The sequence below is a fragment of the Phocaeicola sp. GP0067 genome, from assembly GCF_031119655.1.
GTDB classification, from domain to species: Bacteria; Bacteroidota; Bacteroidia; order Bacteroidales; family Bacteroidaceae; genus Phocaeicola; species Phocaeicola vulgatus.
The window spans coordinates 57,672-112,576 of record NZ_JAVHZY010000014.1 but is presented as its reverse complement, the minus strand read 5'-3'; the positions used below and the strand labels follow the sequence as shown (position 1 = coordinate 112,576).

General features: G+C 39.4%; 40 protein-coding genes (1 of these 40 only partly in view). 17 read left to right on the top strand and 23 right to left on the bottom strand.

All coding sequences use genetic code 11. The features are described from left to right. Window positions 1-595: 595 nt before the first annotated feature. The 4 genes from RE317_RS12485 to RE317_RS12470 all read right to left on the bottom strand — a co-directional run bounded on the left by RE317_RS12485 (window position 596) and on the right by RE317_RS12470 (window position 6,596). Window positions 596-1,786, bottom strand: coding sequence for an OmpA family protein (locus RE317_RS12485; protein WP_008668029.1), 1,191 nt, complete (start codon window positions 1,784-1,786; stop codon window positions 596-598). Window positions 1,787-1,790: 4 nt separating this feature from the next. After that, a complete protein-coding gene (locus RE317_RS12480; RefSeq protein WP_008668030.1) occupies window positions 1,791-4,589 on the bottom strand; it encodes a hypothetical protein in 2,799 nt (932 codons plus the stop codon). Between the two features lie 520 nt (window positions 4,590-5,109). Further along, window positions 5,110-6,018, bottom strand: a complete 909-nt coding sequence (locus tag RE317_RS12475) for an AraC family transcriptional regulator (RefSeq protein ID WP_005848809.1) — start codon at window positions 6,016-6,018, stop codon at window positions 5,110-5,112. A gap of 344 nt (window positions 6,019-6,362) precedes the next feature. Then, a complete protein-coding gene (locus tag RE317_RS12470) occupies window positions 6,363-6,596 on the bottom strand; it encodes a hypothetical protein (protein ID WP_016270013.1) in 234 nt (77 codons plus the stop codon). 233 nt (window positions 6,597-6,829) lie between these two features. On the opposite strand from RE317_RS12470, the gene RE317_RS12465 reads away from it, so the two are divergent. Genes RE317_RS12465 through RE317_RS12435 form a run of 7 tightly spaced genes read left to right on the top strand, consistent with a single transcriptional unit; the run spans window position 6,830 to window position 16,294 of the window. Then, entirely contained in the window at window positions 6,830-7,297 is a 468-nt protein-coding gene (locus tag RE317_RS12465) for a calycin-like domain-containing protein (RefSeq protein ID WP_005839054.1), read from the top strand. Between the two features lies 1 nt (window position 7,298). Then, window positions 7,299-7,961 (top strand): HmuY family protein, encoded by a 663-nt coding sequence (locus RE317_RS12460; RefSeq protein ID WP_008781846.1) that lies wholly within the window; start codon window positions 7,299-7,301, stop codon window positions 7,959-7,961. 13 nt (window positions 7,962-7,974) lie between these two features. Continuing rightward, window positions 7,975-10,131 carry a TonB-dependent receptor gene (locus RE317_RS12455; RefSeq protein WP_005848805.1) on the top strand — a complete coding sequence of 719 codons (2,157 nt, stop codon included), beginning with the start codon at window positions 7,975-7,977 and terminating at the stop codon, window positions 10,129-10,131. A 46-nt stretch (window positions 10,132-10,177) separates the two neighbouring features. After that, window positions 10,178-14,653, top strand: coding sequence for a cobaltochelatase subunit CobN (locus tag RE317_RS12450; protein WP_117873475.1), 4,476 nt, complete (start codon window positions 10,178-10,180; stop codon window positions 14,651-14,653). Window positions 14,654-14,659: 6 nt separating this feature from the next. Then, a complete protein-coding gene (locus RE317_RS12445; protein WP_008668035.1) occupies window positions 14,660-15,349 on the top strand; it encodes a hypothetical protein in 690 nt (229 codons plus the stop codon). Between the two features lie 14 nt (window positions 15,350-15,363). After that, window positions 15,364-15,963, top strand: coding sequence for a MotA/TolQ/ExbB proton channel family protein (locus RE317_RS12440; RefSeq protein WP_008668036.1), 600 nt, complete (start codon window positions 15,364-15,366; stop codon window positions 15,961-15,963). A gap of 1 nt (window position 15,964) precedes the next feature. Beyond that, window positions 15,965-16,294 (top strand): DUF2149 domain-containing protein, encoded by a 330-nt coding sequence (locus RE317_RS12435; protein WP_005839066.1) that lies wholly within the window; start codon window positions 15,965-15,967, stop codon window positions 16,292-16,294. A gap of 313 nt (window positions 16,295-16,607) precedes the next feature. Here the strand turns inward: RE317_RS12435 and RE317_RS12430 are convergent, their stop codons facing one another. Next, window positions 16,608-18,356 (bottom strand): DUF4091 domain-containing protein, encoded by a 1,749-nt coding sequence (locus RE317_RS12430; RefSeq protein ID WP_008668039.1) that lies wholly within the window; start codon window positions 18,354-18,356, stop codon window positions 16,608-16,610. Between the two features lie 133 nt (window positions 18,357-18,489). On the opposite strand from RE317_RS12430, the gene RE317_RS12425 reads away from it, so the two are divergent. Further along, window positions 18,490-19,485 carry a TlpA disulfide reductase family protein gene (locus tag RE317_RS12425; protein ID WP_005839070.1) on the top strand — a complete coding sequence of 332 codons (996 nt, stop codon included), beginning with the start codon at window positions 18,490-18,492 and terminating at the stop codon, window positions 19,483-19,485. A gap of 99 nt (window positions 19,486-19,584) precedes the next feature. On the opposite strand, the gene RE317_RS12420 is transcribed toward RE317_RS12425, so the two are convergent. The 6 genes from RE317_RS12420 to RE317_RS12395 all read right to left on the bottom strand — a co-directional run bounded on the left by RE317_RS12420 (window position 19,585) and on the right by RE317_RS12395 (window position 29,300). Continuing rightward, on the bottom strand, window positions 19,585-20,145 hold the full coding sequence (locus tag RE317_RS12420; RefSeq protein WP_005839072.1) for a DUF6705 family protein: 561 nt from the start codon (window positions 20,143-20,145) through the stop codon (window positions 19,585-19,587). Window positions 20,146-20,156: 11 nt separating this feature from the next. After that, window positions 20,157-21,647, bottom strand: a complete 1,491-nt coding sequence (locus tag RE317_RS12415) for a hypothetical protein (RefSeq protein ID WP_117873477.1) — start codon at window positions 21,645-21,647, stop codon at window positions 20,157-20,159. A 109-nt stretch (window positions 21,648-21,756) separates the two neighbouring features. Then, window positions 21,757-22,938 carry a dicarboxylate/amino acid:cation symporter gene (locus tag RE317_RS12410; protein WP_008668046.1) on the bottom strand — a complete coding sequence of 394 codons (1,182 nt, stop codon included), beginning with the start codon at window positions 22,936-22,938 and terminating at the stop codon, window positions 21,757-21,759. Between the two features lie 235 nt (window positions 22,939-23,173). Then, the gene (locus RE317_RS12405; protein WP_008668048.1) at window positions 23,174-24,787 is read right to left on the bottom strand and encodes a SusD/RagB family nutrient-binding outer membrane lipoprotein; all 1,614 of its coding nucleotides are present in this window, start codon (window positions 24,785-24,787) and stop codon (window positions 23,174-23,176) included. A gap of 18 nt (window positions 24,788-24,805) precedes the next feature. Beyond that, window positions 24,806-28,222 (bottom strand): TonB-dependent receptor, encoded by a 3,417-nt coding sequence (locus tag RE317_RS12400; RefSeq protein WP_008668050.1) that lies wholly within the window; start codon window positions 28,220-28,222, stop codon window positions 24,806-24,808. A 151-nt stretch (window positions 28,223-28,373) separates the two neighbouring features. After that, a complete protein-coding gene (locus RE317_RS12395; protein WP_005848793.1) occupies window positions 28,374-29,300 on the bottom strand; it encodes a FecR family protein in 927 nt (308 codons plus the stop codon). A 223-nt stretch (window positions 29,301-29,523) separates the two neighbouring features. Between RE317_RS12395 and RE317_RS12390 the strand changes: the two genes are divergently transcribed. Continuing rightward, entirely contained in the window at window positions 29,524-30,777 is a 1,254-nt protein-coding gene (locus RE317_RS12390) for a phosphoglycerate kinase (protein WP_005848791.1), read from the top strand. Window positions 30,778-30,851: 74 nt separating this feature from the next. Here RE317_RS12390 and RE317_RS12385 read toward each other — a convergent pair whose 3' ends face one another. From RE317_RS12385 to RE317_RS12375, 3 genes are all read right to left on the bottom strand, one after another. Next, a complete protein-coding gene (locus tag RE317_RS12385) occupies window positions 30,852-32,066 on the bottom strand; it encodes a hypothetical protein (RefSeq protein ID WP_008668052.1) in 1,215 nt (404 codons plus the stop codon). 134 nt (window positions 32,067-32,200) lie between these two features. Continuing rightward, window positions 32,201-33,028 (bottom strand): carboxymuconolactone decarboxylase family protein, encoded by an 828-nt coding sequence (locus tag RE317_RS12380; RefSeq protein WP_008668054.1) that lies wholly within the window; start codon window positions 33,026-33,028, stop codon window positions 32,201-32,203. A gap of 233 nt (window positions 33,029-33,261) precedes the next feature. Beyond that, window positions 33,262-35,685 (bottom strand): beta-N-acetylhexosaminidase, encoded by a 2,424-nt coding sequence (locus RE317_RS12375; RefSeq protein WP_008668055.1) that lies wholly within the window; start codon window positions 35,683-35,685, stop codon window positions 33,262-33,264. Between the two features lie 200 nt (window positions 35,686-35,885). Between RE317_RS12375 and RE317_RS12370 the strand changes: the two genes are divergently transcribed. Both RE317_RS12370 and RE317_RS12365 read left to right on the top strand, forming a co-directional pair. Further along, window positions 35,886-36,977, top strand: a complete 1,092-nt coding sequence (locus RE317_RS12370; RefSeq protein ID WP_008668057.1) for an acyltransferase family protein — start codon at window positions 35,886-35,888, stop codon at window positions 36,975-36,977. A gap of 24 nt (window positions 36,978-37,001) precedes the next feature. Next, window positions 37,002-37,562, top strand: a complete 561-nt coding sequence (locus tag RE317_RS12365) for an RNA polymerase sigma-70 factor (protein WP_005839094.1) — start codon at window positions 37,002-37,004, stop codon at window positions 37,560-37,562. Between the two features lie 58 nt (window positions 37,563-37,620). Here the strand turns inward: RE317_RS12365 and RE317_RS12360 are convergent, their stop codons facing one another. Beyond that, window positions 37,621-38,976, bottom strand: coding sequence for an OmpP1/FadL family transporter (locus RE317_RS12360; protein WP_008668058.1), 1,356 nt, complete (start codon window positions 38,974-38,976; stop codon window positions 37,621-37,623). 340 nt (window positions 38,977-39,316) lie between these two features. Here RE317_RS12360 and RE317_RS12355 point away from each other — a divergent pair, with 340 nt between their 5' ends. From RE317_RS12355 to folD, 3 genes are all read left to right on the top strand, one after another. Then, a complete protein-coding gene (locus RE317_RS12355; RefSeq protein ID WP_008668059.1) occupies window positions 39,317-40,639 on the top strand; it encodes an MATE family efflux transporter in 1,323 nt (440 codons plus the stop codon). A 98-nt stretch (window positions 40,640-40,737) separates the two neighbouring features. After that, on the top strand, window positions 40,738-42,060 hold the full coding sequence (gene ffh / locus RE317_RS12350; protein WP_005839100.1) for a signal recognition particle protein: 1,323 nt from the start codon (window positions 40,738-40,740) through the stop codon (window positions 42,058-42,060). A 113-nt stretch (window positions 42,061-42,173) separates the two neighbouring features. Beyond that, window positions 42,174-43,055, top strand: coding sequence for a bifunctional methylenetetrahydrofolate dehydrogenase/methenyltetrahydrofolate cyclohydrolase FolD (gene folD / locus RE317_RS12345; protein ID WP_005848775.1), 882 nt, complete (start codon window positions 42,174-42,176; stop codon window positions 43,053-43,055). A gap of 223 nt (window positions 43,056-43,278) precedes the next feature. Here the strand turns inward: folD and RE317_RS12340 are convergent, their stop codons facing one another. Beyond that, window positions 43,279-44,493, bottom strand: coding sequence for an IS256 family transposase (locus RE317_RS12340; protein WP_008668060.1), 1,215 nt, complete (start codon window positions 44,491-44,493; stop codon window positions 43,279-43,281). A 325-nt stretch (window positions 44,494-44,818) separates the two neighbouring features. Then, entirely contained in the window at window positions 44,819-45,427 is a 609-nt protein-coding gene (locus RE317_RS12335) for a master DNA invertase Mpi family serine-type recombinase (RefSeq protein ID WP_005652924.1), read from the bottom strand. Window positions 45,428-48,022: 2,595 nt separating this feature from the next. Between RE317_RS12335 and RE317_RS12330 the strand changes: the two genes are divergently transcribed. From RE317_RS12330 to RE317_RS12320, 3 genes are read left to right on the top strand one after another with little or no spacing between them, the layout of a single operon-like run. Then, a complete protein-coding gene (locus RE317_RS12330; protein ID WP_008668061.1) occupies window positions 48,023-48,322 on the top strand; it encodes a helix-turn-helix domain-containing protein in 300 nt (99 codons plus the stop codon). Window positions 48,323-48,379: 57 nt separating this feature from the next. Continuing rightward, window positions 48,380-48,703 (top strand): hypothetical protein, encoded by a 324-nt coding sequence (locus tag RE317_RS12325; RefSeq protein ID WP_032939368.1) that lies wholly within the window; start codon window positions 48,380-48,382, stop codon window positions 48,701-48,703. Window positions 48,704-48,754: 51 nt separating this feature from the next. Next, complete coding sequence (locus RE317_RS12320) at window positions 48,755-49,645, top strand: MarR family winged helix-turn-helix transcriptional regulator (RefSeq protein WP_008668063.1); 891 nt, start codon at window positions 48,755-48,757, stop codon at window positions 49,643-49,645. Between the two features lie 284 nt (window positions 49,646-49,929). Here RE317_RS12320 and RE317_RS12315 read toward each other — a convergent pair whose 3' ends face one another. The 6 genes in view from RE317_RS12315 to RE317_RS12290 are tightly spaced (at most 6 nt apart) and all read right to left on the bottom strand, a layout consistent with a single transcriptional unit that may run on beyond the window. Next, entirely contained in the window at window positions 49,930-50,226 is a 297-nt protein-coding gene (locus RE317_RS12315; protein WP_008668065.1) for a DUF6804 family protein, read from the bottom strand. A 6-nt stretch (window positions 50,227-50,232) separates the two neighbouring features. Beyond that, a complete protein-coding gene (locus RE317_RS12310; RefSeq protein ID WP_008668067.1) occupies window positions 50,233-50,994 on the bottom strand; it encodes a S1C family serine protease in 762 nt (253 codons plus the stop codon). 1 nt (window position 50,995) lies between these two features. After that, a complete protein-coding gene (locus RE317_RS12305) occupies window positions 50,996-51,643 on the bottom strand; it encodes a hypothetical protein (protein WP_008668069.1) in 648 nt (215 codons plus the stop codon). Between the two features lie 5 nt (window positions 51,644-51,648). After that, window positions 51,649-53,289 (bottom strand): hypothetical protein, encoded by a 1,641-nt coding sequence (locus tag RE317_RS12300; protein ID WP_008668071.1) that lies wholly within the window; start codon window positions 53,287-53,289, stop codon window positions 51,649-51,651. Between the two features lie 3 nt (window positions 53,290-53,292). After that, window positions 53,293-54,111 (bottom strand): hypothetical protein, encoded by an 819-nt coding sequence (locus RE317_RS12295; RefSeq protein ID WP_008668073.1) that lies wholly within the window; start codon window positions 54,109-54,111, stop codon window positions 53,293-53,295. A 3-nt stretch (window positions 54,112-54,114) separates the two neighbouring features. After that, a protein-coding gene (locus tag RE317_RS12290) for a hypothetical protein (protein ID WP_008668075.1) crosses the window boundary here: on the bottom strand, window positions 54,115-54,905 show its 3' portion. The gene runs 73 nt beyond the window's last position; the window shows 791 of its 864 coding nt (coding positions 74-864); its start codon lies off the right edge, out of view — the gene reads right to left on this strand; the stop codon is at window positions 54,115-54,117.

The window sequence follows — 54,905 nt, the reverse complement described above, 5'->3', positions numbered from 1 at the left end:
TAACTCCATAAGCTATGAATTTGGAAACAAAGATAACAATTTATAAATTTACCCCTCAGCTTTTTACATTGACCCAAAGCATTCTTTCGGTGTACTATTCGGTGTACCTAGTCTTATGCTTACATATGTGATATCCTCATGCTCTCAAAAAAGATCAAGAACTTTTCAAAAAAGACGACGACGTTTTTAAAAAAGAACAGGAACTTTTTTAAAAACGTCGTCGTCTTTTTTATTGTTACCAATGCATCGTAAACCGTCGTTCTGTGGAGGTACAGACCTTTCATGCGTACTTTTTGCGGGGAAAAAGCCTAAAACACCCTACTTTATATCAAGTCGAAACGATCTATAAGAAAATGGTATGTGGCTGAAAACAAGTAATTTATGTGGAAATATACTTCAAAACATTGTGAGAGTATGAGAGCATGAATGAGAGCAATTTTTTTTATCTTTACTACATAAACCGTTAATAATAAACCTGTTATATATGCAGTGAGGGCATGAGGGTATACATGGCTCGAACTTTTCTTTGGAATATGCAAAACGGCTATATTCCACGATATAGGAATATATGCCGTTTTGATAGAGGGGAAATTTTTTATGGTATATAATTCCAATAATCCATATTTGTAATGATTTGAACTATAATTTTACGATCTCCTTCTCGTATTTCGTTGGGAGCATTCTGAGATGCATACGATATTTTTGCGCCCACTCCTTTTGCTTTTAACATTTTATTGGGAACTCCTTTCTTTATAAGTGCATTGACTACAGCGTCTGCACGTTTTTGGGATAGATCCATATTGTATTGTGATGATCCTTTTGCATCAGTACATCCTGTGATGAGATATTTTTTGCTTGTGTCTGTCAGCATAATTTGAGCTATTTCATCAATGATAGTAGCTGCTTTAGGAGTTATTTCTGTTTTATCAAACTCAAAATAGATATTGTTGAATAAATCACATAAAACATTGGGCTGGCTTGGAGTTTCTACAATTTGTTTCATGATTATAGGTTTTTCTATAACTTTTTCTATGATTTTTTCCACATATTGAATTTCCGGTTTGACTTTTAGGGATTTACCACCAATGCGCCACATCAATCGAATGCTTCCTTGCCATGAATTGGCTATATGTTTGTATGGCATGATGAGGTAGTCTCCTTGGAGTCCTATGCCAATGTTGTCATTAAGCCACGTATTCACGCCTATTCCCAATGAAATAGGGATAAGATTTTGTTTATCTTTCCCTTCTTTAGTATAATCATTTGACAGATTCCATTCCATCTCCTCACTGTTGAATTCTTCCATCCCCTTATAGTTGATCTTAAAATTCTTGTACATATAGTTGGCTCCCATCCGTAGGAAAGGATCAATATAATTTGAATGGAGATATTCACCTAGACGCCACTGTAAACCGATTCCTGCCATACCTAGCCATCTTGATTCTTTACCGTTACGGACAGGATCGGAACTGTAGTCTAATGTTCCTTGTAAATCTAGATAAAAATGAGAGTTAAGTTCACGAGCAAAATATAGATTTCCTCCAAAAATAAAATCTTTTTTATTAGTACCTACAGTGTAACCGCCTTTATTATTAGTATGGAAATTAATGACATTAAAACGTGTCATTTGAAGTCCGGTTGCGCCTATACCTATTTCCCATGCTTTTTTATTATTATCGGCTGCTCCATTCTTTGCATTTTGTTGTGCATTTATAGGTAAACCGAAACATAATACTGAGGTAAAGCATAGTATGAGATGGATTTTATGTATATATATTTTCTTCATATTTTTATTCTTCATAGATAACTTGTACTTCGGGCAACTCATAAGAGCTGCTATAGTTTTCAATAATAAATGTTTTTTCATCCTTTCCTTTTCGGAGATAACCTTGATAATATCTATAGAAATATGAACTGTTGCCACTGTCAATGTATATGGATGAATTTAAAAATGGTGCGAATACTTTGAACGTTGGAACTTCTGCAGAAGATCTGTTATTAGAACTTGATGCTTCTTGTGAGCCAGCTGTTGAGGTATATCTGAATGTGATATATGCCATTTTAAGTTTGCTGGCTTCTTCTTCAGTATACGCTATCGGTTCTACATAGTCCATTCCATTTTCTTTAACGACACGTGTGGTCGATGATTTGTAAATTCTTGTAAAGTCTATTTTTGAAAAATCCAATTCACCTTCAGCAGATGAGAAACTGGGTGCTTCTCCATTGGATATTATTTTTAATTTTAATGTTTTTAGCGTAGGTCCCATTTGATAAGGAGCTAATAAACAAACACCATTCCATTGGAAAGTTTCTCCATAATAAGGTTCTCTAGCTTTTACAGTGTAATAAACGTCACTTCCATCCCAATATTCAGATTGATTGTTTTTGAATTTTCCGGGATTTTCTTGAATGAACCGATAGGTATAAATATAGTAATAATATCCTCCATTATTTGAACTAGAGCCTTGGCTTGAATATAGTTTTTTATCTGACAAAATACTGTTGGGATTATTTTTGTCAGAGACTCTATATGCGTCTAAATTCCTTGAACCACTATTAGGTAAATAAGAAGGGATATTTTGCCATTGGTCTTCCGGATTAACTTTTCGTTGTATATAGAAATATAGATACTGATAATCGTATAATGAATTTGAATTATCGCGGAGGATCATTCTCATGCGTACTCTATTAGGAACATATGTGTTTTTAGCGGATTCTTGCGGCAACTTTCCGGCTAGGGTTACTTCTTTTACCGTTCCCCAGCGTAAGTTTATGTCTTGTATTTCGGGTAAATCTTCTTTAGGTACAATAAACTCTCCGTTTTCATTGGTAATGTAAGTTTTTTCCGCATTGATACCCGGCATGCCTTTTACTTGAGCTTTTGGTGCGATTTGTCCAGTTTCATCATATACTTTATAGAGTACACCTCCATCAGTTGTGCGTACATATTCACCATATTCTGATTGAGAATATTGTGCAATAACATTAGGTATACCCTTAATGATGGTAACTTCTGTTCCCGGTTTTCCTGGTTCTCCGGGTTTGCCGTCTTTGCCATCTTCTCCGTCTTTGCCATCTTTCCCGTGTAGATAGTCATAAAAATCCTTTAACGTATTTTTTTCACAGTCCCATACTCCACCATTTTTGTGGTCAATAAGTGCATCTGTTGTACCGCAAAATTTAGCTAAGTCATTTTTCCACAGTTCATGTGCTGATAAACCATTGCTTCCGTTTATTCCGTCTTTACCAGCTAAATAATTGAAAAAATCATATTCTGAAACTTTGTCAGAAGGCCATTTTTGTCCTGGATTTTTAGGATCATTCATATTGCCTGTTCCTACAGTTTCTTTCCATAGTTCATAAGCGGATTTTCCATTGTTACCATTTGTTCCACTGAGGTAAGTGTAAAAATCTGCCATTGTAATTTTATCTTTGGACCATGCTGAATTATTTTTGTCTTTGATTTTATCATTTTTGACGTCATTTACCCATAATTCGTATGCAGATGCTCCGTTAACTCCTTTTTCTCCTTGAGCTTTTATTCTTGTATCAGTAGTACCTATCCACCAATTTCCGTTATTACCTATATGGGGAGATACGCCATCATCTCCTTTCTCTCCTTGAGCTTTTATTCCTGTATCGGTGGTGCCTATCCACCAGTTCCCATTTTTTATCACCGGGGTAAGTCCGTCCGCTCCTTTATCACCTTGTTCTCCTTTGGGACCTTGCACTGCAATCCCTGTATTGGATGTGCCTATCCACCAGTATCCGTCTTTAATGAAAGGGGTTAATCCATCGCTTCCTTTTTCTCCTTGAGCTTTTATTTTTGTATCGGATGTATTGATCCACCAGTTTCCATTAGGACCAATATAAGGGGATGTTCCGTCTTTACCATTTTCTCCTTTTTGACCTTGAGCCGGAAAATTTGTATCACGATTGCCAATATACCAATTACCATTTTCACCAACATGTGGAGTAATACCATTTTCACCATCTTTCCCTTTTAAATATAAAAAGAAATGTTCCATTGTTGTTTGGTCTTTGGGCCAATTTATATTGCCGCCAGCAACAGATTGTTTCCATAATTCATAGGCGGAAAATCCGTCTTTGCCATTAATTCCATCCTTTCCATCTTTGCCGATAGCTTTGATTTTTGTATCTTTATTGCCGATATACCAATTCCCATTTTCGCCAATATGAGGTGATTCTCCGTCTCTTCCGCTAAGAAAATCCCAAAAATCGGCTTCTGTATTTTTTGAAGAAGGCCAAATGAGCGAAGGGTCATGAGGGTTGGTGACATTACCTTGGGTGATCAGGATTTTCCATTGATCGTATGCAGACATTCCATCTTTTCCTTTGTCTCCTTTTTCTCCTTTAATATAAACTAAAAAGTCTGCTAAATCAACTTGGGTGGAAGGCCAGTTTATATGACCGGTTTCAACTTCTTCTTTCCATATCTCATAAGCGGATTTGCCATTGGTTCCCTGAGGACCTTGGGGTAATTCAAAATCAATACTGCTGCACGAGAAAAAAAATGTGCAAAGTAGCACTGATAATACATAAATTTTGCATTTCTTCTTTGTATACATGACTGTAAATTATTAAAAATGAATTGTTCTTTGTTGTTACATATTGGATAAACTCCGTTCTGCTTTATTGAATATTGTATCGTTGGGGGGCATGCAATTTTATATTTTAGGTTATTCTGCTGTGTGCGATTTACATTATAATAATATTCACATTTTATTTGGGTGCAAAGTTCTATATTTGGTACTAAAAAGAAGTTGCGTATTTAAAAGATTTGTTTGCATATAATCAGTTCTTTCTTTTATATCTGCATAAAAAGGTTTCCTATTTTTCTAAATGTTCGTTTTGGGATAGTTTTAAATGGTAGATGCTTTATATGATTTTACAGAGGGGTATATGTGATAAGTTTTCCATATATTGATGGTGGATTATGATTAGGTTTTGTGATATTTGTTATTATAGATGTATAGAAACTCTTAAAATAGATCCATATACCGAGATCAGGAAACAAACTTATTATTAGCTTTAGTGTGTATGATGGAGATAACTATATTCATAATCTTTAGGATGCGGGATGTTTGTTTAATCGTTTGCAGAAACTGAATATGTTTCAAGAGAAGGTGTATCTCTTGATTCTTCTCCTTTTTTACGTATTTCGTTAGGAGTAGCTCCGATATTTCTTTTACAGTAGGTTGTAAAATGGGAGAAAGTCTTGAAATGATAGTCCAGCATTATTTGTTTGATGGGTAAAGTACTTTTTTTTAATTTGAATTCAATTTCATAAGATGTTTGTTTTTGTAACCATTGATATGGTGTATCTCCATGGAAGTTTTTTTTGAATAACTGTGTGAAAACAGTATCATTATATCCACATAAAACAGCTAGTTCTTTGGCTGTTCTGCAAGCTTTGTAATGTGTCATGACGGATACGAAGAATTGAAGGTCGTTAGATAGCGCATCACGGAAAATGGAGGCAATTTCATTCTTCTTATAGCAAATTTTAAATAATGAGAACAATTCATATTCTTTGGCTCGATGTAAGTCGGGAATTTCTGTTCCATTTTTCATGTAATCGACCAGCAAATCTAAGTAGGAACGCATTAACGGATAAATGGGAAGGACTTCTACCGGTTTTACTTCTTCGATGGATATATCTTGCAGATACTCTATTGTTCTGCTATGTAGATAAGGAGCCACAATATTACATGCATGAATGACAAGTTGTACTTCATCCATTGCCTTGATTTTACATTGATGCAGGCTGCTGATGAAGAAAAATTCATTCTGCATTGCCATCAGAGGCATGGATTCTATATGATCTCTGAATAGGCATAATGACCCTTTTAGAACAAAACAAACTTGAAACTCATGGGTTTCGTTCAAGTTTTGGATAATCTCTCCTTTACTTATATGAAGACACCTGAATTGGCTGAATCTGGATAGCGCAAGAGGATCACGGTATAAATTCTTTAGTAAAAATAGCATTTCCATACATTATAAACATTTTAAGATAAAAAAAGTTTTGATACATCTATCCCGGACAAATATAACTTGATATTTAAAATGTTTTAAAGCTATAGGAGGAATATGCAACTAAATCATTGCTAATATGAAATTGAATCTTCTGTTTAAGAAAGAGTTTATCAACATATGAAATTATAAGGTATTTAAGGCCGGATGCTTTGGATGGTAGCTTATAAAGTGGAAGATGCTTACTGATTTTTTTATGAGTGAATGTAAATAAGTGATTTGGAATAGAGATAAATCTAAGGATCTTTTTCTTATTGCTATGAACAATAAGGAAATTACAAATAAAAATCCGAATATAAGGCCGCTCATGTGATACTGATTACTAAGTATCGATTATATAAGTATTCCCCATCTTCGGGAGTATGGTTCAAAGTACAAAGCAACCATTGGCATAATGGATTATTTGTGTCGTGGGAACAATAGAAGTAAATAAGGAATGACGGACTACCTATAAGTAGGGTAAGTACTGTCAGAATCTCTATTGTTCTATGATGAAGTGTCTTGTTCACAGGCATTTCATGATGTGTCAATTTAATCATGCTTGCTTTTTTTACAAAATTGGTTATAGAAATACATACTGATAATACCTATTAATGGTGATAATTTTCGGCTTTATACCTAAAAATAAGTACTCGTGTATTTTATGATGTATATGATTATCAGTAATAAAACCCCAATTTTTAGGTATTGTGTACTCTTGGTGGCAAGGGTAACTTTGCAACAAATTTGAAAACATAAAATAATAACTATTAATCAATAAAACTAAAGTATTATGAAATTGAAAAACTTTTTAGCGATGATGGCTATTGCATTGTGTGCAGTAGCATGTAGTGACAATGATGATAAAAAGGAAGATACCGTGATTCCGGCTCAGGAGGTTGCTGGTATTTACAATGGAACATTATCACTCTCAGTATCAGGAAATGATCAAGGAACGTCAGACAGTCAGGTGAAAATTACTGCGGAAGAAGGGGGAACTGTTCAAGTTCTTCTAGTTGGCGGTGCTGGTGAAGGAATGATGTCATTGCCGGATATTGCTATACCTGGAATTAAAGTGCATACCTCCGATAATGTCACTTATATTTTGCCGGAAAGTGCTGTTGATGTAACTGTTGGTTCTGTAAAATATACAGGAAGTTTACAAGGAACGATTAAGGATGAAAAGGCTGATCTGATCTTTACACTAAAGCCGGGAGCCATGCCTATGGCTATTACTGCGACTTTTGTAGGCACTAAATAGCATGAAAAGATATCTCTCTATTATAACCATACTGGGAATGATGCTTTTGCCATTCTCGGCATGTGATGGTATTTTGGAAGGAATATATGATAGTCCTGCTGCTTCGGATAGTAATGAATTGGGTTTTATAAGAACAGACCCTTCTACCCATTCGGGTACTATTTATATTGATGCTACTGATTATAGACGTTGGACTTTTATCGATTTCCATACACAAAAAGTAGATTCTGTAAATGTGACGGATTCTGAACAGAAAGAACCGGAGGAATGGGATATTGCTGTCCATCGTTATGATGTTAAAACCAATGCTGGAGCAGTATTGGAAACCGGTTTCACAGGTTTTTCCGCTTTACGGAATGCGGATGCGATGCCCGAAGGAGCCTATGTGGAGGATGTTTGGACTACCGCTAAGATAGCCATTGATATGTCAGGTATGATGGATGGTAATATTGTTTATATGGCATCCTATTATAATGAAGAACTATCCAAATGGTTGAATGTTGATAAAAGTAATATGCCACCTACCTATACTCTTTCAAACAAGGTTTATATGGTAAAGCTGAAAGATGGAACTTATGCGGCTGTTCGTCTCACAAATTATATGAATGCTAGTGGTGTAAAAGGCTTCATGACTATTGATTATATTTATCCGTTTGAATTGTAAACCGACATACGATATGCATAGACTACTCAGAAACGTGTGCTTGATACTGTGTTGGCTGATGGCGGTATCAGTATCAGCACAACGAATTATTTCGGGAACTGTATTTGATGAAAATAAAGAACCTCTGACGGGAGCAACAGTTTCCGTAAAAGAAAAAGTAACTTTGGGAACCACTACGGATACACAGGGAAAATACATGTTGAAATTACCCGATAATAGAGAATATACTCTACAGGTTTCATACATGGGGTATATCTCGCAGACTCATAAAGTGTCTGTCAGTAAAACAGGTAAAGTTGATTTTATACTGAAAGAAGATGCTGTAAATATGGAAACTGTAGTTGTAACGGGAACCCGTACTCCGAAACTCCTGAAAGATGTTCCCATTGTAACTCGTGTCATTACTGCCGATGAAATAAAAAAAGTAGATGCTACCCATATTGGAGATTTACTTCAGGCAGAACTGCCGGGAATTGAATTCTCTTATTCCATGGACCAGCAAGTTTCTCTCAATATGCAAGGATTTGGTGGAAATGCTGTACTTTTTCTGGTTGATGGTGAGCGTCTGGCAGGTGAGACTTTGGATAATATAGACTACAACCGATTGAATATGAGCAATGTGGAGCGTATTGAAATTGTAAAAGGTGCGGCTTCTTCACTCTATGGTTCGAATGCGGTAGGAGGAGTGGTAAACATCATAAGTAAAGTGCCTGCGGAGCCTTGGACTGTGAATCTCAATGGACGTTACGGGGCTTATAATGAGCAGCGTTATGGAGGAACAATAGGTTTCAATGTTGGAAAATTCAATAGTGTGACTAATGTACAGCATACCCAAGTAGATGAAAAAGATTTGGCAGATGGAAAAACAAATGAGGAAACGGAGGATTGGGCATTTAAAAAGGTGTATGGTGATAAAACTTGGAATTTCAAAGAACGTTTGGTCTATACTGCTAATGACCATCTGAAACTGACGGCACGTGCCGGATATTTTTTTCGTGAACGTGAGAAGTCACAGACTAGTAAAGACCGTTATCGCGACTTCAGTGGTGGGGTGAAAGGAAATTATGTATTGGATAAAGATAAGGATCTGGAAATAGCTTATTCTTTCGACCAGTATGATAAGAGCGACTACTTGCCGCAAGATGCTAATGATGTACGTGATTATAGTAATGTACAACATTCGGTTCATACTTTTTATAATCATACTTTTGTCGGTAAGCATATTCTCACCGTGGGTGGTGATTATATGCGTGATTATTTAATGTCCTATCAGTTTGCCAATAATGGAAGTAAACATCAGTATACAGTGGACGGCTTTGCACAGTTTGACTGGAACCCGACGAAATATTTCAATGTCATCACAGGATTACGTTTTGATTATTATTCAGATTCCGATATTAATCATTTCTCTCCCAAATTAGGACTGATGTATAAAATAGGAAACTGTTCATTGAGAGGTTCCTATGCCGGTGGTTTCCGAGCTCCTACTTTGAAAGAAATGTATATGAATTTTGATATGGCAAGTATTTTTATGATTTATGGTAATCCTGACTTGAAGCCTGAAACCAGCCATAATTTTTCTCTTTCGGCAGAATATATGAAAGGTCGTTATAATTTGACGGTGACAGGTTTCTATAATGTAGTTGATAATCGTATCACTACGGCGTGGAGTGAGGCGTTGAAAGGGCAGGTATATACCAATATATCAAATATCAGGATATCCGGTGCCGAGGCAAATGCTTCCGTCAAATATCCTTGTGGACTGTCGGCACGTTTATCTTACGCCTATACACACGAGAATATAAAGAAAGGGCAACCTGTCATTTCAAGTACTCGCCCGCATACGGCTACTGTCCGTCTTGAGTATGACAAGCATTGGAAGAACTATGCGTTTAATGTTGCTTTGAACGGACGCTTTCTGTCCAAGGTGAATACAGAGGAATATACTTCGAACACTTCTTATGAAGAAACTGAGAAGGTGACCTATCCGGCGTATACAATGTGGAAGCTTACGTTGTCTCAGAAAGTATGGAAAGGTGTTGATATGACTTTGGCGGTAGACAACCTGTTTAATTATGTCCCTTTCCGTTATTATAATAATTCGCCTGCTACTAAAGGAACAACTTTTTCAGCCGGTTTGTCATTGGATATAGAACAATTGTTCAAATGAAATTTGGCTGCTAATACTAAATAAACTATGTGATTTAAATAAAGATATGAAGAAGAAACAATTATTGATTGGCGGAGGGATAGCAGTCATCTTGCTGCTTTTGTTTGGTGTATGGAATCTTTGGTTCAGTGCAACTAGAGTGGCTTTCATCAACTATCAGGTAATCAGTTTAGGGCAGATATCTAAAGCTAATGACAACTCATTTATTAAAATCAGTGAACTGAGCACAGATGATCTGAACCGATTGACCGGTTATGATATGGTATTTATCAATGCCATGGGATTAAGGATTACTGAAGAGCAACGGGCGCAAATACAAAAAGCAGCCGATGGTGGTCTGCCGGTATTGACTACTGCCGCTACCAATCCTGCAAACAAGATTATTTCATTGGATTCCATCCAAGCGGATACATTGAAACATTATCTGTCTAATGGAGGACGTCGTAACTATCGCAGTATGCTGAATTATGTGCGTGTGCATATTGATAAAAAACTATTCTCTGTGTCTGAACCGGAAGCCGTAATGAAACGTGCCGATGATGTGCTTTATCACATGGATCCAAAGAAACCCGAAGACGAAGAGTTGGGTTTCAATACGGTAGCCGGATACAATACTTTTCTGCAACATAACGGCTTGTGGAAAGAGAATGCTCCGCGTATTATTGTGACCGGTCCGATGGGTGAACCTTCCGGGCTTATTGCTAAATTGGAGGAAACTGGCAATATGGTTTATCCTATACGTTCCATGCGTTCTTTTATTCAGAACCATGGAATTGATTCTGTCCGTCCGTCTGCTATTATCAATATGGCGCATGGACGTATGGGTGAACCTATTGTAGATTATCTGGCGAAACAGAATATACCGCTTTTCTCTCCATTGAATGTAAATCGCTTGGTAGAGGAGTGGGAGAGGGACAAGATGGGGATGAATGGCGGCTTTATGTCACAAAGTATTGTTACTCCCGAGATAGATGGAGCTATTCGTCCGTTCGCTCTTTTTGGACATTATAAGGATGAGGAGGGTTTGCAACACGCTTATGCTATTCCAGAACGCTTGGAAACTTTTGTAGAAACAGTTAATAACTATATTGCTCTGCAGCGTAAACCCAATAGTGAGAAACGCGTTGCTATTTATTATTATAAAGGTCCTGGTCAGAATGCACTGACTGCGGGTGGTATGGAAGTGGTTCCTTCACTTTATAACTTGTTGCAGCGTATGAAACGCGAGGGCTACAAGGTGGACGGTTTGCCTACCTCTTCGAAAGAATTGGAACAGATGATACAATCTCAAGGAGCCGTATTTGGTTCGTATGCCGAAGGAGCTTTTGATCGGTTTATGGAAACCGGCAAGCCCGAACTCATAACAAAAGAACAATATGAGAGTTGGATAAAGAAATCCATTCGTCCTGAAATGTATGCCGAAGTAATAGCTGCCAATGGTGAATTTCCCGGAGCATATATGACTACTTCCGACGGCCGTTTAGGAGTAGCTCGTTTGCAATTTGGAAATGTGGTGCTCTTGCCACAGAATGCGGCCGGTAGTGGGGATAATGCATTTAAAGTAGTACATGGAACCAATGCAGCTCCTCCACATACTTATATTGCTTCTTATCTGTGGACACAATTCGGATTTAAAGCTGATGCGTTGATTCATTTCGGTACTCATGGCAGTTTAGAGTTCACTCCGCGCAAACAAGTTGCTTTGTGCAGCAATGACTGGTCCGACCGTCTGGTAGGTGCATTACCTCATTTTTATATTTATTCCATCGGCAATGTAGGTGAAGGGATGATTGCTAAGCGTCGTTCATATGCGGGATTGCAATCTTATCTTACTCCACCTTTTATGGAAAGTAGTGTCCGCACCATTTATCGTGAACTGACTGAGGCTGTCAAAACATACAATAATTTACTTCCGGCCGATGGGCAGGCTGTACTGTCTACCGGAAATAAAGACGCTTTGAACCGTGCTTCATTGGCGGTAAAGAAACTCACGGTGAAACTGGGCATCCATCGTGAATTGGAATTGGATAGTCTTCTTACTGTTCCTTATGCCGAGGAAGATATTCAGCGTATAGAAAATTTTGCAGAGGAACTGGCAAATGAGAAGATTACAGGTCAGCTGTATACGATGGGGATTCCTTATGAACCCATTCGTATTACTTCCAGTGTGTATGCTATGGCTACCGAGCCGATAGCCTATAGTCTGTTGGCATTAGATAAACTACGTAATCGTGCGGACGGACAGGTAGAGAAACATCGCACTCTTTTTACTCAGCGTTATTTAGAACCTGCACGTGATTTGGTCACTCGTCTGTTGGCTGATCCATCGTTGGCTTCTGATGAATTGATTTGCCGTATTACTGGCATTACTTCCGATGAACTTGCTAAAGCACATGAAATCAATAAATCCCGTAATACTTCTCAAGGCATGATGGCCATGATGATGGCATTAGCTGAAGAAGCTCCGGCTGAGGCTAAAACACATGCTGATATGAGCAGTGGAATAATGCAGGCTGACCAAAGCGGATGTTCGAAAAGGAATAGCATATCCGGGTCTATGAAAGAGAAAATGAAGGAAATAGCGAAAGGTATGAATCCTGAGAAAGCTATGGAACTTGCAAAAAAAATGGGTGCAAGCCCTGAAGCTTTAAAGAAAATGGAAACAGGAATGTACAAGAGCCGTGCTGTAGGTATGAATACACTGGCCAAAGATACGGTTACAATGAAAACAACTTCTCGAGGAAAACGTGAAAAAGCGGATAGTGATAAATTCGGAGGCATGGAAGCGATGATGAAAGCTATGATGTCCAAGAAAAAAGAATATTCTAAAGAGGAGATGAATTTTGCTTTGGCTGTCGTGGAAGTAGAACGTACCTTGAAGAATGTGGGCAATTATAAGAGTGCTCTTTTGGAAAGTCCGGAAAGAGAATTGACCTCTATGGTGAATGCGTTGAACGGAGGATATACGCAGCCTTCACCGGGTGGTGATCCCATCGCCAATCCTAATACATTACCTACAGGACGAAATCTTTTCGCTATCAATGCTGAAGAAACTCCGTCGGAATCTGCATGGGAAAAAGGAAAACAATTGGCTGACAACACTATCGAAATGTATCGCCGTCGTCATAATGACTCTGTTCCTCGTAAAGTAAGTTATACATTATGGAGTGGAGAATTTATAGAAACCGGCGGTGCTACTATTGCACAGGTGCTTTATATGCTGGGTGTAGAGCCTGTTCGTGATACGTTTGGGCGTGTGACGGATCTTCGTCTGATTCCTTCTGCTGAATTAGGCCGTCCTCGTATTGATGTGGTAGTGCAGACTAGCGGGCAGCTGCGAGATATTGCCGCTTCACGTCTGTTTCTTATTAATCGTGCCGTAGAGATGGCAGCCAATGCTAGAGAAGATCAATTTGAAAATCAAGTAGCAGCAGGTGTTGTGGAAGCTGAACGTGTATTAATAGAAAAAGGTCTGACTCCAAAAGAGGCCCGTGAAATGTCTACTTTCCGTGTGTTCGGAGGAGTGAATGGTAATTATGGTACGGGTATACAAAGTATGGTGCAATCTGGTGACCGTTGGGAAAGTGAAAAGGAAATCGCCGATGTTTATTTGAATAATATGGGTGCTTTTTATGGTAGTGAAAAGAATTGGGAAACTGTTCGCCAATTTGCTTTGGAAGCTGCTTTGACACGTACGGATGCGGTTATTCAGCCACGTCAAAGCAATACATGGGGTGCATTAAGTCTGGATCATGTGTATGAGTTTATGGGAGGTATGAATCTTGCTGTCCGTAATGTGACCGGTAAAGATCCTGATGCGTATCTGAGCGACTATCGTAACCGTAACAATGCCCGTATGCAAGAGGTGAAAGAAGCTATTGGTATAGAGAGCCGTACCACAATATTCAATCCTACTTATATTAAGGAAAAAATGAAAGGGGAGGCTGGCGCAGCTAATACTTTTGCTGAGATTGTGCAAAATACGTATGGTTGGAATGTCATGAAACCTCAGGCTGTTGATAAGGAAATGTGGAATGAGATATATGATGTGTATGTAAAGGATAAATTTAACTTGGGAGTGCAGGATTATTTTGAAAAGCAGAACCCTGCCGCTTTGGAAGAAATGACTGCGGTAATGATGGAAACTATCCGTAAAGGAATGTGGCAGGCTAGCGGGCAACAGATAGCGGATATTGCCAAACTACATACCGATTTGGTGAATAAATATAAACCGTCTTGTTCTGGTTTTGTTTGTGATAATGCCAAATTACGTCAGTTCATAGCTTCTAAAACGGATGCACAGACTGCATCCCGGTATAAGGAAAACATCAGTCAGATACGTGAAGTTGCTGCTTCAAAAGAGCAAAAGGGTATGGTGATGAAAAAAGAAGAGATGAATACAGTCGGTACGGAACAACAGACGAATACGGTAAGCAATACTGTTGTTTGTGTTGTAGTGGTGGCTGCTGTTCTTGTTTTAATTGTATTGGTGCGTTGTCGCCGTAAAAAAATGCAGGAATAACAGGCTATGGAAACAGTTGTAGTTGTTCTTATGATATTGGTCTGTTTCAATTTTATGATGAAACAGACATTTCGTAAACGAGGATCGGTTGCAGCAATAGCTGTTGTAGCCACCCTCTTTGTGGGACTGATGTGGCCATATGCTATTCAGCAGTCTAAGACACAGATTGCTGATTGGTTGGCAAATGTCCAATTGATGCTTGACACTTCGGTGGTGCTTACAGTGGAAGTTGCCTTACAGATGGCTTTTTGTATGTTGGCTGTTCATGTGCTTACTACAGGGCCTGTTAAGAAACGTACTCTTTTGGCTTACCGTGCTTTACGTTGGTTTCCGGGGATTTTGATATTTCCTGTCTTGTTTAGCGGATTAGTATATCTTATCTTCTCTTTTTCGGGTGTTTCCTTTTCTCTTGTCGCATGGAGTATGGCGGCAGGTGTATTGATATTGATTTCTGCAGGCACATTGTTTCTTCGTTATCTTTTGCCGGAAAAGGAATTACGGTTGGAGCTATTGTTCCTCACTAATGCATTGACCGCCATATTGGGAATTATTGCTACTGTAAATGGTCGTACCGCCGTAACAGGTGTAAGCGAGGTGGATTGGGGGGCATTGACCGGCTTGATAATTATGCTGGCAGGTGGAGGGCTCATTGGATTGGTTATATATAAATATAGACGAATAAAAACAAACATTTAAAACTTATTGACATTATGAATCTTATATCAGACATTCTGTTTTGGATTTCGAACGGACTTTTAGTCCCTGTTGTTGTATTGCTTATTATTCTTTTCATCCGTTCGCTATTATTGATAGGCAGTTTTTTCGGGCAGTATCTGGCTATTCGGCGTACGGATGCGTTGTTGCGTCAACAGCTTGATACACTGACTATAGATACTTTGCCCGAATTGGAAGGCAAACTTCCTGTGAAGTCGAACTCGTTGGTCATTGCGTATATCCGTCGGGTGTTGGAGACAAAAGACCGTCCGGCACATGTGCAGCGCCTGTTGGCTGATTTTGAAATTACTGCTGATAAGGATTTGGCTATTTCAAAAACATTGACCAAGATGGGACCGATGCTTGGATTGATGGGTACATTGATTCCAATGGGACCTGCTTTGGTGGGACTTTCTACTGGTGATATCGCTTCTATGGCGTATAATATGCAGGTCGCTTTTGCTACGACTGTAGTTGGTCTGTTTTCTAGTGCTATCGGTTTCATAACCCAGCAGGTGAAGCAACGCTGGTATTTACAGGATATGACTAATCTGGAATTCCTTTCTGAATTGCTCACTGAAAAACGTACAGCTTGAGATGAAACGTAATTTATTAAGAAAAGAGGAGGATAGTGACCCGATGAGCGTGGTCAGCAATCTGTTTGATGTGGCGATGGTGTTTGCTGTAGCGTTAATGGTGGCCTTGGTTACCCGTTATAATATGACTGAAATGTTTAGTCAGGAAGATTTTACGATGGTGAAGAATCCGGGTAAGGAAAACATGGAAATCATAACCAAGGAAGGGCAGAAGATTAACCGTTATACCCCTTCTGAGGATCAGGATGTCAAAAGCGGCAAGAAAGGAAAAAAGGTGGGTATTGCCTATGAATTGGATAATGGAGAAATCATTTATGTACCCGAAGAATAAACTTGTATAAAGGAAAGGGAGGATAAAGTTAAAACTAGAACTTGCCATTTTATATAGCCGAACAGAATTTATTTGAGAAATATAGGGCAAATAAAGTAACTTGACTTCGTGAGCCAAGTAAGTTAAGTGAAAGTGTCAAGTAAGTTAAGTTACTTGCCCAATGCACTTAAGTTACTTTTGAAGCTATCGGGGATTCATCCATCCTATTTCCCACAAGTTAATTCTGTTCGGCTTTTAGTTTGAAGTACCTTTATTACATACATATGTGTGGTCCGATATATATATGTATGTAATAAAGGTATTTTCCCTTTTTCTAGTATCGGTTGATAACTTTTTTTGCTTTGTTTACGGCAGTGGTAGGAGAAATCTTATCCATGCTTGATTCATCAAACATTTTCAAGGTTTTGTCTATATTCTTAATAGCTCCTTTATTGCCTTTTTCTTCAAATTCTTCTTTCAGAATGCGTACTTTCTCAAAAAATTGTATTCCTTCTGTCAGGCGTTCCAACCGGATGGATGAACGGGCGCCCGGATAAATCATATACGTGTCTCCGGCAGCCCAAGCTGTGAAACGGCTGTCTTGTAGGGGATTTTTCACCCAGCTGTTTAAAGCCCAACGAAGATATCCGTCCAGATTTTCTTTCGCACTATGCCATGCCAGCCATTCAGCTTCGGCAGGTTCGCTGAAAGTGAAAGTGTTGGGGCGGGGCTCTGTGCAGCAGGTATAATAAGTAGTTACTTTGCCTGCCTTCCGGCGCGCTTCAATCTCTTCGGGAGTAAATTTCTCGGCAATGGTGATACAATAATCATTCAGATCATCCAATAGTTCTTTGTGATAAGTTCCTGCCAAAGAAACTTTAAAGTCTTTATCAGCCTTACGGATCACTTTCAGTGTTTCCTGCATGTCCTTCATCGGGCGTTCGTCCATCGCAATGTGAGTGATATCAAACCAGCCTTTTGCTTTCAGATGCTTTGAGAAATCTTGCAGCATATTCATCCAAAATTCTTCATAAGCAACTTCACCCGGTTTGGCGTCCAGAAATTTAAAAGAGTTGCTGGCCTGATCAAAATATTGGAAAGAAAGGCGCCAGGGAACCATAGAATAGCAACTGATTTGTTTTTTGACACCAAGATCCATCATAAATTCCACCCACTTGTCGAATACGGTATAGTCAAAATACCAGGTTCCATCCGCTTTTTTCAACCAAGTGACCATGCTTTCAAAAGCGTCATAGGTCTGTCCGTTCCAAGGCTTGTGCATAATGGAGGCTGTGATTACCTTACCACCTGCATCGGCATACAGTTTCATCAATGGGCGCATCAAATCGAAATGTTTTTTGCTGAACGGTTCCACATTGTAGTAACGGGATACTGCATAAGGGTTCTGCCATAAATCCAGATGGAAAGCCCATTCGGAAGGAGGAGGCAGAGTACGGTTTTTCACTTGGAGGTTCAGTTTTAATTCAGACAAGGTGGTACCGTCGGCTTTCACTGTGACGGTTCCTGTGTATTTCCCGGCTTTAGTGCCCTGAGGGATGTTTACGCTGATCCATCCCCCTTGGGTGGAGTTGGCGGGAAGGGTTAGAGTAGGAGTGATATGGTCTATTACATCTGCTACTAAAGTTGAGTCAAAATCAGCACTGTTTCGATAGCCACATGCGCCCAAACCGTCTTTGTTCAGTTCATCGGTTATAACGTAACGGACAAAGCCTGTTCGGATATTCTCTTTACTGATGGTTGCACTGCCTGAGGTTAAATCGCTGACCATGAAAGTCAAGTCATTTAGCGCTTTGGGAGTCCATACTACCAGTTGGGCTGAAATTTTCTCACCTTTCCATGCAGTAAGATTCATACTTTTCTGCGCACTATGGATGGGAGCCGGTTCCTCTTTCTTATAGCGGATGTCTGTGCTTCCCCAGCTGATTTGTGGAGCTGTAACTTTCGCCCATAAAGCGGGGTTGGTGGCAATAGGATTGGCTGCTTCCTGATAATATTCGGAAGTTTGGGCGTTCATACATACTGTTGACAACAGGAGAGCGCCTAGAAATAGGAGTTTTTTCATAGGTTATATAATAGTTAGTTGAAGTTACAAAGGTAACTCAGGGAGAGTTAATTTCCAAATAGGAACGGTGGAGTTTGCATAATTGCATAGGAATATTTATTTTTGACGAGTTATAATAATAAGGAAGATAGAGATGAAAAGAATGGTAAATGTGCTTTTTGCTGGTGTACTGGCTATGACTGTACTGTCCTGTGGCGAAGAGAAAAAAGGATATACTCTGAATGGAGAAATATCGGATGTTAAAGATGGAATGGTGTATCTGAAAAAATATCAGGATAAATCGTTCATAGCTGTGGATTCGGCTGTGATTACTGACGGTACTTTCAAATTTGAAGGTGTTTGTACTGAGCCATTGGCTTATGGGCTGACTACGTTTAGGGATAGCAAACGTCCGTTGGTATTCTTTTTAGATAACGAAAAGATGCAGTTGAAGATGAATGAATCAGAAAAGATACTGACTGTGACAGGTTCTGCCATTAATGATCTGTATGCACAAAATGCTCCTTTGACTCGTCAGGATGGATATAGCATAGATAGTCTGGTTGCTGTTCACCCGGCATCTGCTGTTACCCCTTATTTCATAGTGAAGGATTTCGCTTATAAGTTGAATCTGGAAGAAATGAAGGCATTGCGTGCCAAACTGGATGCTTCATTGGATGAAACCATGTATGTCAGTCAAATAGATGGCTTTATCAAGCGGATGGAAGATATTCAGGTCGGTGCTGTGGCTCCGGATTTTACATTGCCCGATGTAGACGGTAATCCTGTCACATTATCCGGTTTGAGAGGAAAATATGTACTGATTGATTTTTGGGCTTCCTGGTGTCCTGATTGTCGCAAGGAAAATCCGAATATTGTTGCTGCCTGGAATAAATACAAGGATAAGAATTTTACTATTTTAGGAGTTTCTTTGGATCGTAAGAAAGAACCTTGGTTGGCCGCTATTGAGAAAGATCAATTGGCATGGACTCATGTTTCAGACTTGAAGGACTGGAAATCGGATGCAGCCGTGCAGTATGCTATTCGTTGGATTCCTATGAATTTCTTGTTGGACCCCAATGGGGTGATCTTGGCTGTAGGATTGGAAGGGGAGGCTTTGCAACAAAAGCTGGATGAGGTTTTGAAATAACAAGTTTGCTGTAAGATTATGAAAATAAATGTACCAAAAGCCAGGGGTTACTGTTGGTTCTCCATTGGCTTTTGATACATTTTGTTGTCTTTGTTCACATCATTGTTCTTTCTCTTTAGTCATTATCACGTCCGAAGGAACAGAAAATCCTATCAGTTCTGTATATTCATCCGGTTCTTCAAGGGCTAATCCTAATTTTTCATCCAGATGCCAACGAATTTTATCGGAAGAAAGCAGAAGTATTTTTCCGCCTAATATCCCTTTTCCGCCGAAGTGCTTCTTCCGTTGGTCGTAAAATAAAACTCCGACTCGATTAGGATCAATGTAGTCCAAACTGGTAGCATTGTTTGAAGCCCAGATAGAAAAATCTTGAGTTCCCTTTTTTTTGTCCAAGTGCCAAATAGTATCTCTGATACTAAAATAGTTTTCTACAATTATTCCCTTCACTGATAGAAAATATCCTCCCATAAGACCATTTATAATCATGTGTTGATCCTCTGCATATCCTTTTTTAAGAACTATTTTAAAAATCGTATCATTTGACTGATACATCCAAGTCCCGATATAAGCATCCAAGTTTTTTGTTGGAGCAATTTCCTTTTGGGCAAAACTAACTGTGCTGATAAAAAACAAACACAAAACAAATTCTATTCTTTTCATGACTTTTCTTTTTATTGGTTACATTCCATATTTACAGATTTCCCATTAGAAGCTAGTTCCTGAGCATTCCAAGTCGGATTGCTTTCATCAATATTCGAACTAAACATCACTGACAGACCGGAGTTATTGCGATCTAAAAATTTAAGCAACTGACCTATACATTCATCAACTCCCCCTCCGCTTGCACCAACTATATAAGCGTTCCAACTTTCGGAAAGTTCACCATTTCGAACTTTGGTAGCGAAAGTATTAAAATCTGTGGGAGAAGTTATCATAATACTCATACATCCGAACTCTGAAACTACTCCATAAGTAAAATTCTCTGATTTCACATATCCCTGTTGGTATCGTATAGCTAAAGCCTTTAAATCTGCCCATGAAGTAATCATAGAGCCTGTAGGGTGGGAATGGTACCATTCCATGATTTCTTTTCCTGCTATTTGATCATTTGTGAATTTGGCACTTCCTGATTCTTGTACGTTCGGGAAAATAGTTTGCCCGTCTGAAGTCTGTATAAAGCCTTGCTCCACAGTATTGCCTGCGGAAAATGTTTTTCTATACACATCTTTTATACGCGATTTAAATGCTGCGTCCTGCGACAATGTTTTAGCACGTTTACAAGGAGTAGGAGGTGTTTCAGGAGGATTTGAAGGAGGATTATATCCACCACCTCCGCCATCCATTTCGTCATCATCCAATGAAACGCAAACTTCATGATACTCAGGATGTAAATACTTGTCGCAAATTACATCGATGCCGGGCAGCCCCAGTTCATGATCCCAAACGATACCATTATGACAATTCCGCTTTTCCATCCAGTCTATTTCCGTATTACATACGGATTGTCCTCTTCCTCTTTGCAAACTCATACGGTATCCTTCCTCTGTTCCCGGAGAAATGGAGGCTGTTATTTTCCCTGATTCATATTTCCAACCATTTACCAATCCATAATTGAAATTGTAGAATAAAACTTTTCCATCAAAATCAGCTTCACGATGTAAATAAGAATTGTTTTCAAAAGAGGTGGTATGCATCAAATAATCATAAGTACCTATGAATACCATGATGAAGTTGTAAATCTCACCTGTTTCTAGATTCTTCAATATTACCATGCGTGCTACATTATATATTTTATCCAAATCATCTTGTAGTTCATATTTTTCTTTTGTCTCGTTATCCATAAAAAATGTACTACCGCTTGTCATTAGAGTTGTTTCGACTACCTCTAAATCTCCTTTTCTACTTTCTTTAGCCTTGTTCCAATTAGGCTTTGCTGGAATTCGCCCGTCAGCACTTAAGGATCTAACTGTAGTAGCTGAGGGATTGGTGGCATTATACCATTGTTCTGCTTTAGCAATGGTCAATTCTTTATTGCTGTCAAAAATAACTTCATCAGTTACATTGGAGGACCATTCATCTTGCCAACATGAATAAACTATCATACTGACAAAAACTAAAATGCCAACAATAGAAATTTTTCTTTTAAGTGTTTTTCGTTTCATAGTATCTATTTTTGATTTGTGGTTAGTATGGGTTGAGAATATTTGCAATAATATCAAAAAAAGTAACTTTACAAAACCCTTAAGTAAAAAGATAGTTATTAGAGAGCCTTTATTTAAAAGCCTTCGGCTTCGAAGCTATCTTTTTTTCGAAAGTATCTGTAATAAGCGTTAGTGCCCCATCTCCGGTAATATTACAAGCTGTTCCGAAACTGTCCTGTAATGCAAAAATCGTAAGTAGTAATGCCGTTCCGGCTTCATTAAAGTGAAGAACAGAGATGATTAGCCCTAAAGAGGCAAGTACTGTTCCCCCCGGTACTCCCGGTGCACCGATGGCGAATAATCCTAATAACAGGATAAATAAAGTAATTTGTAATATACTGGGCATACTTCCATAAAGCATTTGGGATACAGTGAGTACAAATACGGTTTCTGTCAGGATAGAGCCGCATAGGTGTATATTGGCGAATAAAGGTATCGTCACATCACTGATTTCTTTTCGAAGGATAGGGCTTTTGCGGGCACATTCCAACGCCACTCCCAGCGTAGCTGCTGAAGACATTGTACCTAATGCTGTGAGGTAAGCAGGACCATAGTATTTCAATACCTGCCAACTATTTTTTCTTGAGTAAACAGCTGCAATGAAATAAAGCAATGACAGCCAGATGAAATGACAAACAATAACAACTATCAATACGGAGAGGAATACCGGTAACTGCTTCGTAACAGCTCCCTGATAGCTAAGAATGCAGAAGTTAGCGGCAATAAATACGGGAAGTACGGGAAGCAGTACTCTTTTCACCAATTCAAGTACCATCTTTTGAAAAGTATCCAGTAGTTTTGATATTTCATCCGATTTAACCCAAGCAGTAGCAAGTCCTATCAAAGCTGCCAGTACAAGGGCCGTCATAACATTCATGACCGGTGGAATATCTATTTTTAGTAAATTTTCCGGCAATGCTTTCAGTGTATTGGCATCATCGGCTATATGCAGAAAAGGAATCACATTGTAACCTACGGCTGCTCCGAAAAAAGAGGCTCCGATAGATGATAGGTAGGCTATGCCGAAAGCGAATAAAAGCATCTTTGATGCATTGCTGCGCAAATGGGCAATAGAGGGGGCTATGAATCCCAGAATAATAAGGGGAACCAGGAAAAATATAATCTGTCCCGTGATGTGCTTTATACAGATAACGACTTCCAGCACTGCGTCATTAACAACAAAGCCTGCCAACAGTCCGATAATTACGGCAATAAGCAGTTGTACGATAGTATTACTTAGAAACTTTTTCATATATTTTTTTCAGTTAAACGATGAATATCCGGAAAAAGTTTGCTGTATAGGTATGTTATTTCATAGCTTGAACAAAGATAGAAAAATAAAATAGAATGCCGTATGAAAAACAGAAAAAGACGGGAAACATCACGCTCCCCGTCTTATGAAATCTTTTTGCCTTATGCTAATACCTTGATTAAGTGAAACATTTAAAAATCTCTCTTATAAATAATAGTTGTTACTGAAATATGAATTAAAAGTTGTTTTTACCTGTGTCCCACCATAGCCGTGTACCGCCATTGTCTGCACCACCAAGAGCCGTACACAGATTTTTATACTGCTCAGGATCTTTTTTGGCATCATCTTGTGAGAAGGGGAGGCGGCGAATCATGATGTCTGTATCAATTGTACCATTGCTGTTGTTGGTTTGTACTTTGAATAATTTCGGATATCCGGTACGGCGCTGTTCTGCCCATGCTTCCATGCCTTCTGGCCAGCAAGCAATCCATTTTTGAGTGATAATTTTTTCAAGTTGTTCTTCTTGATTAACTGCATCGTCAAAATTGGGAGTGGTGGTTATTAATGCTTTCATGTCTTTTCCGGGGCCTGCTGCATAATTAATGTAATCTGTCGGTTTACCTTTACTTGTCAGATATAGGCTTGCATCTCCGGCGCCCCATTGGTTGAATGAAGTTTGGACACCGGTTTCATAACATTGCTTTGCGCTTTCGTTTTTCGGATTGATACCTCGTAAAGATGCTTCAGCACGTAAGAACCAAGTTTCTGCTGCTGTCAGAAGAACGGCGGGTGTGGATGCTGTGATTGTTTGGGTGTTGATAAAGGAATAGCTTTGGTAATAATTGGGGTCACCGTCCTTGGCATATACTCCTTGAGGTACTCCTAGATATTCCTCTGTATGCTCTGCCAATGTCGCCGGATTATAATATATACTGATGCGTGGATCTTCATAACCGTTTAGGACAGAAGCTATTGTTGCTCCCATATAGGTTTCTCCCCAACCGGCAACACCTGCTAACGGGTTTTGATACCCCTTACCGGAGATTTGTATGTTTTCATCAGAAGATTCTATGACACCATAAGAGTTTTCTAATGCTTTTCGGGCTTCACTGGTAGCAAGTGTCTTATTTACATTAGATACGCGCATAGCTAGACGAAGACGTAATGAATTGGCAAATTTTATCCATCTGCTGGCTGTAGGACAATTGCACATATTAATGCTTTTCACGCCATCTTCTTTGCCGCCTTCTTTCAAATAAGTATCCAATGCGTCTACAGCTTTATCCAGATCATCAAAGAATGCTTTATAAGCTTCTTCCTGGGTATCAACAGAGTTTGTTTCGTTTTTTCCGAATTTAGAATAGACAATAGGGCCATAAGTATCAGTTATACGGTGCATGGCTTCTACTTTTAAAACAAGGGTTGCACCATAAAAATGTTTGTATTTGGCTTCATCTTGTGTAATTAATGTTGATTTATGGGCTACTGGAAATATATAATTATAAGTATAATTCCACGCACTGGCTGTCCATCCGGCCTCTAATGCATATACTGTATTTTTATCGCTGAATTTGGAGGCAAAATCATGAAAATATCCTGAGAACATATCATGATTCAAGTTTTGGAATGTCTGCCAAGGCCAAGTGGTGCCTTCTCCCCAGTCGTAGTTAAAATAAATACCTTTTTGAATTGTCTCAAAGTTAGTAGTGTATTTTTGGAAATCATATTCTTTTACAGTATCATCAAAACTACCGTTGATTTTATTGTCAGATTCGAATCCGTCTGTGCATGAGGCTAAACTCAGAAGGCTTCCCACGCATAAAATTGAAATATATTTTGAACTTTTCATAATGTCTTTGTTTTAAAATTAGAATGTAAATTTAACGTTGAAACCAATATTACGTGTAGTCGGCATGCCGAAAACATCAACGCCCTGCAGAGTATTACCTACTGATAAAGTTGCATCCGGGTCAAATGGAGCATCTTTGTACAAAAAGAATAAGTTACGTGCAACCAATGTGAGATCTAATCCTTTGATGAATTTGGTTTTGGCAAGGAGGGTTTCCGGGAATGAATAGCCTAGTGTCAATTCTCGTAAGCGTACATTCGTTGCATCATACATATAGTATTCTGAGATGCCGTTACGTCCTCCGACTGTACCATAGAAGTTAGGAACATCTTTGAATTGGATGCCTTCATATTCCACATAACCGCGATCACGGGATTCTCCGGATTCTTTGCTGACTCCCATTGCGTCAAGATGTGCTTGTGTCAATGACATGACATCTCCTCCGATACGTGCATCAATCAAGAAATACAAAGTAAATCCTTTGTAAGTAAAGGTATTGCTCCATCCTAATAAAGCATCAGGATTAGCATTGCCTAGTAAAGTATTGTTACCTGTTACTTTGATTGGATTTCCTGTCTCGTTTAATTTAATCTTACCATTTTCATCTCTTTCGAATCCGTTTCCATAAATATCTCCCAGTTTTCCACCTTCTTTTACCCACATGTCATAAGCCATGGAGAATCCTTCAGAACCGTAGCGGAATGATTTATAATCCTTGTGTAAGGAAACAACTTTGTTTCTGTTCATGGACATGTTTACAGCGGTTTTCCAACGGAAATTTTCATTCATCAAAGGAGTACCCTCTAGTGTCAATTCGATACCAGTGTTACGAATTTTACCTGCATTGATATAACGGAACGCATAAAGTGAACCAGCCGGATTGGCTACTCTTAACAGTTGGTTTTTTGTATCTGTACGATACCATGTAAAGTCAATTCCGAAGCGATTATTGAAAAACTTCCATTCTGTACCGAATTCAATGGAAGTACTGATTTCCGGTTTCAAATCACCACGTTGTTCTATATCGTTTGTTTGGATACTTCCACCACATTGAATGATGTCAGCTAAATTGGTGATGCCGATGGGAAGGTCATTGCCGACCTGTGCAAATGAACCACGGAATTTTGAAAAATTGATCCATTCCGGTAGTTTGATGCTGTTGCTCATAATCCAAGTCAAACCTACTGACGGATAGAAAAATCCATTTTTCATACTTTCTGTGTTTGCCAGGGTGGAAGACCAGTCATTACGTGCTGTAATATCTAAATAAATAGCATCTTTCCAACCCACTTGTGCTGTACCAAATAAAGATTGTATAGTACGTTTCGCATCAATTGTTTGGTTGATATATCCCTTTGAAGAGAATATGATATTGGAAACGGTAAATACATTAGGACGATATAAAGATGCTGTTTTGGAGTCGATCATTAAAGAATTGGCTTTGCTGACGTTAATGCTGGTTCCTAATGCGGCATTGATGGAAAAATCACCAAAGGTTTTGTTGAACATGGCCATGAAATCACCATATACTTGGAAGTTTTGTTCATCCGACCATACATAGCGTCCGTTAGGTAACCCTGTTTCATCATTTTTTCCGGCAATGTTTGCTGCTGTTGATGCATACATCTTGTTGTCAAACTTATCACTTACATAGTCTACATTCCCGCGTGCCTGGATACTTAACCAGTCAGTTGCTTTTATATTTGCACTGATAGAAGCTAATGCACGGTAACGTTTACTCTTGTTGGTCACACGATTTTTTATCCAGTACGGATTCTGATCCCATTCGCTGAATGAGCCGTCTTCATTTTTTGTATACCAATTCTGTAAGTTCATATTGCGGTCAGTATCGAAAACTTCAAAGTTTTCAGCGTAGGGAGCCAGATCGGCACCACGGGGAAAAGAATACAAGCCAACCAGCGGATTCAGATAATAACCACCTCCGGCAGGAGTATTACGGATAGTTTGTGTCATCAAACTGGCATTTCCGTCCAATTTTAAACGATCATTAAAGAAACTGGCTGTTTCACGGAAAGTAATATTGTGCTTTTGAAGCTTATTTGAGTCCACGATACCTGTCCCCCGGGTATTGGCATAAGAAAAGTAAGTTTGCATTTTGTCATTACCTGTTTGGAAGGTTAAAGAGTTGATGGCTGTAATACCATTGCCAAACCAATTACCTACGTTATCATAGTCTGTCAGATTTCCTTTGTCGCCCCAACTGCTGGTACCATCGGCAGTTTGTCCATAATTGTTTTGAAATTCCGGCAGGCTGACAGCATGGTCTACTGTCAGGTTAGAGGAGAATGTAACTCTTGACATACCGGCTTTCCCTGATTTTGTAGTAATTAAAATAACACCGTTGGCAGCTTGGGAGCCATAGAGAGCAGCGGCAGACGCACCTTTTAATATACTCATACTTTCAATATCATCAGGGTTCAAGTTGGAAACACCGTCACCAGAGTCATGGTTGACCCCGTCATTTTCACCTCCCATAACGGTGGCTGTTGATTCTGTTGTGATATTCAGCATAGGAACGCCATCTATGACATATAACGGTTGGTTGTTACCACTGGCGAATGCTGAACGTGCACCACGGATAGATACTTTTGCCGAACCTCCCAGACCGGATGAACTCTTTGTTATTTGCACACCGGCAGATTTACCGGCTAATGAATTGATCATATTAGCGTCCTTTACTTTATTCAGTTCGTCACCATTCAGTTGCTGAGTGGAATAAGTTAAAGAGGCTTCTTTCTTTTTAATACCCATAGCGGTTACTACAACAGTTTCCAGTTTCAATGCATCATCTTCCATTTTAATGGTAAAATTAGTCTTTCCGTTTACTGGAATTATGACTTTTTTATAACCGATATAAGATATAACCAGTTGTGCATCAGCCGGAACTTCTAACGTAAAGTTACCGTCAATATCGGTAATTGTACCGTTAGTAGTACCTTGTTGAATAATGTTTGCACCGATAATTGCTTCACCTTGCATATCAGTTATAGCACCTTTAACAGTAATTGTATTTTGCTGTTTTACTTCCTCACGGGCTATATTGCTTTCTTTTGTCAAAACAATGTTTTTACCTTCCATAACATAAGTGATACCAGTTCCGGAAAAAACTTCATCTAGAATTTCGGATACGGCTTTATTTTTTGCGTTGATTTTTACCTTGCGGCTTAGATCTACATTTTTCTTACTATAGACAAACAGGTAATTAGTTTGTGATTCGATGGCAGAAATCAATTGGGCTACCTTCATGATGTTGGTATCCAGACTGACTTTGGCGTTCTGAGAGTGTACATCCATACTGAATGCGCTGAATGCTGTGGTTAACAGAAGAATTAAGGTGATCTTCATAGTTCGTAATATTTGTTTAAAAGCTAAACTTTTTGGGCATAAGTACCCTTCCAAAGAAATTTTTCTCATATCTTTGTAATGTGTTAAGTTAATAAATTTGATTAAGGTCAATTGTTAGCTGTCGAATCGGGGAGTATGGGGGTACTTTCCGATTCTTTTTTCAAAGGTTTTTATGTAATCATAACAGTTCATTTTTTAAGGTTAAACTTCTATTGTGATTTTATTCTATGGTTATCTTGTTATGTTCGTTATCAATATTGTATTTAAACGGATGGTCTTTTTGTATAACTTTTAGTATATGCTCTATGCCGTCCAAATCTTTGAATTTACCAGTGCAGCGGTAGTTCTCTAAGATTTTAGGATTCTTCACTGTTATCTTATAATTATAATATAGAGCAATCTTGTCCAGTAACTCTTTAAACGGAACATCATCGAAATAATAAATGCCTTGCATCCATGCCAAAGCATTGTTACTGCTCATTTCGCCCGTTTTGTATTTGCCGTTTTCCATTGAGAAATACTTTCCTTTTGTCAGGCTGGTAATTGGCTTTTCTTCTTTTGCATTGTTGGTAAGCAAGTTGATGGAACCTTCTATCAGTCTGGCTATAAAGCTGTTTGAACCTTTATAGGAGCATACATCGAATTTTGTTCCGGTGACTTGCACCTTTATGTTTTCTGTCTGCACATAAAAAGGAATCTCCTTATTGTGTGCCACCTCGAAATAGGCTTCTCCGTCTAACGTGACTTTACGGTCTTTTTTACCGAAGTTTTCATCATAAGTTAGTGTGGTTTGGGAATTCAACCATACTATAGAACCGTCAGGAAGATCCATCTGTGCACGTTGACCTGCTGGAATACGGATGGTTTGTGACAATTGTTGTTTAGGTTTATGCATATGTGGCAAATCCATTACAAAAACAATAGCCAGCATGGCGGCAATGGCAATCAGTGGGTACAGGTACAGATGCCCTTTCGGTTTCCGTTGTATGTTCGAACCGTCAGAAAAAAGGGTTACATCAAACAGCATTCGCTCTTTTAGAAAGTGTTCCTTGTTTTCTACACTGCTTTCTACCCATTCCACAATCTGGTTTTCCTCTTTTTCGGTGGTTTCTCCTCTGAAATATTTATGTAGCAATTCGGTTTTCATTCTTTCTGCATTTTGTATATAGAACAGGATAGCTGGAAACAACCCTAGTGGAAAAATGATTTTTTTTTCGATTTTCTCAAAAAAAGTGCTTTTTATCCTCTTTTTTCATTTCAAGTAAAATTATTACCCCCCTGACACACTGCTAATAAAAAATATTAGTAACTTTGCAACACCCAAAATAAGCGAGATTGTATTTATACACTATAAACAAAAATAAGAGATTATGATGACAATTGACAAATTCAACTTTGCCGGTAAAAAGGCAATTGTCCGTGTGGACTTCAATGTACCTTTGGACGAAAATGGTAAAATTACTGATGATACTCGTATCCGTGGTGCTCTTCCTACACTGAAAAAAGTGTTGGCTGATGGTGGCAGCTTGATTATCATGTCACACATGGGTAAACCCAAAGGTAAGGTAAATGCTAAATATTCATTGAGCCAGATTGTCGATGCTGTTTCTGAAAAATTAGGTGTACCTGTTCAATTTGCTCCTGATTGTGCGAAAGCCGGTGATGCTGCAGCTGCTTTGAAACCGGGTGAAGTCCTGTTGTTGGAAAATTTGCGTTTCTATCCTGAAGAAGAAGGAAAGCCTGTTGGCATTGACAAAGAAGATCCTGCATACGAAGATGCCAAGAAAGCGATGAAGGCTTCTCAGAAAGAATTTGCCAAGACTTTGGCTTCTTATGCTGATTGCTATATCAATGACGCATTCGGCACTGCTCACCGTAAACATGCTTCTACAGCCGTTATCGCTGACTATTTCGATGCGGACAACAAGATGTTGGGGTATTTGATGGAAAAAGAAGTTCAAGCTGTTGATAATATCCTGAAAGATATCAAGCGCCCGTTCACTGCTATTATGGGTGGTTCCAAGGTGTCTACTAAGATTGGTATCATTGAAAACCTGATGGATAAAGTGGATAACTTGATTCTTTGCGGTGGTATGACTTATACTTTTGCAAAAGCTCAAGGTGGAAAAATTGGTAATTCTATCGTAGAAGATGACAAATTGGATTTGGCTCTTGATATCATTGCTAAGGCTAAAGCTAAAGGTGTGAATTTGGTATTGGGCTCTGATTGTGTGGCTGCTGATGCATTCTCTAACGATGCTCATACTCAGGTTGTTCCTGCAAATAATATTCCTGACGGATGGGAAGGTTTGGATGCAGGTCCTGAAACTCAGAAAGCATTTGCTGCTGCTATTGAAGATGCCAAGACTATTCTGTGGAACGGTCCTGCCGGTGTTTTTGAATTCGATAACTTTACTGCCGGTTCACGTGCTATCGCTGAAGCTATCGCAAAAGCAACTAAGAACGGTGCATTCTCATTGATCGGTGGTGGTGACTCTGTAGCTTGTATCAACAAGTTCGGCATGGCTGACCAGGTTTCTTATATCTCTACCGGTGGCGGTGCTTTGTTGGAAGCAATTGAAGGAAAAATTCTTCCGGGTGTTGCAGCTATCAAAGGTGAATAATTAATTTTCTGCTATATATAAAAAAGGCAGCCTTTTCGAAAGCTGCCTTTTTTATATTCTTTATTTTGTACTTTTCAGAACATGAACAAAACTGTTGCTACCAGTCTGTTGTTTGAAACAGAATGAGTATCAATAATTTTTCCGTTAGAACTTTTCATGGAACCATACCATGCGGAAGTAAGATTGTATTCAACTCCCAATTTCCAGTGAGGCACATTATAGGTTAGTTCTGCGCTGGTGCTTACCAATTGGTCTACATTGGTTCCTGTACCATACATTTTACTTATTTCGTCACTCGTTCCTAAATTTTTCATATAACCTAAAAAAACAGCCGGTTTCCATTTCTTACCGTATGCAATGTTCAGCCATGAACTAGAATTCCGGTTGGGGGAATACTCTTGTTCTCCCGTACGGGCATCAGTGGATTTTACACCGTATCCGCCCAGCATGGATACTTGTGTAAGATTGGAACCCAAAATACTTTTTGCTGCCACATACCATAGGGGAGAAGTATATTTCATGTGAACTTCGTAAGACAGGGCAGTGACACGTTCATCCACTTTGTAAACTTCATCTTCTACTACCGATTGAGTACGAGGTTTTAATGAAATCATTTCAATGCCTGCTCCCACTAGCCAGTTGCTTCTTTTGTAATCTGCACCAATATAGATTTCGGGTATACAACTTTCTTTTATGTATTTCTGGCTTTTCCCATCAGGACCTTGAGACAGGTATTGGGATTGCCAAATAGCTGCGCCTGTCAGTTGTATATCACCAGCTTTGTAGCGGAATCGTATTTGTGGGGCACGGCTGAACGGTTGGAAAGGAGCTCCCATATTCAGATTCAGAATTTGTGGAGCAACGTCACCATATAACGGATGCCAGGTTTGTCCCAACAGTAAAGACGGTTTTCCCCAATCAAGGTTTAAATAGGCATGGCGCAGACGTATAGTGGAGAAGGTTGTTCCTGATCCGCGGAAGTCCATTTCTACTTTTGCGGAGGTTTTTGCTCTTCCCAACTTGGGACCTTGCACATCTATTCCCAAACGGGTATATAAAGTATAAAAGCTTCCATTAGCTGTCGCATTCAGGTCTTTACCTGTTGCATCGTACACTTTATCTTTAGGATACATATAGAAGAGCCCGTCAACAGTTTCTTCATTGGCACGACTATTGTAATAGAAGTCGGTGCGGATTTGTCCGTAGAACTTGTAATTGAAATCTTTGTCTTGAGCAAAACTTTTTGCCGATAGCAGTAAAAATGTGAATAAAAATAAATATTTTCTCATATTTTAAAGGGTTATTATAAACAGTCGGCAAAATTACATAATTTATTTGAAAATCGCACGTGTGTCTTGGTAAAAGAATTGTGCGCCTCTACATATAAAGTCTGCACCGATACAAATTATTTTTGTTGCCTCATTCAAGGCAACATTTGAATCTTGTCGTATTCTTCATCAGTTACGGGTTCTAACCATTCATTGGATGTGTTTTCTCCGGAAAGTTCGAATGCAAGGTGGGCGAACCAACTGTTGGCGGCTGCACCGTGCCAATGTTTTACGTTGGCAGGGATATGGATCACTGTGCCGGGAAGAATCTCAACAGCTGCTTTACCTTCCTCTTGATACCAGCCACGACCGGCTATGCCGATAAGCATTTGTCCGCCACCTTGAGTTGCATGGTGGATGTGCCAGTTGTTACGGCAGCGTGGTTCAAAGGTGACATTGGAAATGCTTACCTGTTCACGAGAGATAGGGGCGAGGTAACTGTTACCAGTGAAATATTGTGCATAAGCGGTGTTTGGTTCTCCGATAGGAAAAATCATTTCGCGTTGGAACGTTGTTTTTTCATCTTTATCTTTAGAGATATCTTCATTCCATACTTCTTTGGCAAGACGGAATGCCGCCCATGCTTTCGGCCATCCTGCATAGAAGCCGATATGAGTGATGATCTCTGCAATTTCCGTACGCGTAATACCGTTGTTTTTGGCTGATTGGAGATGGAATGTAAGCGAACTGTCCGTTATTCCTTGACTGATGAGTGAGGTGATTGTGACTAAACTGCGGTCACGAAGACTGAGTTGCTCGGTGCGGCTCCACACTTCTCCAAAAAGAATGTCGTCATTAAGTTCCGCGAATTTAGGAGCGAATGTTCCTAATTGGTCGCGTCCTGCTGTCTGTTTGATCTTTTTTTGTGCCATACTGGTTGTTGTTAAAATACTGAATATTAAAAGTAAAATGACTTTGTTCATAGCGTTCATATTTTAAGTCTTTCAATATAAATTCTATGTACAAAAGTATGGAGTTGAAAAAAATAAGATTGTACCCAGATTACAGATTTTTATACCATTTTTCCTGTTTCGTTTGTTGTGCTTTTTAAAATGAAATTCCATTGTCATCCGGCTAAGTTTTCAATCAGGAAATAGAAAACAAGGTTTTGAGCCGGATTACAATGGAATTTAATTCTCCTTATATAAATAGGTAATTAATAGATTTCTATTTCGTCCAAAGCTATTGTGCTGGGTACCTCGCTTTTATCATGCGGGCTATAGCAATCAATTCCATTGCGTATTTTACCTCCGCTTGTAAATTCTATTTTTACCTTCACCGCTTCTTGTGCCGGAAATTCTATTTCTTCATCGAAGCCTCTGAACGTATTTTCTTTGATATCGTAAGTGAATTCTTTTTCGGCTACTTTCTCGAATTTGTTGTCTAAAGAGGAAACATAGACTACAGCTTTGCTCACCGGCAATATTCCACCTGCTGCATTATACAATGTACCGAATCTGATTTTACGGATAGTGGCTTTCTCAAAGTCTACTATAAAAGTAACTTTGTCATTATTGTCTGGGCTGATACCTACCCACGGGGTGGAGGAGGCATTATTTCCACGTTTTCCATTGGTCAGTCCTAAAGTCACAGTGTCTGCGCCCAATATATCATTTTCTCCTAAAATATCACCTTTCATACCTTTGGGTTCGGGCATGATTTCATATTTTTTCCCACTGATTAAATTCTTGTAAAGCTGTTTATGAGTAACCTTACCGATTTGTTTGCCATTAACGAAAGCAGCGGCTTTCAAGTCGTATGTGCCGTCCAATGGGAATGGACGATTGTATAAGTTGGCATGTATGGATGGTTGCTCACCATGAGTCGTATAATAGATTTGTGCTCCCGGATAGAATGTTTCCAGCTCTACATTCAGTACACCTTCTTGGGTGGCACGGGTGTTGATATTTACATCAAAGAAGTTGAGGCAAGGTTTTACGCCCATTGCTTCCAGACGTTGGAAGTCTTCAACCATGCGGTTGCAGAATGAAGTAAAATTCTTTTTCTTCATCGGAGTCCAGCCGGTTTCGGATATAGCGATCAGGCGTGGGAAGATTTGATAATCACGGTTATCCTCAGTTGGCATATATTCTGCCCAGCAATTGGCCTGTACACCAATGATGTGCTGTTTTACCAAACTGTCTGCATCAGCCGGTACTGGATTATAGCTGTATGTCTTTTTCAGTGTGTTGTATCCACCGATAGTAACAGGGGCTATTTCCGGTTCTTCCTGGTAATGGTCAAGGTAAGCGTAAGGATTAGGAGTCATAATAGCATCATGTCCGGCTTTGGCTGCGGTCATTCCGCCTTCCACACCACGCCATGACATCACTGTGGCGTTGGGGGCAAGCCCTCCTTCCAGTATTTCATCCCAACCGATGATATTACGTCCTTTGCTGTTCAGGTATTTTTCCACACGGCTTACGATATAACTTTGTAATTTCTCTTCTTTCGTATGCTTTCTTCCGTCTACGGGATTGGGAGTGATGTCATTTTCCAATCCCAGTTCACGTATCAGTTTTTGACAATGTTCACATTGTTCCCAGGCTGTTTTAGGACATTCATCACCACCTATATGTATATAAGAGCTTGGGAATAATTCCACCACTTCGTCCATGACTCCTTCCATAAACTGGAAGAAGGTGTCGGTAGGGCAGAATACTTGGTCAAACACACCCCATAATTTGCAAACTTCGTAGGTGCTGTCCGGAGTGCAGGACAATTCAGGGTAGGAAGCGATAGCGGCCAAGGCATGTCCAGGTAACTCTATCTCCGGAATGACAGTGATATATTTGCTTTGAGCGTATGCAACGACTTCTTTTATTTCGTCTTGTGTGTAAAAACCTCCGTGGGGCTTGCCGTCATATTTGAATGGGTAATGGGTATAGAAATAATCCACCATGGTTTCTGAACGTTGAGAGCCGATCTCAGTCAGTTTGGGGTATTTTTTGATTTCAATTCTCCAGCCTTGGTCGTCTGTAAGGTGCCAGTGGAAGGTGTTCATTTTATGTGCAGCCAATACATCTATGAATTTTTTGATATAATCTATAGATGCGAAATGGCGGCATACATCCAGCATGGCTCCGCGATAGCGGAATGTTGGGGCGTCTTCTATTTCAACGCAAGGTACACTCCATTCGGCATTACGTGCTCTTTCTTTACAATAGACATCCACCGGCAACAGTTGATACAGGGTTTGTAATCCATAGTAAAAGCCGTTAGGCGCCGATGCGGTAATTTTTATCAGTTGAGGGGTGACCGATAACTTGTAGGCTTCTTTTTCCATCCCCGGAATGCTGTCAAAAACAATGGAGGGTACATTTTCATGTAACTCGTCAGTCGGTTTCAGCTTGAGACCGGCTATATCCAGGAGAGTGGTTGACAGGCCGGAAGCAATGTGTTTCACTTCTTGTGAGGCGTTAACGACGATAGGAACATCACTGTTCAGGTAAAAACGTCCCTGCTGCTCGCTCATGGTAACAGGCAATGGAACTACATTGTACTCATTGATTACTTCTTTCATTTGGCATCCACACATTAATAACCCAACGAAAAATACTGGCAGACTCTTTTTCTTCATAATAAATCTGTGTTAAGTTTTTAAATAAAGGGGGTATAGAAATTCTTTTTGGACAAAAATAGCAATAAAAACGGAATAAACATGTTTTTCAGAGAGATTAATATGTTTACAATATAAAAATATTTTTCACAGATTTGTTTCTTTATTGCTAATAGAATGCTATCTTTGTCCGAGTTAACCAATTTATTAATCTAACGCGCATGACAGCAAATACCCCCAAACGGTTGCTTGCTCTTGACATCTTGAGAGGCATCACTATTGCAGGCATGATTCTTGTAAATAACCCCGGTTCATGGGGGCATGTGTATACTCCGTTGGAGCATGCCGCCTTTAACGGGTTAACCCCTACCGATCTCGTTTTTCCTTTTTTTATGTTCATTATGGGAATATCCACTTATATTTCTTTGCGGAAATATAATTTTACTTATTCTCATGCTACATTACGGAAGATTGTGAAACGTACAGTCGTTATTTTTTGTATCGGTCTGTTTTTGAATCTTCTGGCCAAATCGGTTTTTACACATCATCTGAATTTTGAAGAGTTGCGTTATTTAGGAGTCATGCAACGGCTTGCTATAGGATACGGTGTGACTAGTCTGGTTGCTATAACGGTGAAGCATAAATATTTTCCCGCTATCATTTTGGTGACTTTGGCCGTCTATTTTCTTTTATTGGCTATGGGAGACGGCTTTAACTTGTCGGCCACTAATATAGTGGCCCGTTTTGATGTATGGGCATTGGGTACATCCCACATGTACCATGATGGTGGAATGGCGTTTGATCCGGAAGGACTATTGAGTACGCTTCCTGCGGTGTGCCATGTAATGGTAGGGTTTTATTGTGGAAAGTTATTGTTTTCTGCTAAAGATAATGACGAGAAGATACAACGATTGTTTTTGGTGGGTACTATTCTCACATTTGCCGGCTTTTTGTTAAGTTACGGCTGCCCTATCAATAAGAAAGTGTGGTCGCCTACTTTTGTCATTACAACCTGCGGATTGGCATCCAGCTTTTTGGCTCTGCTTATCTGGATCATTGATATAAAAGGCTATCAAGGTTGGTGCGTTTTTTTCCGGTCGTTCGGAGTGAACCCTTTGTTTATCTATGTGTTTGCGGAAATAATGGGGATTCTATTGGGTGCTACGGGGGCAAGTGTCTTTATTTATGAAAAGGTACTGGTTCCGGTGTTGGGAAATTATCCCGGTTCATTAGCCTATGCTTTGTTGTATGTATTATTTTGTTGGAGTATTGTTCATATTTTATACAAGAAAGGTATTTATGTCAAGATCTAAAAACGGAAACAGAAAATTAGTTAAATGAAAGAGACGAAGAATGTTTTTATGTCAGAACTGACGGAGGTGTTTAGCAAACGTCAGCAACAGTTTGTTCAGTTTGCTTACTCGTATGTCAGGAACAGGGAAGAGGCTGAGGATATTGTAATGGGGGCTTTTACTAATGTATGGGAGCACCGGAATGAGTTACAGGAGGATACCAATATTTCTGCGTTGCTGTTGACTGCCATAAAAAATCGTTCATTGAATCATTTGCAACACTTGGAGGTACGTATGCGTGCCGAGCAGCATATAGGAGATATGCGGCAGAAAGAACTGGCTTTGCGTATCTCGACTTTGGAGGCTTGTGATCCCGATAAATTGTTTTGTGATGAGATTCAAGCTTTGGTGCAGGAAGCCATTAGTGAATTGCCTCCTACAAGCAGGGAGGTGTTTATTTTGAGCCGGATGAAAAATTTACCGAACAAGGAAATTGCTTTGCGGCTGGATATTTCTGTAAAGACTGTAGAATTTCATATCACCCGGTCGCTGAAACAGTTACGGGTGCAGCTGAAGGATTATCAGTTTCTTTGGAGTTTTTTATAAAACAAGACCATGCCTCAGTTATTTGGACATGGTCTTGTTCTTATTTCATATACAGGAATCAGAAACTATAATCTGCACTTAAACCGAACACTTTGTTGGTACGGCTATATACATTTGTTCCGGGTAGTCCGGTTCCGTTATAGTTGGTTGATTTTTTTGTATAATCCTCATAATTAGTCCACATATAACCAATATTTAAATTGAGGTGTTTGTTCATCTTTATTTTGGCTCCGACTCCCAAAGAGTAAGAATCACAAGAAAAACTGGTATCTGATTGATAGTTATCTGATAGTCCGTAGTCAGTGATTTGTCCACCACAGCTGAGGGTTAGTTGCTTGGTTACATCAAACTCAATACCTGCCAAGTATTCATTGGTTCCTTTAGTCAGATATTTTTGTTTGCCGTTTGCCATACCTGCATTTTTGTCATCATAAAAATGATATTCTACAGAAGCGCGAAGTACCGGAAGGAATTCGTAGGCGGCTGCGATAGAGAGCATGGCTGGGATGTCATTGGGAGTATTCACACCGTGTTCGTAGGGGGCTACCATATCTTTGGCACTGGGTGGATACTGTAAGTTCTTTGTATTGTTTTCGATATTCAAGTTGGTCTTGAATTCATATTTGGCACCGATGTTCAGTTTACCCAGTTTAGCATCTACACCGATAACAGGAGTAAGTCCCCAGCCGGTTTGGTCACAGTCTAGAGCAAGAGGCAACAGGTTTGTGTCTGTTCCTTTTACAATAGCGTTCAGAAAGCCTTTGTAGCCACCGGTAAAGTAGTTCATTCTACCTCCACCGAATACGGAAAGCCATTCGGTAGCTTTATAGGATAATCCCAGCTGCAAAGAATAAATATATTGTTTACCGTCCATGGCACTTGTTATATCATACATATCAGGAGTTATAACCGTAGGTTTTTCTGCTTTTAAACCTTCTTGAAAAATACCTGCCATAGCTGAGGCGTCGAACATAGGCAGTCCGTCATCAAAAGACGCCTTTCCACCTCCGGCAGTGATGGCGAAGAATCCTGAAATTGTCCACTCACCTTTTTTATATGCGGCGAAGAGGCTGGGGATAACCGGTGCGGCGGCTGTTCCTTCGTAATATTTTTCAAAAGGCTTGTCTGCAACAGTAGGACCTGTGGCGCTAACGCCATTGTATGTCATAAAACTGGCATCAATATTTCTAGTCTGATAAGCGCTCTGAATGCTCAATCCTACATGGAATCCGTCTTTGGGCAAGAAAGCCAGGCCGGCAGGATTAGATAAAGCACCGTCTATTTCTGTTGTAGCACCACGGGATAGCATACGGAGAAAAGCTGCATGTTGATTTGTATTGGTTAAAATACCTCCTGCGAAAGTTGAATTTGAAACGATTAGTGTCGCTGCACTAATTAATAATAGTTTCTTCATTTATTACTTGATTTTTTGTTTGCGGGCGCAAAGGTAGGATAAAATAACACACGGGCAAACCTTTTGTGCAATTATTTGTGTCGTCTATTGAAAAAATCAACTGTTTCAATAGAAACTATTTACTTGGATGATGAATATCCTTTTTTTTATTTGTGTGATTGATTGGTAGGAACTGTGGAATGAGGGAGCGTGCTGATACTTTTGTGATATATTTGTTCCGGCACGCCTGTCCGCTAAGTAAATTCCTGGTCTGTTTACGGTTTCTTCACTCCATTCAGAACACCGGATTGAAAAGAATGTAGTATCTTTGCAACTCTTTTACTCAATGCAAAAAAAATATATGTATACCAACAAAGAAATATGGAACGTAAGTTATCCGATTTTTCTCGGATTATTGGCGCAAAACATTATCAATGTGACAGATACTGCTTTCCTGGGCAGGGTAGGAGAAGTCGAGTTGGGAGCTTCCGCCATGGGTGGATTGTTTTATATCTGTGTCTTCACTATTGCTTTCGGTTTTAGTGTCGGTTCACAAATCTTGATTGCTCGTCGTAATGGAGAAGGACGTTACAAAGATGTGGGTCCCGTAATGATACAGGGAGGGACATTCTTGCTGGGATTGGCGGTGCTCATGTTTGGGCTGACACATCTTTTGGCCCCATCCATTGTCCGCTTGCTCATTTCATCTGATTCCATTTTTGATGCTACCATGGAATTTCTCAACTGGCGTATTTGGGGCTTTTTCTTCGCCTTTGTCAACGTGATGTTCCGTGCGCTGTATATTGGCATTACACGTACTAAGGTGCTGACAATGAATGCTGTGGTCATGGCATTGGTGAATGTGCTGTTGGACTATATTTTGATTTTCGGTAAGTTTGGAATGCCGGAGATGGGGATTAAAGGAGCAGCTGTCGCTTCGGTGATGGCTGAAGCCGCTTCATTGGCTTTTTTCTTGATTTATACCTACGCAAAGGTGGATTTTAAGAAATTCGGCTTGAATCACTGGCAGAAGATTGACTTTTCTTTATTGGGAAAAATTCTGAGTATTTCGTGTTTTACCATGATACAATATTTTTTGGCCATGGCTACTTGGTTTGTCTTTTTCATCGCGATAGAACGGTTGGGTCAACGCGAGCTGGCGATTGCCAATATCGTGCGTAGTATCTATATTGTGATGCTCATTCCGGTTCAGGCATTGTCTACTACTACCAATTCATTGGTCAGCAATCTGATTGGTGCGGGGGGGATAACCCATGTCATGCGTTTGATTTGGCGTATAGCCCGGATGTCGTTTCTCATTATGGTGGTCTGTGTGGCGGTGGTGGTGCTTTTTCCTCATGCCATGCTTTCGGTTTACACCAACGAACCGGCGTTGCTGGTAGAGTCTGTGCCTTCGTTGTATGTCATTGCCGGAGCGATGATTATCGCATCAGTGGCGAATATCTATTTCAATGCCATTTCGGGAACTGGAAATACGCAGGCTGCTCTGATACTTGAAATGGGGACTTTGGTATTCTACGCCCTTTACATTCTATGGATAGGCATAGTGGTGAAAGCACCGGTTTCTGTTTGTTTTTCTATAGAGGTGGTGTACTATAGTTTGTTACTGCTTAGCAGCATTATTTATTTGAAAAAAGCAAAATGGCAGAATAAAAAGATATAAGGTTCATAAGTTTTTTGTATTTTTGCACCCTGTTGTTATTCTGAAGGTTAGTAAAGAAGGACAGGCAATCATAATTCGTAATTTATAATTAAAGATATATGTTCGATAATTTAAGTGAGAGACTGGAACGGTCTTTTAAGATTCTGAAAGGTGAGGGAAAAATCACCGAGATTAATGTAGCGGAAACATTGAAGGATGTGCGTAAAGCTTTGTTGGATGCTGACGTGAACTATAAGGTCGCCAAAGGCTTTACTGATACTGTAAAAGAAAAAGCCTTGGGGCAGAATGTGCTTACGGCTGTGAAGCCCAGCCAGTTGATGGTAAAGATTGTACATGATGAACTGACTGCATTGATGGGCGGTGAGACTGCCGAATTGGTGTTGGAAGGTCGTCCGGCGGTTATCCTGATGTCAGGTCTGCAAGGTTCCGGTAAGACTACTTTCTCCGGTAAACTGGCCCGTATGCTGAAAACCAAGAAGAACCGTAAGCCGCTGTTGGTGGCTTGTGACGTTTATCGTCCCGCTGCTATCGAACAGTTAAGAGTATTGGGAGAACAAATCGAGGTTCCTGTATATAGTGAATTGGACAGCAAGAATCCGGTGCAGATTGCATTGAACGCTATTCATGAAGCAAAAGCGAAAGGTTATGATTTGGTTATTGTCGATACAGCCGGTCGTCTGGCTATCGACGAACAGATGATGAATGAGATTGAGGCGATTAAGAAAGCGGTCAATCCGGATGAAACATTGTTCGTTGTCGATTCAATGACCGGTCAGGATGCGGTGAACACAGCCCGTGAATTTAATGAACGTTTGGACTTTAACGGTGTTGTGCTGACCAAGTTGGATGGTGATACCCGTGGCGGTGCCGCTCTTTCTATTCGTACCGTTGTGAATAAGCCTATCAAGTTTGTGGGTACCGGCGAAAAGTTGGATGCTATCGATCAGTTCCATCCTGCACGTATGGCAGACCGTATTCTCGGCATGGGTGATATCGTGTCTTTGGTAGAACGTGCGCAGGAGCAATATGACGAGGAAGAGGCAAAGCGCCTTCAGAAAAAGATTGCCAAAAACCAGTTCGACTTCAATGACTTTTTGAGCCAGATTCATCAGATAAAGAAGATGGGTAACCTGAAAGAGTTGGCTTCCATGATTCCGGGTGTGGGTAAAGCGATTAAAGACATTGATATCGATGATAATGCATTCAAGAGCATTGAGGCGATTATTTATTCCATGACTCCGCAGGAACGTACAAATCCCGAAATCCTGAACGGAACACGTCGTACGCGTATAGCCAAAGGCAGTGGAACCAGCATTCAGGAGGTAAACCGTTTGCTGAAGCAGTTTGACCAGACCCGCAAGATGATGAAGATGGTGACCGGTAGCAAGATGGGTAAGATGATGCCGAAACTTAAAAAGTAAGGTTTAAATAAACAGGTAGGGAGAAAGTGCGGAACTTTCTCCTTTTTTTATTATGCAACGTGGCTGATTTATGCTACATTTGTTGCTCAATGGATTATTTATAAATAAATAGTATGCAACTAATTGATGGAAAAGCTATTTCGGAACTGGTGAAGCAGGAGATTGCTGCGGAAGTTGCCGGAATCGTGGCTAAAGGTGGCAAGCGTCCCCATTTAGCTGCAATCCTCGTTGGACACGACGGGGGAAGTGAGACATACGTGGCGGCTAAAGTAAAGGCCTGTGAAGTATGTGGTTTCAAATCCAGTCTGATCCGTTATGAAGCAGATGTGACGGAAGAAGAATTACTGGCAAAGGTCAGAGAACTGAATGAGGATGCTGACGTGGATGGTTTTATCGTACAACTTCCCTTACCGAAGCATATTTCCGAGCAGAAAGTGATTGAAACCATTGACTATCGTAAAGATGTGGATGGTTTCCATCCTATCAATGTAGGACGTATGTCCATTGGCCTTCCTTGCTATGTATCCGCTACGCCTAATGGTATTCTGGAATTGCTGAAACGTTACCATATTGAAACACAGGGAAAGAAGTGTGTAGTATTGGGCCGTAGCAATATTGTGGGTAAGCCTATGGCGAGCCTGATGATGCAGAAAGCTTATCCGGGTGATGCCACTGTAACTGTTTGTCACAGCCGCAGCAAGGATTTGGTAAAAGAATGTCAGGAAGCTGACATTATCATTGCTGCACTGGGTCAGCCGAATTTTGTGAAGGCTGAGATGGTGAAAGAAGGTGCGGTGGTTATTGACGTGGGTACTACCCGTGTGCCGGATGCCACAAAGAAATCCGGATTCAAACTGACCGGAGATGTGAAATTTGATGAAGTGGCTCCCAAATGTTCTTATATCACTCCCGTTCCGGGTGGTGTGGGACCTATGACTATTGTATCTTTAATGAAGAATACGTTGCTGGCTGGAAAAAAGGCCATTTACAAATAAGTGCCACATGCTTTGCGAAGCTTGATGGATAAAAAAGAATGTGTCAAAAGTTTGGTAATGCTTACAGGATAAGCTGACCTGCTTTTGACACACTTGTTTTCATGAACAAAAGTTAGATAGTGTAAAATAAACTGTGTCACGCATTATTTCCTATTAGAAAACTTATCGGTCGGGGAACGGCCAGCGCCAAGGGGCGGGACCACCCGTCCCGACGAGTGTAAAATTACAATAATTTAAATTGTTCTCCAAACTTTATGGCCAGTTGCAGTGAGATTGTAGCCCAATTGGCAAGTGGCATAGTCCACTTCTTCCGTATATTACGGTATGCAAGATAAACCAGTTTCTCAAGGGCTGTATCCGACGGGAACACGCCCTTGTTTTTTGTTACCTTACGAATCTGACGGTGATACCCTTCAACAGTATTTGTTGTATATATAAGCTTACGGATAGCCGGAGTGTACTGGAAATATTCGGACAGCTTATCCCAATTCTCCTGCCAGGACCTGATTACAACAGGATACTGTTCGCCCCATTTCTCTTCCAGCTTAAGAAGTTCATTTTCTGCCGATTCTTTATTTACAGCCTGATAAACGCATTTCAAATCCTTCAGGAATTCCTTTTGATTTTTGGAGCCTACATATTTGATGGAATTACGAATCTGATGTACAACACAAAGCTGTATGGCTGTATTGGGATAAACACTTTGGATTGCTTCAGGAAAACCTTTCAAGCCGTCTATACAGGCAATAAGAATATCTTCGACTCCACGGTTCTGGAGATCTGTCAGAACACTGAGCCAGAAGTTTGCTCCCTCATTTCTTGATATATACATTCCGAGTAGCTCCTTATGTCCTTCCCGGTCAATACCCAACACATTATAGATTGCACGTGTAACAGCACAACCACGTTCATCCGTTACCTTATAATGGATGGCATCCATCCAGACTATAGGATAGACAGAATCAAGCATACGTGATTTCCATGCCTTTATTTCCGGAAGTACACGATCTGTAATGGCGCTGATTGTATCTGCCGATATACGATTACCAAGGTTCTCTTCCATCCAATCACTAATCTCACGTGTGCTGTTACCAAGAGCATACAGGCCGATTATACGGTCAGCAACACCTTCTGCCAGAATGGTCTCACGCTTCTTAATAAATTGTGGATCAAAACTTGAATTACGGTCACGAGGAGTGGATACGGTTACCTCACCTAATGGTGTCTGGACCTGCTTTTGCATTTTCCCGTTACGGCGGTTACCCATTTGACGTTCTTCTTCTGTAAGATGTGCATCCATCTCACCCTCTAGAGCTGCATTCAGGATACTTTCCAATAAAGGGGCGAAAGCACCGTCTTTACCTAACAAGGGCTTACCTGCTCTTAGCTGCTCAATTGCCTTGTTCTTGATACTCTCAAAATCAAATTCTTCTTTCATACAAAAAAAACGTGTTAGCAAAGTTAATATTTTACTCTTTGCTGACACAGTTTTATTTACATCCTCTATAAGTTCAGCCGTTTTTTGACGCTCGCCTTCTGTCTGGCAATTCGCCAATATCTCATTACGCTTTTCGGTAGATATGATAAACGCATCGTTATACCCAGTAAGGACTCCACGATAAATGTTTATATCCCAATCTTTGAGTGGTGTACCAATAGATTCATCTTATGCCTGATACATTGTTCAATTGGCGACAATATTACCCAGCTGTTACTATCGGAGAAATCGCAAATGGTATGCTCTTGCTGCACGAAATCGCTCCTTATACTTCTACCATAAAAGTCTTAATAAATCGAGCGAGCGTATTTCTATCCACTTTACAAATTTTAGCGATTTTGCGTTGTGAAACTTCAGCTTTCAATAGTTCTTGTATGAGAATTCTCTTATCGTGGAGTTTGTACTTTTCTGGAGCAGTCTTTTTCCCTTTAGGACGTCCTAATATTACTCCTTCTATTTTCTTTCGTGCTAAGGCTTCTTTTGTTCGTTGGCTAATAAGGTTACGTTCAATCTCTGCTGACAGTCCAAAAGCAAAAGCCAACACTTTACTTTGAATGTCCTCTCCTAACTTATAGTTGTCTTTGATAGTCCAAACCCTACATTCCTTGCTCATGCAAATATTCAGAATTTCCATTATCATAAAGAGATTACGACCCAATCTGGACAATTCAGCGCAGATAATTAAATCATCTTTCTGTACCTTATTGAGCAATTTTCCGAGTTCACGTTTGTTGTAGGCTTTTGTTCCACTAATGGTTTCCTCTATCCAACCATCAATTTTTATGTTTTGATTGTCGCAGAAATTCTTGATTTCAAAACGTTGGTTTTCTACTGTCTGCTTATCACTGCTTACTCTAATGTATCCGTATATCATATGTCTAATTATAAATGTTTATAGATATATAATATGGATAGTTTTTCTATAGAAACCTAAGAGAGCGTTGATTTTACATTTAATTCTTTGCCATTTCGTTTTTAATGAACTTTCAATTTCCATTTTTATATAGTACAATTTAATTTTTATTCTTCTATTTGTGCATAGAATAACTGACTTGATAGCAACTTATAGTTGAGCACAGCAATAAATACGGTTGTCAGCTCTTTACCTTAAAATCGGGCACTTCTTCCGAAGCTTTTACAATAAGTCGATAAGAAATTTATTTCAGAATTAATTAAAATTCCCGAATCTGGCCTATAACAAACTCGGATGGGAAAAGTGATGGTACCATCAGATATGCATATAGCCATATGACCGGACATGTAGATACGACGATAACAATACGCTCTTCTATCGGAAAGGATATAACGGGATGCACGGATAACCATATATGATTATCGGAATAGTGGTATGGCTGGTTGTGGGTATATGACAGCATCCGTATATCCGATTCTGTATTTTTATTATCGGTATTTCATTTGTTCCAAAAGCCTCTTTAACAGATTCCATCCGGGATGATCGCCTGAATTCTCATGTACCGGACTTTCTATTTGCTTGATTATCAAATAACCGTATTGCATCCGGTTATTTGTCGGAATCTGTCATTCAGTAATTGTTCCTGTCATTCGTTTTTTCTCTGCGGTTGTTGCCTTTTTTCTCGTAGTATTATGGTCATGTTACCGGATGGGAAGAGCCATCTCCATCACAACCATGAATTATAGTGTAGCCATATTTGTATATAGCCGTATGATACGCTATCCGGATAATGCTATCACAGAATTGCGATATAGCCGGATATCAAAATAGGGATAGCCGGGAGCGAAGGGAGCACGCATCCTTCCGGATATAGATATCTCAAAATCTCCATTTGCAGAAGTGTATAAATATCAATCCATTAATGGAGATTATAAAGAAAAAACATAAGTCACACACGACTACCTGTCATTCTCCATTTGCGGATGTGTAGAAGTAGCAATCCATTAATGGAGACGATGAAGAAAAACATAAGTCGTACACGGCTACCTGTCATTCTCCATTTGCAGAAGTGTAGAAGTAGCAATCCATTAATGGACAATAGGGCATGTAAAGGGCAGATTTTCAGCATATTCGCCTCCTTATCCCCGAATTATGGGCGTAAGTCACATAGTCATGGAAATATATCTATCCTTTAATGGGGAGAACAGCCGGCAAATATCTGATGGAAAAGCCCCACAAACCACAGGAAAATAGCCTTACAATGAGCTGATACACAATAATTATTGGAGAAACATGGTCCGCTCCTGCGGACAGCAAGTTGTCTTTTCGTTTAACGAAAATAAAACGGTTTAACGGCGTATTCGCCGCCAAATCGTACCCGCCTAATACTCCGGAGATCGCTGCGGAATAGCGGTTTCGACGTCCTGCCTTGAGGAAAACGCAAGGATAAGGATAAACGGAAATGGATCACGCCATTGCACGTGTGAAGCATGTGAAGCGGCAAGGATGATTGACAAAAATGAAGATGGAACGGAAAAGATAACAGCCTATGAGTAAGAAATATGATTTTTTTAGAACCAAATGAGGCTCTTCCGGTTGCCAAAAAAATATAAGAAAAAGACTGTATGGTTGACATATCGGAAACAATTATAAAGCCGTCCGTATCTTCAATGTCAACTTGGAAAATTCAAAAACATACTTTCGGAAGCCTTGTCTGAAATGGACGAAGCTCTCTTCTATGCGAGGCAAGTACGGTCAATGTCAGTAAGAACTCCGGAAAGGTACTTGAACGGGAAAGTAAGAAGATCTGCCAAAAGATAGCACGGAGAACGAAGCGGTGAGATTGTTCGACCGATCGCCCGTCAATGAAAGACCGCATACTAATCTCTGTCATTATCTTCTGGTGGTTATTGGTGGTTACGCCAATTTTACCTTTAAAATAGATTAAAATTTATTAAATATCAGTGATTTCTAAAATTCTGTTCCTCGTCAAAAATTTCACGCAGGACAAAAACGGAACAAAACCACAGGAAAATAAATACAAGAACGCTCTTGACTGAAAATGCCTTTGCGGTGCATTCGCACCGTCTTTGCAAAAGTACGAATTTGTCCCGTCAAAAACTAATATTTTGTCGTATTTCTCTCATCTACAAACGATTTTCTTTGAGGCTTTTTCCTCTGCGGATAATGCAGGTAGGTTTCACTCTTCTCACACTTTATGCTGCCTTTTCTCTGGTTTGGCTGAATGCCGTTTATTAAAGATTGTTTTACATTGTCTGGTCAGTTATAGGCTACTCAGACCAGATACTTGTGTGGTCAAATGACCGCATATTTGTCTACATCTTTAGATGTCTAAGTTGGGTATTGAACAGGTCAATACAAAATTCCACTATCTGAACAAATGCCGGATAATCAGCCAAACCAGCATCTGATTAGATAACCAGACATAATTGATATTCAATGTTTTAATAAAGCGAAACGACCCATTGGAAATGAAAAATCTCCATATATCTTTGCGGTCACAATTGATAATGAAAACAAGAAAATAGTAGAAATATGAACGAATCAAAAATGAACCTTGAACACGAGCGTAAGATTGCATCACTCCAAGAAAGAGTGGCTCGTTTGGAAGACCTTTGCTTTTCAGCTAAGGAAGTGTTGAATCTGGAGGAAGCCTCGGCTTTTCTCGGCATTGCCAAGAGCATCTTGTATAAGATGACTCACACGAATCAGTTGCCGTTCTTCAAACCGGCAGGCAAGCTCATCTTCTTCGAGAAGAAAGCTCTGCTTGATTGGGTGAGAGGTGCAAAGTCCATGTCGGAGGAGGGGGTGAGAGCGGAAGCTGCCACCCGATAGGCAGAGATGAGTCAATGTTAAATATTAGAAGCATGAAGAGTAGAAGACCTCACCAAGATTATAGCCCACCGTGACCCGCTGTTGGCAAATGCGGTCAGCAAGATGGCTGTGTATGTTCAAGACCGTTTCCCTGCCGCCTTTCCAAGCAAGGAACAGACAGAAGCAGTGAACAGCTACCTTGACAGCATTTGCAAACCGAAGCATGAGCCGATGACAGAAATCGAATGTGAGCACAGACGTTTGGCATCACACAAAATCACAATTGCGGCTATCTGTGTACTTGACAGAAGCGAACAGGAAAGGTTGCAGGATGTGCTAGACCATATTTCTTACGACCGAGAGTATTACTTGCCAGAGAGAACGAACAGAAGGTACTTCTAATGTTTCTCTTTTTGGCTGCACCAGTTTTTAATCATCAAAAACACTTAGACGATGAAACAACAAGTAAACTATTGTATAGTGCTTTCCGCAGAACGACTCAAATTTCTGGCAGAAAGCAAGTATGGCATTGACCGAATGAAGATACTTCACCAACTGATTAGGTCTGTCTCGTTGAAAGAGACGGAGTATAACATCAAAGGATTTCATACCACGATCCATGTGGGGCAGGCGGCTATATCGGAAGTGGAATTGTCCAACCGATTGCGCTATGACAAGAAGACTATCTCACGATTGCTCGACCAGATGAATCAGCTTGGAATTGTCGCAACCGAACAGAGTAACCGAACCAGCGTACATACGTTGAAATGTATCTCGGCTTGGATGGTGGACGGACAACGCACCACCAATCCTTTCTATGTTCAGATTAAAGACAGACCGTCTTCTGAACAAATCCATGAGAGAAATGCCAGTCAAAACTTCAAGAAGATAGTCACAAGCGGAGAGGAACATTTGGCTACCGATTCCAAGAGAAATTTCCGTAGCCAATCGTCCGAAACTGTACCTACCGAGCCTTGCGGTTCACCTATTTCTTTCCCTATTTTAGATTTACAGCCACCAGTCTATTCTGATAATGGCGAATTACTGATACCATCAGGGGAAGAAAACGTAGTTGGTAATGATGCAGCATCGCAACCGACAGACACCAATGAATCGCCCACTAATAGAACCGACCATTCTATGCCCGACATTGAAGGAAGTTCTTCTGGGTGTTCTACGACCTCGTCAACAGACCTGTCTAATGATAGAACTGTTGAGAATGGCTCTACAGCCCCGAACAACACATCCCGGGCATTACCCTCTATTAATCAGCGAACGACCGACTACGTTTTCCCACAACCTTTGGCAGAGGAAGAATCGCAGCCCCTCGTATTAGCTGAGTGAACACTATCTGAGTGATGGCATAGTAAGAGTAACCGTAACTGTTTTAGGGAGTAGCAAGAAGTACCAATGTCGGACAAACCCGCTTTGCATGTCTATACCTATTGATTTTTTTCTCGAAAAGATTTGTGCATTTTCTTGAAAAAACATATCTTTACAATGTTTACTCCCGGTAGCCCTTGATTCGTCAAGCTATCGGGTTTGTTTTTGCAAATATATTGATTCTGAAAGGTAATTGAAACTGAATGCCTACTTAATATATTTAATGGTTTCAACTTCCATCCGCTTTATTGTTCTTTCTTAAAGGCTCTCACGATAAGGAATATTAAAGCTACAGCTACTACTATGTCAATGATATTCCAAAGGACCCTTCCGAGTACAACTTTGAAAAATGGCTGAAACAAAAGAGCTAATCCAGCAAATAAGAACCCAAGTCCATCTTTTTTGTTTTTAAAATAGTCATATGATAGATAAACAAATGCACCTGCCGCTGCAAATCTCACTAGTTCATAGAAGCCATATGGCATATCTGCTAAGCAAAGAATCAGCATAATGGCGATTATAAGTTTCAATATCGGCTTCATGTGGATTTATTTTATATATGGTTTAACAACATCTATGCTCCAAGCATAATTTAAATTAGCTTGAGAGCCATCAGCAAAAGAACCGGAAGTGATGCCAACAACTTCTCCATACTCATTGATTAGTGCACCGCCACTACTCCCGTGATCAATAAGTGCGCTTATTTGCATTAAATTATCCGCACGCCATTGTGAAACTTCTCCTGAAGAGAAAGTGTTTTCCAATCCTCGTGGACTACCGATAGCATATACCTTATCTCCAATTCTAGGTTTAGACTTTGCTATCGGAATGTAATTAGTATTTTGACAGTTTACCATAAATACGATAAAATCCTCTTTTTCACTTTTATGAAGGACTTTTGCTACAGAATACGATTTATTACTGCCAGCCAACTTTATTTGCTCCCTACCAATGGTAGTCCCTTTAAATACGTGATAGTTACTAACGGCAAGTCCATCGTTACTAACAAAGAAACCTGAACCTTGATACCCATTACTACCATCACTCGTAAAAATCATAAATACAGCATTACCGTATCTATCGAAAACTTGAGAACCTTCCAACTTTTGATTAGAACGTTTGCTATTCCTTTTTTTTTGACTTGATGACGCTCGCCTTTCTCTAACTTCTTTTATAGGAGAATTTTCTCTATTACTTTCTGTTACTATTTCGGTAGAACGATACCGTTCTCTTTGATTTCTTGCAGATTTACGACAGCCAATGAGGGTGGTGCAACAGCAAAAAAATAGTAATATGGATATTTTTTTCATACTAGTTAATAATACCTGGTTTGGGTAAAATATGTATTAGAAATCTTTGATTTTTAGTATTAGAAGCATTATCAGGATATGCCCTAAGAGCACCTTCTGTACCACTACCACAGACTAAAACTTCACAATTTTGTCGCTTTAAATCCAAATGGCGGTTAATTTGAAAATAGCGATACAAAGACAAAGCTCTTTGGTAGCTTAAATCAAAATTTCCAGTATATCCATCATTGGAGGCTTGACCTTCAATAATTAACAAATACTTTACAGACTCACCATACTCTTCTTCTGCATGCTTTAGGAATTGATCTATAGCCAGACCTGCGCTATATAGTTCTTCTCTTTTTTCTAGTGGAATATGAGTAATTTCAGATTGGCCTATTGGAAACGAGACATCAATCTTTAGCACATGTTTCTTATGCAATTCATTGTACTCAAACCATTTACTATCAATGTTTTGTATGCTATTTTCGATATTATGAATCTTATCGATTTCTGCTTGAGTCGCAATTTGTAAATCATTTGCTTTTTTGAGTGCTCGTCCCATTGCAATAATCGCTACAACAAAGAGCACAAGTAATGTAAAGAACAAGCTAGTCATCAAATCTGAATAGCTTGTCCAAAACAAAGATTTCTTATTTCCTTTTGCCATATATGTTAGATTTTAATATCAAACATTTGAACGAAAAGCATAGCAAGAAGCATAATAAACGAACCACAAACGCCAACAGCAATGGCTACATTCATCCAATTACGCTTAGCATTTCCTTTAGAATCCAATGGTGTACCAATGGAACTTGCTAGAGATTGAATCGCAACACCTTGCTCCTCAATCTTTTGTTGCTGAGTGAGTATTGTTTGATTCAGTTTCTCCATTACTTTAGCCAGCTCGTTCATTTGACTTGGCACATTTGCGAATTGTAACTTTAATGATTCGCGCTGAGTTGAGATCTCATTTTCGAGCAATTCCTTTTGCGCAGCTAACATTTCTTTGATTGCTGTGTTCTGAGTTTCAAAAGTACTTGATATGCTCTCAATGCCTTGACGAGATTGTTCTCCTACCTCTTTGAATGTATCCTTTAGTCCACCAAATGGGTCATTAATTTCTGCTATCTTATTATTAATAGCTACACGTTGATCTTCAAGTGCTTTTGAAAGGCTCTCTTGTTGTTCTTCAATCAATGCTTGAACTTGTTGATTCTGCTTTTGGAAGACATCAGTCAAATTAGAGATACTTCCTGCTAGACTTGTTCCTAAATTCTCTAAAGCTTCTTGGACAACAGAGTCCAAACCAGACATTTGTTGTCTCATCATTCCTTGTCTGTCTTGAACATATTCAATCTCGCTCTTGAAATAATTACCTAATTCTTCAGAAAGACGAGTCCTATCCTCAATATCACCCAAGCGTGAATTCAATTTAACGACCTGAGCTATATATTCTTCTGAATTTCCAAGATGTTCAAAAAGGCGTTCCAACTCTTCTGTACATCCTTGCAACTTATCGTATACTTCTACATTCGCTTTAGCAATCTTAGCAATCTTAATTTTATCAATAGCATCAAGTAATTTCACTTGATTGTCATAATTGTCTGTTACTTGAGATAAGGTTTCCTTTAATTCTTTGGTATTTTCAGCAAAAGTACTATTGAATTTATTTAAGTCATTTGCCATTTTTGTAAGTGCACCGGTAAGGTCATCTGACATATTAGGCATAACTTTTGTCTGAATCCAAGACAGAAATTTGTTCTTCATCTTAAGCATCTCACCTCGTGCCTCCTTGTACTTTGAGGTAGAAATAGCTGTAAACATGACACCAAGAAAGCTTGCAATCATAGCAATACCAATATCAGTCAGAAGAGTCTTAATTCCTTCGACCTGAATATTAGTACCTGTCAATAAAGTTCCAAGATCTGTCCAAGCAAAAGATACAACTCCAATTGCGGCACCTAAAATTGTAGCCATAAGACCAAGATAAAGGGGGGTCGACAACATTGTATCAACATCTTCCTCTATTTTTTGGGAATCTCTTTCAACTATCTCCTTGATTATCTGATAATCTGCAGACGTATTCTTATTTTCATTTAGATACCCATTAATATCATGCAAAGTTCCTTCAAATTCTGTATGATTAAGAGAGCATTCTATTGTGTTACTTTCTTTATGTAATGACAATGTATTTGTATTAGGGAACAATGCTCTAAGTTTACCAATAATTGACAGGTTCTTAAAGAATGCAATTACTTGAAGGACAACGATAAATGCTACGACAATCGCTACTATATAATATTGAACAGACATAGTTTATTGCTTAGTTAATGAAATAACCGCTTTCTTTTCTACTTGAAATGATCCCCCTATCAGTTTTGCTTCTCCAATAGAAAGAATCAGGATTGTATTGGCACCTTCTATTTGATTTTGGATGTCACAATACGGAATGAGATATCGATTAACATCTGATATGGCTTTAATTATAGGACCATCGTCAGTATTAATTGTAAATTTGTAAATACTGCCACTTTTGCTTGCCCAATATAGAGAATCAGACGAAATCATGCTCTCTTCTAGTGTACCATTTTCTGATACTTCAAAATAGATTTTCTCGGAAGGATCATCAGAGCCGAAACTAACAGAATAGCTTTCCAGCATCTTCTTAAGACGAGAAATTTCTTTGTCCTTGTCGGTTAGATTTTTGTTATATTCTTTTTTTAATGTTTCTAACTGTTTTTTGGACTCTTCTTCAATTTTTACTTTCTCATCAAGAGCTTTTACCCTACCACTTTCAAGTTCGTTGTTTTTTTTGTTTTCTTCATCGAATTTTTTAGTTTGCTCTTCTAATGATTGCTGAAGTTTTTCAATCTCGGCATCCTTATCTGAAAGCAGTTTTTGGTTCTTTTCGTTCTCTTTTTGATGCATTTGAATTTCTTTTTCAAGCTTCTTAATTTGATCGATGAGTTCTTGGTTGTTTCTACTATTACCAGCCAAATTTCCTGTAAGATAGGACGATTTATTATAATATGTCTCTTTGAACCTACTCATACAAGGATGATTGAGAATGAATTCTAATGCATGCTGCATGTCAGAAGAATTCTGCGGATCTACTTTTATATTGACTTCAAACATAACTTAACAATATTGGATTATAACTTTTGTGAGAACTTGAAAGTCACTAGACAAGCTCCCTGGCTTCTTCACATTTACACTCTTTGCTTGATCTGGATCAATTCCGTTTGTTTGAACTTCACAGAAAGGATCAATAACGCTAGTTCGGTTATTAATAGCTTTACCTGTCTTTGCACAACAAAATTCAAAAGCATAAATGTCATTACTTTTCCACGCTCTATACATGGCAACATCAGCAGATTGAGCTATTGACAACTTTCCTCCATCAACAGCTTTAAGCCAAATATATTCACGAGTTTCTGCTTGCCTATTGGCAACTTTGTCATTATTATCTTTTGGCTTCACTGTGTTGGGTAGCATAGAATTAGTACCCTGTTCACGAAAAGCATTCTTTTTAACACCTCCTGTTGTAGAGTTTGATTGTACTTTTCGTGAATTACTCAATTGACTTTCAAGGGCGTGTATACGATTCTTTAACTGTACAATTTCATCTTTTATTTTCGTGTAATCTTTTTTCTGTTTGTTGAATAAAAAACTATTGTCGCAATCCATATCAGAATGACTATATGCATAATTAGTGTGTGCTTTATAGATTGCATATAGACTAAATAAAATGGCGATGCCACAAAGTATCAAAATCAAATATATGTCTGGAAAGCCACTAATTAGATTATGATGTATGGATTCATTCAAGCTATTACTTAGATCTCTTATTGATGTTTCTAGACAGTTCACCTTTGAAGTCGATTCCTCAAAGATAGAATCTTGCTTAACTTTGATACTATCTTGGGCAA

Coding starts and splice junctions, on each gene's coding strand:
- RE317_RS12485 (WP_008668029.1), bottom strand. CDS start 1,786: ATGAAGAAAATATATATACATAAAATCCATCTCATACTATGCTTTACC.
- RE317_RS12480 (WP_008668030.1), bottom strand. CDS start 4,589: ATGTATACAAAGAAGAAATGCAAAATTTATGTATTATCAGTGCTACTT.
- RE317_RS12475 (WP_005848809.1), bottom strand. CDS start 6,018: ATGGAAATGCTATTTTTACTAAAGAATTTATACCGTGATCCTCTTGCG.
- RE317_RS12470 (WP_016270013.1), bottom strand. CDS start 6,596: ATGATTAAATTGACACATCATGAAATGCCTGTGAACAAGACACTTCAT.
- RE317_RS12465 (WP_005839054.1), top strand. CDS start 6,830: ATGAAATTGAAAAACTTTTTAGCGATGATGGCTATTGCATTGTGTGCA.
- RE317_RS12460 (WP_008781846.1), top strand. CDS start 7,299: ATGAAAAGATATCTCTCTATTATAACCATACTGGGAATGATGCTTTTG.
- RE317_RS12455 (WP_005848805.1), top strand. CDS start 7,975: ATGCATAGACTACTCAGAAACGTGTGCTTGATACTGTGTTGGCTGATG.
- RE317_RS12450 (WP_117873475.1), top strand. CDS start 10,178: ATGAAGAAGAAACAATTATTGATTGGCGGAGGGATAGCAGTCATCTTG.
- RE317_RS12445 (WP_008668035.1), top strand. CDS start 14,660: ATGGAAACAGTTGTAGTTGTTCTTATGATATTGGTCTGTTTCAATTTT.
- RE317_RS12440 (WP_008668036.1), top strand. CDS start 15,364: ATGAATCTTATATCAGACATTCTGTTTTGGATTTCGAACGGACTTTTA.
- RE317_RS12435 (WP_005839066.1), top strand. CDS start 15,965: ATGAAACGTAATTTATTAAGAAAAGAGGAGGATAGTGACCCGATGAGC.
- RE317_RS12430 (WP_008668039.1), bottom strand. CDS start 18,356: ATGAAAAAACTCCTATTTCTAGGCGCTCTCCTGTTGTCAACAGTATGT.
- RE317_RS12425 (WP_005839070.1), top strand. CDS start 18,490: ATGAAAAGAATGGTAAATGTGCTTTTTGCTGGTGTACTGGCTATGACT.
- RE317_RS12420 (WP_005839072.1), bottom strand. CDS start 20,145: ATGAAAAGAATAGAATTTGTTTTGTGTTTGTTTTTTATCAGCACAGTT.
- RE317_RS12415 (WP_117873477.1), bottom strand. CDS start 21,647: ATGAAACGAAAAACACTTAAAAGAAAAATTTCTATTGTTGGCATTTTA.
- RE317_RS12410 (WP_008668046.1), bottom strand. CDS start 22,938: ATGAAAAAGTTTCTAAGTAATACTATCGTACAACTGCTTATTGCCGTA.
- RE317_RS12405 (WP_008668048.1), bottom strand. CDS start 24,787: ATGAAAAGTTCAAAATATATTTCAATTTTATGCGTGGGAAGCCTTCTG.
- RE317_RS12400 (WP_008668050.1), bottom strand. CDS start 28,222: ATGAGAAAAATTTCTTTGGAAGGGTACTTATGCCCAAAAAGTTTAGCT.
- RE317_RS12395 (WP_005848793.1), bottom strand. CDS start 29,300: ATGAAAACCGAATTGCTACATAAATATTTCAGAGGAGAAACCACCGAA.
- RE317_RS12390 (WP_005848791.1), top strand. CDS start 29,524: ATGATGACAATTGACAAATTCAACTTTGCCGGTAAAAAGGCAATTGTC.
- RE317_RS12385 (WP_008668052.1), bottom strand. CDS start 32,066: ATGAGAAAATATTTATTTTTATTCACATTTTTACTGCTATCGGCAAAA.
- RE317_RS12380 (WP_008668054.1), bottom strand. CDS start 33,028: ATGAACAAAGTCATTTTACTTTTAATATTCAGTATTTTAACAACAACC.
- RE317_RS12375 (WP_008668055.1), bottom strand. CDS start 35,685: ATGAAGAAAAAGAGTCTGCCAGTATTTTTCGTTGGGTTATTAATGTGT.
- RE317_RS12370 (WP_008668057.1), top strand. CDS start 35,886: ATGACAGCAAATACCCCCAAACGGTTGCTTGCTCTTGACATCTTGAGA.
- RE317_RS12365 (WP_005839094.1), top strand. CDS start 37,002: ATGAAAGAGACGAAGAATGTTTTTATGTCAGAACTGACGGAGGTGTTT.
- RE317_RS12360 (WP_008668058.1), bottom strand. CDS start 38,976: ATGAAGAAACTATTATTAATTAGTGCAGCGACACTAATCGTTTCAAAT.
- RE317_RS12355 (WP_008668059.1), top strand. CDS start 39,317: ATGTATACCAACAAAGAAATATGGAACGTAAGTTATCCGATTTTTCTC.
- ffh (WP_005839100.1), top strand. CDS start 40,738: ATGTTCGATAATTTAAGTGAGAGACTGGAACGGTCTTTTAAGATTCTG.
- folD (WP_005848775.1), top strand. CDS start 42,174: ATGCAACTAATTGATGGAAAAGCTATTTCGGAACTGGTGAAGCAGGAG.
- RE317_RS12340 (WP_008668060.1), bottom strand. CDS start 44,493: ATGAAAGAAGAATTTGATTTTGAGAGTATCAAGAACAAGGCAATTGAG.
- RE317_RS12335 (WP_005652924.1), bottom strand. CDS start 45,427: ATGATATACGGATACATTAGAGTAAGCAGTGATAAGCAGACAGTAGAA.
- RE317_RS12330 (WP_008668061.1), top strand. CDS start 48,023: ATGAACGAATCAAAAATGAACCTTGAACACGAGCGTAAGATTGCATCA.
- RE317_RS12320 (WP_008668063.1), top strand. CDS start 48,755: ATGAAACAACAAGTAAACTATTGTATAGTGCTTTCCGCAGAACGACTC.
- RE317_RS12315 (WP_008668065.1), bottom strand. CDS start 50,226: ATGAAGCCGATATTGAAACTTATAATCGCCATTATGCTGATTCTTTGC.
- RE317_RS12310 (WP_008668067.1), bottom strand. CDS start 50,994: ATGAAAAAAATATCCATATTACTATTTTTTTGCTGTTGCACCACCCTC.
- RE317_RS12305 (WP_008668069.1), bottom strand. CDS start 51,643: ATGGCAAAAGGAAATAAGAAATCTTTGTTTTGGACAAGCTATTCAGAT.
- RE317_RS12300 (WP_008668071.1), bottom strand. CDS start 53,289: ATGTCTGTTCAATATTATATAGTAGCGATTGTCGTAGCATTTATCGTT.
- RE317_RS12295 (WP_008668073.1), bottom strand. CDS start 54,111: ATGTTTGAAGTCAATATAAAAGTAGATCCGCAGAATTCTTCTGACATG.